The sequence below is a fragment of the Hydrogenophaga atypica genome (genome assembly GCF_042665215.1).
Lineage (GTDB): Bacteria > Pseudomonadota > Gammaproteobacteria > Burkholderiales > Burkholderiaceae_C > Hydrogenophaga > Hydrogenophaga defluvii_A.
Window position 1 is genome coordinate 1 of sequence record NZ_JBHTCA010000008.1, and the last position, 54,998, is coordinate 54,998.

At 66.0% G+C, this 54,998-nt stretch carries 57 protein-coding genes and 1 riboswitch (1 of these 58 running past the window's edge); of the genes, 36 read left to right on the forward strand and 21 right to left on the reverse strand.

Annotation, left to right across the window (positions count from 1 at the left end; all coding sequences use genetic code 11):
- Positions 1-162: 162 nt before the first annotated feature.
- The 5 genes from ACFQPB_RS12475 to ACFQPB_RS12495 form a co-directional block, all read right to left on the reverse strand.
- Positions 163-1,143, reverse strand: coding sequence for an NAD(P)H-dependent flavin oxidoreductase (locus tag ACFQPB_RS12475; RefSeq protein ID WP_382223701.1), 981 nt, complete (start codon positions 1,141-1,143; stop codon positions 163-165).
- A gap of 18 nt (positions 1,144-1,161) precedes the next feature.
- Positions 1,162-2,847: a phenylacetic acid degradation protein PaaN gene (gene paaN, locus ACFQPB_RS12480; protein ID WP_382223704.1), complete on the reverse strand. Its 1,686-nt coding sequence runs from the start codon at positions 2,845-2,847 to the stop codon at positions 1,162-1,164.
- Positions 2,847-3,299: a lipocalin-like domain-containing protein gene (locus tag ACFQPB_RS12485; RefSeq protein ID WP_382223706.1), complete on the reverse strand. Its 453-nt coding sequence runs from the start codon at positions 3,297-3,299 to the stop codon at positions 2,847-2,849. The genes paaN and ACFQPB_RS12485 overlap by 1 nt, the downstream gene beginning before the upstream one ends.
- Positions 3,296-4,798: a carotenoid oxygenase family protein gene (locus ACFQPB_RS12490; RefSeq protein ID WP_382223709.1), complete on the reverse strand. Its 1,503-nt coding sequence runs from the start codon at positions 4,796-4,798 to the stop codon at positions 3,296-3,298. Before ACFQPB_RS12490 ends, ACFQPB_RS12485 begins: the two co-directional genes overlap by 4 nt.
- A 64-nt stretch (positions 4,799-4,862) precedes the next feature.
- The gene (locus ACFQPB_RS12495; protein WP_382223711.1) at positions 4,863-6,350 is read right to left on the reverse strand and encodes a carotenoid oxygenase family protein; all 1,488 of its coding nucleotides are present in this window, start codon (positions 6,348-6,350) and stop codon (positions 4,863-4,865) included.
- 224 nt (positions 6,351-6,574) lie between these two features.
- Between ACFQPB_RS12495 and ACFQPB_RS12500 the strand changes: the two genes are divergently transcribed.
- The 8 genes from ACFQPB_RS12500 (at position 6,575) to ACFQPB_RS12535 (ending at position 14,246) form a co-directional block, all read left to right on the forward strand.
- Complete coding sequence (locus ACFQPB_RS12500; RefSeq protein WP_382223714.1) at positions 6,575-7,366, forward strand: sulfite exporter TauE/SafE family protein; 792 nt, start codon at positions 6,575-6,577, stop codon at positions 7,364-7,366.
- A gap of 22 nt (positions 7,367-7,388) precedes the next feature.
- Entirely contained in the window at positions 7,389-9,224 is a 1,836-nt protein-coding gene (locus tag ACFQPB_RS12505) for a nitrite/sulfite reductase (RefSeq protein WP_382223717.1), read from the forward strand.
- A gap of 19 nt (positions 9,225-9,243) precedes the next feature.
- Positions 9,244-9,633: a DUF934 domain-containing protein gene (locus tag ACFQPB_RS12510; RefSeq protein ID WP_382223720.1), complete on the forward strand. Its 390-nt coding sequence runs from the start codon at positions 9,244-9,246 to the stop codon at positions 9,631-9,633.
- A 13-nt stretch (positions 9,634-9,646) separates the two neighbouring features.
- On the forward strand, positions 9,647-10,384 hold the full coding sequence (locus tag ACFQPB_RS12515; RefSeq protein ID WP_382201138.1) for a phosphoadenylyl-sulfate reductase: 738 nt from the start codon (positions 9,647-9,649) through the stop codon (positions 10,382-10,384).
- Entirely contained in the window at positions 10,381-11,328 is a 948-nt protein-coding gene (gene cysD / locus ACFQPB_RS12520) for a sulfate adenylyltransferase subunit CysD (RefSeq protein ID WP_382223723.1), read from the forward strand. Before ACFQPB_RS12515 ends, cysD begins: the two co-directional genes overlap by 4 nt.
- Positions 11,328-12,653, forward strand: coding sequence for a sulfate adenylyltransferase subunit 1 (locus tag ACFQPB_RS12525; RefSeq protein WP_382223726.1), 1,326 nt, complete (start codon positions 11,328-11,330; stop codon positions 12,651-12,653). The genes cysD and ACFQPB_RS12525 overlap by 1 nt, the downstream gene beginning before the upstream one ends.
- Positions 12,654-12,767: 114 nt before the next feature.
- Complete coding sequence (gene fdxA, locus ACFQPB_RS12530; protein ID WP_382201132.1) at positions 12,768-13,097, forward strand: ferredoxin FdxA; 330 nt, start codon at positions 12,768-12,770, stop codon at positions 13,095-13,097.
- 48 nt (positions 13,098-13,145) lie between these two features.
- Positions 13,146-14,246: an NAD(P)/FAD-dependent oxidoreductase gene (locus tag ACFQPB_RS12535; RefSeq protein ID WP_382201130.1), complete on the forward strand. Its 1,101-nt coding sequence runs from the start codon at positions 13,146-13,148 to the stop codon at positions 14,244-14,246.
- Between the two features lie 75 nt (positions 14,247-14,321).
- Here ACFQPB_RS12535 and rplI read toward each other — a convergent pair whose 3' ends face one another.
- From rplI to ACFQPB_RS12570, 7 genes are all read right to left on the reverse strand, one after another.
- Positions 14,322-14,774 carry a 50S ribosomal protein L9 gene (gene rplI / locus ACFQPB_RS12540; protein WP_382201127.1) on the reverse strand — a complete coding sequence of 151 codons (453 nt, stop codon included), beginning with the start codon at positions 14,772-14,774 and terminating at the stop codon, positions 14,322-14,324.
- Between the two features lie 14 nt (positions 14,775-14,788).
- Positions 14,789-15,070, reverse strand: coding sequence for a 30S ribosomal protein S18 (gene rpsR, locus ACFQPB_RS12545; protein WP_342130806.1), 282 nt, complete (start codon positions 15,068-15,070; stop codon positions 14,789-14,791).
- 12 nt (positions 15,071-15,082) lie between these two features.
- A complete protein-coding gene (gene priB / locus ACFQPB_RS12550; protein WP_382223729.1) occupies positions 15,083-15,370 on the reverse strand; it encodes a primosomal replication protein N in 288 nt (95 codons plus the stop codon).
- Between the two features lie 23 nt (positions 15,371-15,393).
- Entirely contained in the window at positions 15,394-15,759 is a 366-nt protein-coding gene (gene rpsF / locus ACFQPB_RS12555) for a 30S ribosomal protein S6 (RefSeq protein ID WP_382201122.1), read from the reverse strand.
- Between the two features lie 154 nt (positions 15,760-15,913).
- Complete coding sequence (locus ACFQPB_RS12560; protein WP_382223732.1) at positions 15,914-18,043, reverse strand: sodium:solute symporter family protein; 2,130 nt, start codon at positions 18,041-18,043, stop codon at positions 15,914-15,916.
- A gap of 3 nt (positions 18,044-18,046) precedes the next feature.
- The gene (locus tag ACFQPB_RS12565; protein WP_382223735.1) at positions 18,047-18,325 is read right to left on the reverse strand and encodes a DUF4212 domain-containing protein; all 279 of its coding nucleotides are present in this window, start codon (positions 18,323-18,325) and stop codon (positions 18,047-18,049) included.
- A 69-nt stretch (positions 18,326-18,394) separates the two neighbouring features.
- On the reverse strand, positions 18,395-18,691 hold the full coding sequence (locus ACFQPB_RS12570) for a hypothetical protein (protein WP_382223736.1): 297 nt from the start codon (positions 18,689-18,691) through the stop codon (positions 18,395-18,397).
- Positions 18,692-19,534: 843 nt separating this feature from the next.
- Here ACFQPB_RS12570 and ACFQPB_RS12575 point away from each other — a divergent pair.
- From ACFQPB_RS12575 to tolA, 18 genes are all read left to right on the forward strand, one after another.
- Complete coding sequence (locus ACFQPB_RS12575; protein WP_382223738.1) at positions 19,535-20,401, forward strand: lytic transglycosylase domain-containing protein; 867 nt, start codon at positions 19,535-19,537, stop codon at positions 20,399-20,401.
- A gap of 49 nt (positions 20,402-20,450) precedes the next feature.
- A riboswitch (ZMP/ZTP riboswitch) is annotated at positions 20,451-20,579 on the forward strand.
- 51 nt (positions 20,580-20,630) lie between these two features.
- Positions 20,631-21,875: a serine hydroxymethyltransferase gene (gene glyA / locus ACFQPB_RS12580; protein ID WP_382223740.1), complete on the forward strand. Its 1,245-nt coding sequence runs from the start codon at positions 20,631-20,633 to the stop codon at positions 21,873-21,875.
- 2 nt (positions 21,876-21,877) lie between these two features.
- Positions 21,878-22,327, forward strand: a complete 450-nt coding sequence (gene nrdR, locus ACFQPB_RS12585) for a transcriptional regulator NrdR (RefSeq protein ID WP_382201110.1) — start codon at positions 21,878-21,880, stop codon at positions 22,325-22,327.
- Between the two features lie 90 nt (positions 22,328-22,417).
- Positions 22,418-23,014: a GspH/FimT family pseudopilin gene (locus tag ACFQPB_RS12590; protein WP_382223743.1), complete on the forward strand. Its 597-nt coding sequence runs from the start codon at positions 22,418-22,420 to the stop codon at positions 23,012-23,014.
- A complete protein-coding gene (locus tag ACFQPB_RS12595) occupies positions 23,011-23,454 on the forward strand; it encodes a type IV pilin protein (protein ID WP_382223746.1) in 444 nt (147 codons plus the stop codon). The genes ACFQPB_RS12590 and ACFQPB_RS12595 overlap by 4 nt, the downstream gene beginning before the upstream one ends.
- On the forward strand, positions 23,417-24,127 hold the full coding sequence (locus ACFQPB_RS12600; protein ID WP_382223748.1) for a PilW family protein: 711 nt from the start codon (positions 23,417-23,419) through the stop codon (positions 24,125-24,127). Before ACFQPB_RS12595 ends, ACFQPB_RS12600 begins: the two co-directional genes overlap by 38 nt.
- The gene (locus tag ACFQPB_RS12605) at positions 24,112-25,359 is read left to right on the forward strand and encodes a hypothetical protein (RefSeq protein ID WP_382223751.1); all 1,248 of its coding nucleotides are present in this window, start codon (positions 24,112-24,114) and stop codon (positions 25,357-25,359) included. The genes ACFQPB_RS12600 and ACFQPB_RS12605 overlap by 16 nt, the downstream gene beginning before the upstream one ends.
- On the forward strand, positions 25,356-26,531 hold the full coding sequence (locus ACFQPB_RS12610; protein ID WP_382223754.1) for a type IV pilus modification PilV family protein: 1,176 nt from the start codon (positions 25,356-25,358) through the stop codon (positions 26,529-26,531). Before ACFQPB_RS12605 ends, ACFQPB_RS12610 begins: the two co-directional genes overlap by 4 nt.
- Positions 26,532-26,547: 16 nt before the next feature.
- Entirely contained in the window at positions 26,548-27,675 is a 1,128-nt protein-coding gene (gene ribD / locus ACFQPB_RS12615) for a bifunctional diaminohydroxyphosphoribosylaminopyrimidine deaminase/5-amino-6-(5-phosphoribosylamino)uracil reductase RibD (protein WP_382223756.1), read from the forward strand.
- A gap of 45 nt (positions 27,676-27,720) precedes the next feature.
- The gene (locus ACFQPB_RS12620) at positions 27,721-28,341 is read left to right on the forward strand and encodes a riboflavin synthase (protein WP_382223759.1); all 621 of its coding nucleotides are present in this window, start codon (positions 27,721-27,723) and stop codon (positions 28,339-28,341) included.
- Positions 28,338-29,465 (forward strand): bifunctional 3,4-dihydroxy-2-butanone-4-phosphate synthase/GTP cyclohydrolase II, encoded by a 1,128-nt coding sequence (gene ribBA / locus ACFQPB_RS12625; RefSeq protein WP_382223762.1) that lies wholly within the window; start codon positions 28,338-28,340, stop codon positions 29,463-29,465. The genes ACFQPB_RS12620 and ribBA overlap by 4 nt, the downstream gene beginning before the upstream one ends.
- A 13-nt stretch (positions 29,466-29,478) precedes the next feature.
- Positions 29,479-29,943 carry a 6,7-dimethyl-8-ribityllumazine synthase gene (gene ribH, locus ACFQPB_RS12630; protein WP_382201092.1) on the forward strand — a complete coding sequence of 155 codons (465 nt, stop codon included), beginning with the start codon at positions 29,479-29,481 and terminating at the stop codon, positions 29,941-29,943.
- Between the two features lie 2 nt (positions 29,944-29,945).
- The gene (gene nusB, locus ACFQPB_RS12635; protein ID WP_382201090.1) at positions 29,946-30,446 is read left to right on the forward strand and encodes a transcription antitermination factor NusB; all 501 of its coding nucleotides are present in this window, start codon (positions 29,946-29,948) and stop codon (positions 30,444-30,446) included.
- A gap of 6 nt (positions 30,447-30,452) precedes the next feature.
- Positions 30,453-31,655 (forward strand): pyridoxal phosphate-dependent aminotransferase, encoded by a 1,203-nt coding sequence (locus ACFQPB_RS12640; protein ID WP_382223765.1) that lies wholly within the window; start codon positions 30,453-30,455, stop codon positions 31,653-31,655.
- On the forward strand, positions 31,652-32,077 hold the full coding sequence (gene ybgC / locus ACFQPB_RS12645; RefSeq protein ID WP_382223768.1) for a tol-pal system-associated acyl-CoA thioesterase: 426 nt from the start codon (positions 31,652-31,654) through the stop codon (positions 32,075-32,077). The genes ACFQPB_RS12640 and ybgC overlap by 4 nt, the downstream gene beginning before the upstream one ends.
- On the forward strand, positions 32,074-32,766 hold the full coding sequence (gene tolQ, locus ACFQPB_RS12650) for a protein TolQ (RefSeq protein ID WP_382201084.1): 693 nt from the start codon (positions 32,074-32,076) through the stop codon (positions 32,764-32,766). The genes ybgC and tolQ overlap by 4 nt, the downstream gene beginning before the upstream one ends.
- Before the next feature lie 158 nt (positions 32,767-32,924).
- Entirely contained in the window at positions 32,925-33,365 is a 441-nt protein-coding gene (locus ACFQPB_RS12655) for an ExbD/TolR family protein (RefSeq protein ID WP_382201082.1), read from the forward strand.
- A 14-nt stretch (positions 33,366-33,379) separates the two neighbouring features.
- A complete protein-coding gene (gene tolA, locus ACFQPB_RS12660; protein WP_382201081.1) occupies positions 33,380-34,321 on the forward strand; it encodes a cell envelope integrity protein TolA in 942 nt (313 codons plus the stop codon).
- 12 nt (positions 34,322-34,333) lie between these two features.
- On the opposite strand, the gene ACFQPB_RS12665 is transcribed toward tolA, so the two are convergent.
- Together ACFQPB_RS12665 and ACFQPB_RS12670 are read right to left on the reverse strand one after the other, a co-directional pair.
- Positions 34,334-35,836 (reverse strand): sensor histidine kinase, encoded by a 1,503-nt coding sequence (locus tag ACFQPB_RS12665; protein ID WP_382223771.1) that lies wholly within the window; start codon positions 35,834-35,836, stop codon positions 34,334-34,336.
- Positions 35,833-37,317 carry a sensor histidine kinase gene (locus ACFQPB_RS12670; protein ID WP_382223774.1) on the reverse strand — a complete coding sequence of 495 codons (1,485 nt, stop codon included), beginning with the start codon at positions 37,315-37,317 and terminating at the stop codon, positions 35,833-35,835. The genes ACFQPB_RS12665 and ACFQPB_RS12670 overlap by 4 nt, the downstream gene beginning before the upstream one ends.
- A 225-nt stretch (positions 37,318-37,542) precedes the next feature.
- Between ACFQPB_RS12670 and ACFQPB_RS12675 the strand changes: the two genes are divergently transcribed.
- Genes ACFQPB_RS12675 through ACFQPB_RS12700 form a run of 6 tightly spaced genes read left to right on the forward strand, consistent with a single transcriptional unit; the run spans position 37,543 to position 42,080 of the window.
- Positions 37,543-37,953, forward strand: coding sequence for a DUF2306 domain-containing protein (locus tag ACFQPB_RS12675; RefSeq protein WP_382223777.1), 411 nt, complete (start codon positions 37,543-37,545; stop codon positions 37,951-37,953).
- A gap of 19 nt (positions 37,954-37,972) precedes the next feature.
- The gene (locus ACFQPB_RS12680) at positions 37,973-38,260 is read left to right on the forward strand and encodes a 2TM domain-containing protein (RefSeq protein WP_382223780.1); all 288 of its coding nucleotides are present in this window, start codon (positions 37,973-37,975) and stop codon (positions 38,258-38,260) included.
- Positions 38,257-39,294 carry an alpha/beta hydrolase family protein gene (locus ACFQPB_RS12685; RefSeq protein ID WP_382223782.1) on the forward strand — a complete coding sequence of 346 codons (1,038 nt, stop codon included), beginning with the start codon at positions 38,257-38,259 and terminating at the stop codon, positions 39,292-39,294. The genes ACFQPB_RS12680 and ACFQPB_RS12685 overlap by 4 nt, the downstream gene beginning before the upstream one ends.
- Positions 39,291-40,247, forward strand: coding sequence for an alpha/beta hydrolase (locus ACFQPB_RS12690; protein ID WP_382223785.1), 957 nt, complete (start codon positions 39,291-39,293; stop codon positions 40,245-40,247). The genes ACFQPB_RS12685 and ACFQPB_RS12690 overlap by 4 nt, the downstream gene beginning before the upstream one ends.
- Before the next feature lie 7 nt (positions 40,248-40,254).
- Positions 40,255-41,301 (forward strand): sensor histidine kinase, encoded by a 1,047-nt coding sequence (locus tag ACFQPB_RS12695; protein ID WP_382223787.1) that lies wholly within the window; start codon positions 40,255-40,257, stop codon positions 41,299-41,301.
- Positions 41,298-42,080 (forward strand): LytR/AlgR family response regulator transcription factor, encoded by a 783-nt coding sequence (locus tag ACFQPB_RS12700; protein WP_382223790.1) that lies wholly within the window; start codon positions 41,298-41,300, stop codon positions 42,078-42,080. Before ACFQPB_RS12695 ends, ACFQPB_RS12700 begins: the two co-directional genes overlap by 4 nt.
- Here ACFQPB_RS12700 and dnaE read toward each other — a convergent pair whose 3' ends face one another.
- Together dnaE and ACFQPB_RS12710 are read right to left on the reverse strand one after the other, a co-directional pair.
- The gene (dnaE, locus tag ACFQPB_RS12705; protein ID WP_382223793.1) at positions 42,081-45,653 is read right to left on the reverse strand and encodes a DNA polymerase III subunit alpha; all 3,573 of its coding nucleotides are present in this window, start codon (positions 45,651-45,653) and stop codon (positions 42,081-42,083) included. It abuts the gene before it with no gap.
- An 82-nt stretch (positions 45,654-45,735) separates the two neighbouring features.
- Positions 45,736-46,125, reverse strand: a complete 390-nt coding sequence (locus ACFQPB_RS12710) for a winged helix-turn-helix domain-containing protein (protein WP_382223796.1) — start codon at positions 46,123-46,125, stop codon at positions 45,736-45,738.
- Between the two features lie 75 nt (positions 46,126-46,200).
- Here ACFQPB_RS12710 and modA point away from each other — a divergent pair, with 75 nt between their 5' ends.
- From modA to ACFQPB_RS12725, 3 genes are read left to right on the forward strand one after another with little or no spacing between them, the layout of a single operon-like run.
- Positions 46,201-46,986, forward strand: a complete 786-nt coding sequence (gene modA, locus ACFQPB_RS12715; protein WP_382201072.1) for a molybdate ABC transporter substrate-binding protein — start codon at positions 46,201-46,203, stop codon at positions 46,984-46,986.
- Between the two features lie 2 nt (positions 46,987-46,988).
- Complete coding sequence (gene modB, locus ACFQPB_RS12720; protein WP_382223799.1) at positions 46,989-47,657, forward strand: molybdate ABC transporter permease subunit; 669 nt, start codon at positions 46,989-46,991, stop codon at positions 47,655-47,657.
- Positions 47,654-48,766: an ABC transporter ATP-binding protein gene (locus tag ACFQPB_RS12725; RefSeq protein ID WP_382223802.1), complete on the forward strand. Its 1,113-nt coding sequence runs from the start codon at positions 47,654-47,656 to the stop codon at positions 48,764-48,766. The genes modB and ACFQPB_RS12725 overlap by 4 nt, the downstream gene beginning before the upstream one ends.
- A 12-nt stretch (positions 48,767-48,778) precedes the next feature.
- Here ACFQPB_RS12725 and ACFQPB_RS12730 read toward each other — a convergent pair whose 3' ends face one another.
- Positions 48,779-49,765 (reverse strand): Bug family tripartite tricarboxylate transporter substrate binding protein, encoded by a 987-nt coding sequence (locus ACFQPB_RS12730; protein WP_382223805.1) that lies wholly within the window; start codon positions 49,763-49,765, stop codon positions 48,779-48,781.
- A gap of 37 nt (positions 49,766-49,802) precedes the next feature.
- Positions 49,803-50,996, reverse strand: a complete 1,194-nt coding sequence (locus ACFQPB_RS12735; protein WP_382223946.1) for an FAD-dependent monooxygenase — start codon at positions 50,994-50,996, stop codon at positions 49,803-49,805.
- Positions 50,997-51,071: 75 nt separating this feature from the next.
- On the opposite strand from ACFQPB_RS12735, the gene ACFQPB_RS12740 reads away from it, so the two are divergent.
- Positions 51,072-52,628, forward strand: a complete 1,557-nt coding sequence (locus tag ACFQPB_RS12740; protein WP_382223807.1) for a diguanylate cyclase — start codon at positions 51,072-51,074, stop codon at positions 52,626-52,628.
- A 6-nt stretch (positions 52,629-52,634) separates the two neighbouring features.
- Here ACFQPB_RS12740 and ACFQPB_RS12745 read toward each other — a convergent pair whose 3' ends face one another.
- The 3 genes in view from ACFQPB_RS12745 to ACFQPB_RS12755 are tightly spaced (at most 21 nt apart) and all read right to left on the reverse strand, a layout consistent with a single transcriptional unit that may run on beyond the window.
- Entirely contained in the window at positions 52,635-53,687 is a 1,053-nt protein-coding gene (locus tag ACFQPB_RS12745; protein ID WP_382223810.1) for a VWA domain-containing protein, read from the reverse strand.
- A 21-nt stretch (positions 53,688-53,708) separates the two neighbouring features.
- A complete protein-coding gene (locus tag ACFQPB_RS12750) occupies positions 53,709-54,668 on the reverse strand; it encodes a DUF58 domain-containing protein (protein WP_382223812.1) in 960 nt (319 codons plus the stop codon).
- A gap of 8 nt (positions 54,669-54,676) precedes the next feature.
- Positions 54,677-54,998, reverse strand: partial view of an AAA family ATPase gene (locus ACFQPB_RS12755; protein WP_382223815.1) — the end only. Its footprint extends 686 nt past the window's final position; only the last 322 of its 1,008 coding nucleotides appear in the window; its start codon lies beyond the right edge, outside the window — the gene reads right to left on this strand; its stop codon occupies positions 54,677-54,679.

Consider the following 54,998-nt stretch of genomic DNA (forward strand, 5'->3'; position numbering starts at 1 on the left):
AGGCGTTGCCAACGTGGATGCTTTGCACCTGCGAGGGCTCCACACGGGCCGAGGCCAGCGCGCCCAGCGTCGATTCGCGCACCATGTCCGAGAGGTCTTGCCCGTGGCGCGACCACGCCTTGGCGAAATCGGTCTGGTGGCCGCCGAGGATGTAGATGTTGCTCATGCCGACACGCCTTGCTTTGTGTAGTTCAATCCCACCCAGCGTTGTTGGGCCTGGGTGTACTCAGCGCTCAGGCGGTCCACCACCTGCGCGACCGGTTCGATGGCGCGGATGCTGCCCACGCCCTGCCCTGCCGCCCAGACATCCACCCACTTTTTGCCCGCAAAGGACTGGTTGCTGTCGTACTGCCGGCCTGGGGCGTCGGGCATGTTGTCCGGGTCCAGCCCATTGGCACGCAAAGAGGGTTTGAGCCAGCTGGCCGGTGTGCCGGTTACGCCGGCGCTCACCAGGAGATCGTCCACGCTGGCATCGACCACCATCTGTTTGTACTCAGGCGGTGCCATGCTTTCCACCGTGGGGATGAAGCGTGTGCCCATGTAAACCAGGTCCGCGCCACAGGCCACCGCGCCCGCCACGCCCCAGCCATCGCTGATGCCACCGCCGACCACCACCAAGCCATCAAAAAACTCACGGATCGCACTGACAAAGGCGAAAGGCGACAGGAAGCCCGTGTGCCCACCTGCCCCGGCCGAGACGCAAGCCAAGCCGTCTGCACCTGCGGCAACCGCCTTGCGTGCGAGCCCCAGGTTGATGACATCCGCCAGCACCACGCCGCCGTAGCCATGCACCACTTCGATGGCCGGCTTCGGGCTGCCCAAGGCGGTCACGACGATGGGCGGCTGGTACTTGGCGATCAGCTCCAGGTCTTGCGCCAGCCGTGTGTTGGAGGAATGTGTGACCAGGTTGGCACACCAGGGCCCCACCTGCGCCGCACCCACTTCGTCGCGCGCTTGCGCCACACCTTCGGTGATTTGGCGCATCCAAACGTCCAGGGTTTCGATGGGGCGGGCGTTGGGCGTGGGAAAAGCGCCCACGATGCCGGACCGACAGGCGGCCAACACCAGCTCCGGCCCGGAGATGAGGAACATGGGCGCGGCCACCACGGGCAACCGCAGTGCGAAAGGCAGTTTGTGGCTCATGGGCATCTCAGGCAGCTCTCAGGCAACTACGGGCCGACGGGACTGGACAACGCCAAAGCGACCGGCGACGAAAGACAAGTTGGTCAGCGTGGCGTTGCCGGCGGGGTTGAGGCCGGTGACGTGGTAGTCGCTGTAGGCCGCCGCGAAGTTCAGCGGCATGGCCCCCGTGAGGTTGGTGGTCAGCTGGGCGCCGGCGCGGGCATAGGCGGCCTCGGCTTGGGCGATGAAGGCCTCGTCGGTGGCGTAAAGGAAGGCGGTCAGGCCGCCGGCCGTGCGGGCGTCCATCGTGGCGCGTGTCAGCGCGTCATCGGCGTTTTCGCATTCGATGACGAAGCTGATGGGACCAAAGCGCTCCTCGGCGTACAAGTCGCGCTCGGCGGGCGTGACTTTCAGCATCAACGGTGTGCTCGTGCGGGCCTTGGGGAAGTCCGGATGGACATAGGCGCGCGGCGACAACAGCACCTGGCCGCGCGTGGCACCTGCCTCGTTCATCTGGTGCAGCAGCGCCAGGGTCTGCGGCGACTGGATGGTGGCGAGAATCATGCTGGCCTTCTTGGGGTCGCGGGTGAGTTCATCCACCGCCGCCGCCAACCGCTGGGCGACCTCGGCGAAGGGCACCTTGCCCTGGGGCGTGTCCACGCCGTCGCGCGGCACGTAGATGTTCTGCGGGCTGGTGCACATCTGCGCACTGAACATGCACAGGGTGGTGGCCAGGCTGCGCAGCGCGGCGTCCAGGTCGTCGGCGCCGGCCAGCACCACCGTGTTGCAGCCAGCGGTTTCGGTGTAAGCGATGGCGGGATGCGCATTGCGCTCCACCCACTGCCCAAAGCGCACGCTGCCAGTGAAATCAACGATGGCGGTTTTGGCGTGCTTGACCAGCACCTGTCCCAGCGGCTCAGCCATGCTGTCCAGCGCCAGGGTCACCAGGTTGGGGTCGAATCCGGCCTCGGCCAACACGCGACGGAACACGCGCACGGTGATGGCCATGGGCAGCACCGTGGCGGGGTGCGGCTTGACGATGACGGGGTTGCCCGTGGCGAGGCTGGCCATCATGGACGGCCAGGCATTCCAGGTGGGGAAACTGGCACAGGCAAAACACACGGCGACGCCGCGCGGCACCAGCCGGTAGGTTTTCTGTAGCTTGACGTCGGTGGGGCCGAAGCGACGCTCCCAACGGGCGCTGGGGGTGACGGCGCGCATGGCCTGGTCAGCGTAGACCAGGGCCTCGATGCCTCGGTCGAGCGCGTTGACACCAGAGCCGGCGTAGGCCATGTTGAAGCTCTGGCCTGCGGTGTGCATGACGGCGTGCACGATCTCGAACAGGTGCTCGCGGTAGATCACATCCAACACCTGCAGCAGCACGCCGATGCGCGTTTCGATGGGCGCTGCGGCCCATGCCGGCATGGCGGCCTCGGCGACGTCGAACAAGGTGTTCACATCGGCCTGTGGGTAACGGATGCCCAGCGGCTCCTGGGTGTAGGGAGAGACTTCTTCACCGAGTTCGCCCACGCGCCCAGGTTGGTCCAGCTCAAAGCGGCCCGCCAACAAATGGGCAGTGAACGCCGAGCGGCCATCGACCTGAGCTGCCTCGGCGTTGGGGTACTTGCCTGGCATCTCGGGAAAGGGGCTCCAGCAGGCGCGGTCGCGGCAAGCTTGCTGGGCGCGCTCGAACAAGGCGCGGTGCAATTCAAACAAGTTGGACATCAGCGTTTCCAGATCAAGCGGTGGTGGCGCGGAACGTCGCTGCCAGGCACCAGGTCGGATGCAGACAAGGTGAGCGTTCCGTCCGAGCCAAAGTCCATGCGGCGCACCTGCTCGGTGCCGACGAAGTTGGCGTTGAGTGAATGGCTGACGCGATGCACCACTTGCTGCCCGCCGTCGCGCGGCTGTATTTCGTAGCTGCCCGCGTACTGAAAATAGCTTTCGAAAGCGGCCAGCCGCTCCGCTTCCGGGGCGCTGCGCACGCTGGCACTGGACAAGGGTTTGCGCCCGGCGCGCGCAATACAAGCTGACATCGCACCGTCGTGCGTGTACATGATCAAACCCGTGGCATCAGGCCCGTAGGGGAAGGTCGTCGGGCGGTCATCGCCGTACGCGATCTCCCAACGCACCAAGTTCCAAACACCCAACAGCGGGTTGTCGGCGGTGTTGCTCATGCGTGCGCTCCCTTGCTGCCGCCAGCGAGCAACTCACCTCGCACCCATGTGCTGTGAAAGCCGTGCGGCACCCGTTGTGGCAGGACAATGCGCGCCACCGGTCCGTCTGCGAAATGGCGTGCGTCGGTGACCCAAACCTCAGATCGCGCCTCTTGCTCGTTCCAGACAAAGCCCACGACATACCCGTCGTCTTCGGCCTTCGCGTGATCCGCTGGCGCGAACGGCGCCTCGCTGAACCAGAAGCCCTCGCCCGGGTGAAAGGCCACGGCGCTGCCGCGCTCCAGGTCGTACTTGGCCATGCCAGCGAAGCGCGGCTGCTCCACCGTGCGGGTACGGCCCATGAGCACGTTGTAGCTGAACCGGTTCTTGCGGCCCTGGTAGAGGCCGTTGATCATGGGGAACTCGGTGTTGAGGATATCGTCCACCACGCCCTCGTGGGTACGGCCCGTGGCCAGGTTGAAGCGCCACATGTACAGCTCGTAATCGGTGCCCTGAGTGCCGATGGTGAACAACAGGCGTTTGACGTCCAGCGAGCCGTCGTACTGCTTGGGCATGCTGTAGGGCGTGCCGACCATGACCACCTCGGTCTCGCCACGCGCATTGGTCTCTTCCCAGGCGTTGACCACGTGCAACATGTAGCGCGGGTCAGCGTCAAACCAGCGGATCTGGTCTGCGGTGCCATTGCGGGGCACGATGGCAAAACGGCTGCGCCATTCGGGGTGGAAGTCCAGGCTGTAGCGGCCGGCCTTGAGCGCCTCCGGGTTGTTCACCAACGGAAAGTCGTGGAGGATGGAGTAGTGCTCGGTGATCGCCATGTCGTGTGGCAACCGTGGGCCGGGCAGTTCCACCGGAATCAAGGTCTTGAGCGAACCATCGGCGGCCAACACGCCGTAATGCATGTAAGGGTGGCGGTTGCCGTAAGCGAAGAACATGTACTCGCCGGTGCGCTCGTCCACGCGGGAATGCGCCGAAATCTGCAGGCCCTGCAGGGCGGCCAGGCGCGGGTCCTGTTCCAGCTTGCCGACGGTGGCCAGCGTGTCGGGATCGACCTGGTACACCGATCCGCCGCGGTACCACATCGAGAGCAGGCGGCCATTGTGGAACTTCACGTCGGTGTTGGACGTGTTCTTCATCGCGTCGTCGGGCAGCACACCTTCGGGCATCTTCTGCTTGATGCCGGGCCAGCGGTTCTCGCCCTGCGCGCGGTCGCCCAAGAGGCCTTCTGTCTCGACCCAACGGTTGCGGTAGACCACACGACCACGGTCAAAGCGCACACCGTGCAACATGCCGTCGCCGTCGTACCAGTGGTACTTGCCGGGGCGCACGTGTTGCGGCACCGGACCGTTGCGCACGTACAGGCCATTGAGGTCGGTCGGGATCTCACCGATCACCTCCAGGCGGTCGGCCACAATCTCGCGGTCCACCGGGGCAAAGCCGCCCTGCAGGTTGGGATTGTCGATCAGGTAGGGCTGGGGTTGCACCAGAGTGGCGGGTGTCATGTCGGTCTCCTGCTGATGGGTTGCGCCTACAGATACGGGCGCAACGCATTTGTTGGAAGCAATCTCAGTGATCAGGGAAACGCAGCACCCCATCGCGCATGTCGGCACCACTTGCCCAGCACGAGTGGGTGCCGCTACAGAGCTTGTGGGGCAAAGCAATGCGGCAAACCGGCCCAGATTCGAAACGTTTGCAATCGATCAGGAGCAGCTCCGAGCCTTGGGTGTTTTCGTTGGTGACGAAGGTGACGAGGTAGCCATCGTCCTCGTCCTTGGCGTTCACACGCGGGGCGAAGGGCGCCTCGCTCGCGTACTGACCCTCTGGCAGCCGAACCTCCCAGGACTCGCCGGTGACGAGGTCGTGTTTGACGTAGCCGTGGAACAGAAACCACCCTGGCACCTGCACCGCGCTGTACGCGTATCGGTAAGGCTTGGTGGCGTAACGCTGGTTGAACATCCCGAATTCGAGGATGCGGTCGTCCAGCCGCTGCTCGGTGGTCTGGCCAGTCTTGAGGTTGAAGCGCCAGCGGTGCAGGCGCGTGCCCATCTTGTACTGATCGAGGTAGGACATCATGCGCTCGTAGCCGGCCGGCGCGCCATCGTAGTTGCGCGGCATGGGCTCGTCCTGGAAGTAGCCGTCCAGCACGATCTCGTCGCCCTCCTCGTAGGCATTGAGCCAGTGCAATACAAAGGTGGGAGCAGCCTCGAACCAGCGGATGTCCTCGGGTCGACCACGGCGCGGGATGATGGCAAAACGCGAAGGCTGGTTCTTGTAAAAACGCACCACGTGTTTGCCTTCGGCCAGCAGCTCCGGATCCCAGTACAGCGGAAAGTCGTTGAGGATGGCGAAGTTCTCGGTGAAGGCCATGTCGTGTGGCAGACGCGGACCGGGCAGCGGCACGGGCACGTAGTGCACCAGCTTGTCATGCCTGTCCACCACACCGTAGTGCATATAGGGCGCATGGGTCGAGTAGTTGAAAAACAGCAACTCGCCATTGGACTCATCGACCTTGGAGTGCGCCGATATGCCATCCAGGGGCGACCAGGGTGGGATACCTTCTTGCGCCAGCGTCAACGGATCAAGCCGGTAGCCCTCACCGCACTGGTAATAGGTCGTCAGTGCCCGACCCGCGTGCACCACCACATCGGTGCTGGAGGCATCCTTGATGCCACCATGTGCACCCCAGCCCGGCCGGGTGGAAAGTGCCGGGTCTTCCAGCAAACCTGCCCACAAGCGCTTTCCGGCTTCCTGTTCTGCACTTAACCCCTTGGTCTGGATGAAACGGTTGCGGTAGCTGACCTTTCCGTCACGGAAGGCAGCCATGTGCAACATGCCATCGCCGTCGAAGGGGTGGTAACGGCCCAGCGCCTGGTACACCGGATTCTGTGTGTTACGAAGGTAAACACCATCAATGTCCCAGGGCACTTCGCCCTCGATGACCTTGAGGTCGGTGGCATTGACCTCTTCGAGCAGCGGTGTCCAGGCCCCCTGCAGGTAGGGGTGATCACCGGCGGTAATGTCACCGCGAAGGCGGCGAATGACGTCTGTTGGCATGGGTGTCTCCTGTCATTTCACTTTCTTTGTTGCATGCAGTTTGCTCGGTGCATCCACAGACCCAAGTAACAAAGATGACACTCAAGGGTTTTCACTGACACCAACACCGATCAACCGCCTTGCCACCCCAACCGAGACAGCGCGCCCCTTAATAACCCAAAGCAATACCACCATCACAAAAAGATAGTTTGAGATATGTAGACGGGCTTTTACAGTCCGTCCCCATGCACGAACTTGCCTTTGTTTTCGCCGGTTTTTTTGTGGGCCTCGTCGTCGGCCTCACTGGCGTGGGCGGCGGTTCGCTGATGACGCCCATCCTGATCTTCTTTTTTGGCGTCAAACCCTATCTCGCTGTCGGCACCGACCTGCTGTTTGCGGCCTTCACCAAGGCCGGTGGAACGGTGAGCCTGGCCCGCCAGCGCCTGGTGCCCTGGCGCGTGGTGGGCCAGCTGTGCGCGGGCAGCATCCCGGCCGCCCTGGCCACCTTGTGGGTGCTGCACACGGTGGGGCCGGCCAACCCGCAGGTGCAGACCGTCATGACCACCGCCCTGGGCGTGGCCTTGTTGCTCACAGCTGCCGCGATGCTCTACAAGGCCGCTCGCGGCAAAACGGCACCACGCACGCTGGACGCGGCCCACCTCGAGCAAGCCACCCACGCGCGCCATTGGGTACTCCCGCTGCTGTTCGGCGCCGTCATCGGCACCCTGGTGACGCTCACCTCGGTGGGTGCCGGCGCCATCGGCGTGACCGTGTTGCTGCTGCTGTTCCCGCTGCTGCCGCTGCCGCGCATCGTTGCGGCCGACATCGCCTACGCCGTGCCGCTGACCCTTGTGGCCGGCCTGGGCCACGCCTCGCTCGGCTCGGTGGACTGGCCCTTGCTGGCCAAGCTGCTGGCCGGTTCGCTACCCGGCATCTGGGTGGGTTCGCGGCTCATGCGCCACACCCCCGAGCGCCTGGTGCGTTCCCTCCTCTCGCTGCTGCTGGCCTACGCCGGCGTCAAGCTGATCGCCATCTGATTCTCGACACCTGATACCCACCATGTACCAGTACACCGCCTTTGACCGCCAATTCGTGCAACAACGCGCGGCCCAGTTCCGCGACCAGTTGGAGCGCTGGCAGGCCGGCACCCTGAAGGACGACGAGTTCAAGCCGTTGCGCCTGCAAAACGGCTGGTACGTCCAGCGCCACGCCCCCATGCTGCGCGTGGCCGTGCCCTACGGCGAGCTGTCCACGGCCCAGGTGCGCGTGCTGGCCAAAATCGCCCGCGAATACGACCAACCGACGGCCGAGATCTTCCAGGGTGCGGTGGCTGCACAAAACCGGCTGGGCGACATCCAGCTGCGCGACGGCAAAGCCATCGGCAGCAAGCTCACCACCGGCTACGCCCACTTCACCACACGCCAGAACGTCCAGTACAACTGGATCCCGTTGTCCGACGCGGCCGACGTGATGGACCTGCTGGCCAGCGTGAACATGCACGGCATCCAGACCAGCGGCAACTGCATCCGCAACATCACCAGCGACGAGCGTGCCGGCATCGCGGTGGACGAAATCGCCGATCCCCGCCCGGTCGCTGAAATCCTGCGCCAGTGGAGCACCCTGCACCCCGAGTTCGCCTTCCTGCCGCGCAAGTTCAAGATCGCCATCACCGGCGCCCGCGAAGACCGCGCCGCCATCCACTGGCACGACGTGGGTCTCCAACTGGTGCGCAATGACACCCAGGCACTGGGCTTCAAGGTGCTGGTGGGCGGTGGCATGGGTCGCACCCCGGTGGTGGGCACCACCATCCGCGAGTTCCTGCCGTTTGACCAGATCCTGAACTACCTGGAAGCCGTTGTCCGCGTCTACAACCGGTGGGGCCGCCGCGACAACATCTACAAGGCCCGCATCAAGATCCTGGTGAAGGCCGAAGGCCAGCGCTACACCGACGAAGTGGAAGCCGAGTACAAGCGCATCGTCGAGCAAGACGGCGCCCCCCACACCATCCGCGCCGCCGAGTACGAGCGCGTGGCCGCGCACTTCGCGCCGCCGGCCCTGGCCTGCGACCGCAAGAGCGCCGACGCAAAGATCGCCCACATCCTGCGTGCCGCCGCCGAAGACGACGTGGAGTTTGGCCGCTGGCTGCAGCAAAACGTGGCCGCGCACAAGAACCCCGACCTGCGCGCTGTCACCCTGTCTTTCAAGCGCCTGGGCCAGGCCCCGGGCGACGCCACCGCCGACCAGCTCGACGCCGTGGCCGACCTGGCCGACCGCTACAGCGCCGGTGAAGTGCGCGTGACGCACGACCAGAACCTGCTGCTGCCCTGGGTGCGCTGCGACCAGCTGCCGGAAGTCTGGCGCGAGGCCCGCCGCCTGGGCCTGGCCAAGCCCAACATCCGCTTGCTGACCGACATGATCGCCTGCCCCGGCGGCGATTTCTGCGACCTGGCCAACGCGCGCTCCATTCCGGTGGCAGAAGCCATCACCGCCCGCTTCCAGGATATGGACGAGCTGCACGACCTGGGTGAGATCGACCTGCACATCAGCGGCTGCATCAACAGCTGCGGCCACCACCACAGCGGCCACATCGGCATCCTGGGCGTGGACAAGGACGGGCAGGAGTGGTACCAGATCACGCTGGCCGGCTCCGACGGTTCGGCACTGAGCGGCCCCACCCAAGCCGGCAAGGTGGTCGGCCCCTCGTTTGCCGCCAACGAAGTGACCGAAGCGGTCGAGGCCATCCTCGACGTCTACCGTGCCCAGCGTGAAAGCGGCGAGAACTTCATCACCGCGCTCAAGCGCATCGGCCACGAGCCCTTCAAGGCTGCTGCCAACGGGGTGCGCGTGGCCACCGCCCGCACGCCCGCCGCCGACGCCGTCACTGAGGCCGCCTGAGCCGCCCTGGAGAACACACATGCAACTGATCGAATCCCAAAACGCGTCTCAAGCCGCCTTGCTTGAAGGCACTGGCGTGCTGAGCGTGGCGAACGACACCGACGTCGAAGGCGTGAACCTCGACGGCGTCGCCACCGTGGTGCTGCACTTTCCCAAGTTCACCGATGGCCGCGCCTTCAGCCAGGCGGTGGAACTGCGCCGCCGCCGCGGTTTTGACGGCACCGTGGTGGCCACCGGCGACGTGCTGGTGGACCAGCTGCTGCAGATGAAGCGCTGCGGCTTCAGCGCCGCCGTGCTGCGCGCCGACCAGAGCCTGCCCGTGGGCGAAAAACTGCTGCGCCACTACAGCGCCTTCTACCAAGGCGATGCGGAACAGCCGGCCCCTCTGTTTGCCCGCCAGGCCGCCTGACAGAAAGCCCCACATGAGCGCCATCGCCCTCTACAACCGCCCCTCGGCCAGCTTTGATGCCAAGGTGGCCGCCAGCATCGCGCTGCTGCAGCGCGTGGCGGCCGAGCACCAGCCGCTGACCCAGGCCTCCAGCCTGGGCGTGGAAGACATGGTGGTCACCCACCTGATCCATCTGGCCGGCATCAACTCGGGCATCTTCGTGCTCGACACCGGCAAGCTGCACGCCGAAACGCTGGGCCTGATCGGCAAGATCGAGCAGCGCTACGCCCACAGCGTCGAGGTCTACCGCCCCAAGGCGGAAGCCACCATCAAGTTCGTCAAGCAGCACGGCGAAGAAGCCATGTACCAGAGCGTGGACCTGCGCAAGCAGTGCTGCGACATCCGCAAGATGGAACCGCTGGCACGTGCCCTGGCCGGCAAGGGTGGCTGGATCACCGGCCTGCGCCGCGAGCAGTCGGGCGCCCGCGCCGACGTGCCCGACGTGGTGCAGGAGCCCGGCCGCGTCAAGGTCAACCCGCTGGCCGACTGGACCTGGGGCGATGTGTGGCACTTTGTGGCCACGCACGGGCTGGACTACAACCCGCTGCACGACCAGTTCATGCCCAGCATCGGCTGCGCGCCCTGCACCCGCGCCATCGCGGTAGGTGAAGACTTCCGCGCCGGCCGCTGGTGGTGGGAAGAAACCTCCAAGGAATGTGGCCTGCACGTGCAAGCCCTCCCCGAATCACAAACCCAAGGACAGCCGGCATGAACGCCCGCACGGAACCCCAATTGCTGCAAGCCGCCCGCCCCCACCAGCCCCAGCGCTCCCACCTGGACGCGCTGGAAGAAGAAACCATCTTCATCCTGCGTGAAGTGGCCGCCGCCTTCGAGCGCCCCACCCTGCTGTTCTCGGGCGGCAAGGACTCGCTGGTGCTGCTCAAGTGCGCCGAGAAGGCCTTTGGCGTCGGCCGCATCCCCTACCCGCTGCTGATGATCGACACCGGCCACAACTTCAAGGAAGTGACCGATTTCCGCGATTTCCGCGCCGCCGAGCTGCAAGCCCGCCTGATCGTGCGCAGCGTGGAAGATTCGATGGCGCGCGGCACCGTGCGCCTGGCCCACCCGGGCGAGTCGCGCAACGCCCACCAGTCGGTCACGCTGCTGGAGGCCATCGACGAGTTCCGTTTCGACGCCCTCATCGGCGGCGCCCGCCGCGACGAGGAAAAGGCCCGCGCCAAGGAACGCATCTTCAGCCACCGCGACAGCTTCGGCCAGTGGCAGCCGAAGGCCCAGCGCCCCGAGCTGTGGAACCTCTACAACACCCGCCTGCAGCCGGGCGAACACTTCCGCGTGTTCCCCATCAGCAACTGGACCGAGCTGGACGTGTGGCAGTACATCGCCCGCGAAAACATCGCCCTGCCTGAGCTGTACTACGCCCACCAGCGCGAGGTGGTGGAGCGCAAGGGCCTGCTGGTGCCGGTGACCGAGTTGACGCCGCCGCGCGAGGGCGAAACGGTGGAAACGCGCACCGTGCGCTTTCGCACCGTGGGCGACATCACCTGCACCTGCCCGGTGGAGAGTGACGCCGCCAGCGCCGACGACATCGTGCTGGAGACGCTCAGCGTCAACGTGAGCGAACGGGGCGCCACCCGCATGGACGACAAGACCAGCGACGCCTCGATGGAAAAGCGTAAAAAAGAGGGTTATTTCTGATGAACGCACTGAAATTCATCACCTGCGGCTCGGTCGACGACGGCAAGAGCACCCTGATCGGTCGCCTGCTGGTGGACAGCCGCTCGGTGCTGCAGGACCAACTGGCCAGCGTCACCTCGGCCGGCGCCCACGGCGCCGAGGACGAGGTGGACCTGGCCGCACTGACCGACGGCCTGTCGGCCGAGCGCGAGCAAGGCATCACCATCGACGTCGCCTGGCGCTACTTCAGCACCCAGGCACGCAAGTTCATCATCGGCGACAGCCCCGGCCACGAGCAGTACACCCGCAACATGGTGACCGCCGCCAGCGGCGCCGACGCGGCCGTGGTGCTGGTGGACGCCACCAAGCTGGACTGGCGCGACCCGCAACTCAAGCTGCTGCCCCAGACCCGCCGCCACAGCCTGCTGGTGCACCTGCTGCGCGTGCCCACCATCGTGGTCGCCATCAACAAGCTCGATGCGGTCGAAGACCCGGCCCTTGCCTTTGCCCACATCCGGGCGCAGCTCGAAGGCTTCGCCGCCGAGGCCGGCATCCCCCTCAAGGCCGTGGTGCCCATCTCCGCCCTCAAGGGCTACAACGTGGTGACGGCCGCCGATGGTTGGGCGGGTTACCAAGGCCCCAGCCTGCTGGACCTGCTGGAGCACCTGCCCAACACCGCCGCCGAGACCGAGCTGCCCTTCTCCTTCGCCGTGCAGTGGGTGGAGAAGTTCTCTTCGTCGTCGGACACCTCACAAGGCCGCCGCGTGTTCTGGGGCCGCGTGGCCACCGGCGGCGTGCAGGTCGGCCAGACGGTGCGCGTTCTGCAGGGCCCGCAGGGCCTGGGACAGACGGCCACCGTGGCCCAGGTGCTGGACCACACCCGCCAGCCCCATGCCGTGCTGGCCGGCCACAGCGCCGGCATCGTGCTGGACCGCGAGCTGGACGTGTCGCGCGGCGACTGGCTGCTGGCGGCGGGCGAAGCCGCCCCTGCGGCAGACGATTTCGACGACACCCCCGTGGCCTCGCCCATCCCCGTGACGCGTGAGCTGACCGCCACCGTGGCCTGGCTGGACAACGAGGCCCTGGTGCCGGGCCGCGTCTACTGGGCGCTGCACGGCCACCGCTGGGTCAAGGCCAAGGTGCGCCGCATCGTGCACCAGGTCAACATCGAGACCCTGGCCGAGACCGACGCCGAGCAACTGCCGCCCAACGCCATCGGCGTGGTCGAGCTGCTGTTGCAGGAACCCATCGCCGCCTTGCCCTATACCCGCTCGCGCGGCCTGGGCGCCCTGGTGCTGGTGGACACCGCCAGCCACGCCACGGCCGGCGCCGTGATGCTCAGCTGAACGCCTTGAATGGCCCCTGGCCGATTGACACACGTCAAGCGGCAGGGGCATTGCCCATTTGAAAATGCGCGAAACCCTAAAATCAGGTGTTTCCACCGATTCCCTTCAAAAACCATGACCCACGTCGTCACCGAAGCCTGTATTGCCTGCAAGTACACCGATTGTGTGGACGTCTGCCCTGTGGACTGCTTCCGCGAAGGCCCCAACTTCCTCACCATCGACCCCGACGAGTGCATCGACTGCGCCGTGTGCATTCCCGAGTGCCCGGTCAACGCCATCTACGCCGAGGAAGACCTGCCGCGCGACCAGCAGCACATGATCAAGCTCAACGCCGAGCTGGCCCGCCTGCCAGGCTGGAAGAGCATCACCAAGCGCAAGACGCCCATGCCCGACGCCGAGGCCTGGAAAGACAAGACCGGCAAGCTCGGTCAACTGCTGCGCTGACGCGCCGGGGGCCGGGCCCCCACGGATTTGTTACCACCGCTGAACCCTATGGACCCGAAATTGAACCAGCAAGTCATTGACACCGCCCACGCCCACGAAGGCCCCATCGAGGCCGATGCCGTCATCGTTGGCGCCGGCCCCGTGGGCCTGTTCCAGGTGTTTGAACTGGGTCTGCTGGAGATCAAGGCACACGTCATCGATTCGCTGGCCTACCCCGGTGGCCAGCCGGTGGAGCTGTACCCCGACAAGCCCATCTACGACATCCCTGCCGTGCCCGTGTGCACCGGTCAGGAACTCACCGACGCCCTGCTCAAGCAGATCGAGCCTTTCGGTGCCACCTTCCACCTCGGCCAGGAAGTGACCGTGGTGCAGAAGCAGGACGATGGCCGCTTCTACGTCGAAACCTCCAAGGGCACGCGTTTTCTGACCAAGACCATCTTCATCGCGGCCGGCGTCGGTGCCTTCCAGCCGCGCACGCTGAAAGTGGATGGCTTGGAGCAGTTTGAAGGCTCGCAACTGTTCTACCGCGTGAAGAACCCCGCCACCTTCGCCGGCAAGAACCTGGTCATCGTGGGCGGCGGCGATTCGGCGCTGGACTGGACGCTGAACTTCGTGGCCGAAGGCCCGAACAAGGCTGAGAGCGTCATCTTGATCCACCGCCGCGATGGCTTCAAAGCCGCGCCGGCCAACGTGGCCAAGATGCGCGAACTGTGCGAGCAGTACGAGATGCAATTCATCGTGGGCCAAGTGACGGGCTACGAGGAAAAAGACGGCAAACTCACCGGCGCCAAGGTGACGGGCGCCGACGGCGTGACCCGCGTTGTGCCCATGGACATGATGCTGGTGTTCTTCGGCCTGAGCCCGAAGCTGGGGCCGATCGCCGAGTGGGGCCTGGAGATCGAGCGCAAGCAACTGGTGGTGGACACCGAGAAGTTCTCGACCAGCATCCCCGGCATCTTCGCCGTGGGCGACATCAACACCTACCCGGGCAAGAAAAAGCTCATCCTGAGCGGTTTCCACGAATGTGCCCTGGCCGCCTTCGGCGCCGTTCCCTTCATCTTCCCCGAGAAGAAGGTCTTCCTGCAGTACACCACCACCAGCCCCAAGCTGCACAAGGTGTTGGGCGTGGAATCCCCCGTGTTTGATTGAGGCCGCGCCGCTTTTGGCGGCATCCGCCCAACAAAAAACCGCCCGAAGGCGGTTTTTTGTTGGGAGCGCAAGAGCTCAGGCGGTTTCGCCCAGCACGCTCACACTCACTTCGACGTTCACATCGGTGTGCAGAGACACACTGACGGTGTAGTCGCCCACAGCCTTCAGGGGGCCGTTGGGCATGCGGACTTGCGACTTGGCAACGGCAAAGCCTTGCTTCGTCAGCTCTTCCGACACGTCGTGGTTGGTGACGGAGCCGAACAGGCGACCATCAACGCCGGCTTTTTGCGACAGCTTGACGGTCAAACCGCCCAGCTTCTCGCCCAGCGCCTGGGCTTCGGCCAGCTTGGCGGCAGCCACCTTTTCGAGTTCGGCACGGCGTGCTTCGAACTCGGCAATGGCGTTCTGGGTGGCGCGGCGGGCACGGCCCGTGGGGATCAGGAAGTTGCGGGCGTAGCCGTCCTTGACCTTGACGATATCGCCGAGGGCACCGAGGTTGACCACTTTGTCGAGCAGAATGATTTGCATGTTGAGGCTCCTTCTTACACGCGGTGCTGGTCGGAGTACGGCAGCATGGCCAGGAAGCGCGCCCGTTTGATGGCGGTGTTGACCTGGCGCTGGTAAATCGCGCGGGTACCCGTCAGGCGGGCGGGGATGATCTTGCCGTTTTCGGCGATGAAGTCACGCAGGACATCAACGTCCTTGTAGTCGACTTCTTCCACGCCAGCCACGGTGAAGCGGCAGAAACGCTTGCGCTTGAACAGCAGCGACTGGGTGTTGCGCTTGGGGCGCTTGTCTTTATTGAAACGCTTGGGTGCAGCCATGATGGAGCTTCCTTAAGGTTCTTTGAATGCTTGAATGTGGAACACAACGCCTTTGTGGTTGCGTGCGGTCGTCAGAAAGCCGTCGAATTCGAGCGCGGTGTTCAGGGCCAATTGGCCCAGTGCCTGCGCGTCGCCCCCAAAGGCCACGGCCTTGAGGATCAGACTGACTTGCCGTTTGAGTCCCATCTCCAGCACCTCTGATTGGTGTTCGAGCACCAGATTGAGAGCGGGCACACCGGCTGGGGTGTAGCGCAGGCTATCGACCTGCACCACCACCGCCGTCAGGCGCAAATGGTTCAACGGGCAACGACCATCACGGCCATTTACGCTGCGGTCTCCTGCTGAGCGGACTTGCGGGCCTCTTCGCGCTCGACGGACTTCATCATGGAAGACGGGCCGGTGTCAGCCTTCTTCTTGAGGACGGTCAGGTGACGCAGCACGGCATCGTTGAACTTGAACGCGTGTTCCAGTTCAGCCATCACAGCTTGGTCGGCTTCGATGTTCACGCACAGGTAGTGCGCCTTCGACAGCTTGTTGATCTGGTACGCCAGTTGGCGGCGGCCCCAGTCTTCCACACGGTGGATCTTGCCACCACCGTTGGTGATCATGCCTTTGTAACGCTCCAGCATGGCGGGGACTTGTTCGCTTTGATCCGGGTGGATCAGCAGAACGATTTCGTAATGACGCATGGACACTCCTTTTGGATTGAACACCCGCCTCCGGCGTCAGACGGAGTGCGGTAAGGGAAAGCTGCCCCCGGCGTCAGACGGGGTGCGGCAAGGGAAAGCCCACGATTCTAACCAATTTTCCCCAGCCAGCCAAATCAGGGCAGTGTCCAGGCGTTCAATCCGGCCCGCGATCCAGGTCGCTGCGCAAACGGGGATAACGCACACGATCGACAAACGCCAGTGTTTTGGCCGATGGTTTGGGCGTGACGAGGCTCAGCAGCAAGATCACCGCAAAACCGACGGGAACCCCAAACAACCCGGCCGAAATGGGTTGTATGCCCCACCACAGCTCAATGGGTCGGGTCACGCCAAAAACGCTGCGCAACCAGGGTTGTGTGGTCACCATGTAGTAGAAGGTCACACCCAGTCCGGCGACCATGCCCACCGATGCGGCGATGCCCGTTGCGCGCTTCCAAAAAATACCCAGCACCAGCGCTGGGAAAAAGGCCGCCGCCGCGATGGAGAATGCGGCGGACACGAGAAACAGGATGTCGGCAGGTTTCTGGGCCGCCACGTACGCCGCAGCCAGCGCCACGATGAGCAGCAGCACCTTGGAGATGGTGACGCGACGGGCCGTGGAGGCGCTGGGGTCGATCATCTTGTAGTACAGGTCGTGGGAGAGCGAGCTGGCGATGGTCAGCAGCAAGCCGTCGGCGGTGGACAACGCTGCGGCCAGGCCGCCGGCTGCCACCAGGCCCGAAATCACGTAGGGCAATCCCGCGATTTCCGGCATGGCCAGCACCACGATATCGCCACCGATGCTGATTTCGTTGAGCTGCAGCAGCCCATCGCGGTTGACGTCGGTGATGGACAGCAGGGCGGGATCGACCTTGTTCCAGGCCGCCACCCAGCCCGGGAGTTGCTCAAAAGGCATGCCCACCATCACGTTGAACACCTCGAACTTGACCAGCACGGCCAGCGCCGGTGCCGTGAAGTACAGCAACACGATGAACACCAGTGACCAGGTCACCGACGTCCGGGCTTGCCGCACACTGGGCACGGTGTAGTAGCGCATCAGGATGTGGGGCAAGGCCGCCGTGCCAACCATGAGGCAAAACACCAGCGCCAGGAAGTTGCGCCGCGAATGGTCGAACTCCACGCGCTCCTGCGGGCTGCCGTCAGGGTCGCCCGCGTACTGTTGCGCATGGGGTGGCATGCCATTGAGCGGCAGCGATTTGTCGCGGGCGGCCGCCAGTTCGCGCTGCCACAGAGCGCGCGCCGAATTGGCATCGGACGGCAGGGCCGCGAGCGCACGTTCGGCAGCCGCCACCTCGACCAGATCGGCATCGCGGTTGCGCAACTGGGTCAACTTCGCTTCCATGCGGGCCTTGTCGGCGGCCAGCGCTGCCGCCGGGTTCTGGAGTTTTTCGCTCAAGGCCTGGGCTTTGGCCTCAAACAGCTGCCTCACCTCGATTTCCTTGGGGTCGGTGGCGAGTACGGTCTCTCGCGCCGACACCTTTTCCAACTGGTAGCCGTAGGCAATCTGCGGCACCGGGACCCCGGTCTGTTTGACCGACAACCAGACCACCGGCAACAGGTAGGCAACGATCAACACCACATACTGGGCCACCTGGGTCCAGGTCACGGCACGCATGCCCCCCAAAAACGAGCACACCAGAATGCCCCCCAAACCAAGGAACACCCCGAGCTCGAACGCCACCCCCATCAGGTGGGAAGCAATCAGACCCACACCATAGATCTGGGCCACAACGTAGATGAACGAACACAAAATGGCCGCACAAATACCCAGCAGCCGCGGGACATTGCCACCGTAACGTTCTCCCAGAAAGTCAGGGATGGTGAACTGGCCAAACTTGCGCAGGTAAGGGGCCAGCAACAAGGCCACCAGGCAGTAGCCACCTGTCCAGCCCATGATGAAGGCCAGACCGTTGTAACCCGTCAAGTAAAGGGTTCCAGCGAGTCCGATGAAGGAGGCGGCCGACATCCAGTCGGAGCCGGTGGCCATGCCGTTGTACATGGCGGGCACACGACGCCCTGCCACGTAATACTCCGTGGCATCCGTGGTGCGGCTCAACAGGCCAATGCCTGCGTACAGCGCGATGGTGGAAAAAAGAAAGATGAAGCCGATCCACTGGCGCGGCAAGCCCATCTGTTCGAGCACCGCCAGCAACACCACAAAACACAGAAAACCCGCCGTGTACCAGGCGTACACCCTGTTCAACTGCTGCTTGAAGCGCCGTCCGGCCACCTGCTCGGCTGATGAGGACCCCGTGCCCGCTGCCACCCCTCACTCCTGCGCTTCGGCCACACCGTGCGCGAAGTCAGCGCGGTTCATGAACCACGCATATCCACCCACGATGAGCACGTACACAATGAGTGCCCCTTGCGCCGCCACCCAGAAGCTGAACGGCCAGCCAAAAAACGTGAAGCTGAGTTCTCGGGCGAAGTAGCTGACCACAAACGTCACGCCAAACCAGACGGCGAGCAGGACGGCGGTCACCGCGAGGTTGTTGCGCCAGTAGCGCGCCAGCACATCCGGCAGGGCCTGTGGGGAGGGTGGCGGCATCAAACGGCACTCTGGTGAATGGCACTCATGCCAGCGAGCGTAACGCAAGATGCCCATGCATTGCAGCACTCAGCGGCACCCCGCAACCCCCAGCCCAAGACACAACCACAGCTTTGCCACTGTGGCGCCACACCACAGAAGGAACACCAACAAGGCGGCGAACCGCATGTCGCGCCGGGCGTTTGCCCCGCCTGAAAACAGCCTGCTCACCAGCCCCACCACCGGGCTGGTGACCACTTGCAGCAAGCCATAGACCACGTTGTCGCCTGAACGGCTACCCAGCAGCCGCATCAGCACCCACTGCCCTGCCAGCGCGAGCAGCGCAATCTCCACACACAACTTGAGCAGAACCACCACCGTGAGCATTGCGCCAACCTTTCGTCCGTTTTACCCCTTCCCCGCGCCTCGCCTGCAACAGCACACCGCAGAGACGCTTGCGACGTCAATCACCAGCAAAAAATAAGGGTTAATACTTATTTTTTCGATCAATCTGGACAGACCACCTACACTACACCTAGGGTTTACCCTTGATTTTGTGCTCACCAAGCGCCTCATCACCTGCGCGGCAAGCGACCCGCACGCTGCGCCCAACCAAGGAACCACCATGTCATTCGTTCACAACGTCATCGCCGTCATTGCAGAAACTCTCGCCCGTATCACCCGCCTGCGCATGAGCGCCGGTCTGCTGGGGTCCTGAAAGCGCGAAACACAAACGAAAAACCCCGGTGACCAAAGCCACCGGGGCCGACGGCGGGCCACAGGCCCATGCCGTTGGGTTTTGGCGGGCGGAGTTGGATGTCGCACCTGCCATGGGGCAACGGATTGCCCCTGAAAACCACCGGAGATGCAGCCGAACTGCTTCGCGGGTGGGCGCCCACCATCGGGTGGGCGACACAAGCTTATCGCGAACCCACGGCGACGCCCCAGTTCATTTTTTCAATCGCGAAGCGCACATCCATACGCAAAAGAGCCTCGCTTCCATAGATGATTTTTTGTCTTAAGATTTACTTTTAAATTCTTGACGAGACATTTAACAGGCACTAAGATTCGCCCCGTTTGCCCAGCCTAGGGTAAACCCGCGACCGCTGCCGACCCCGGCTAAGTTGGCTCCCAGGTCTGAAGCGACCTATCGCAGCCGATGGCGACCCCCTTTCAAAGTCCTCTCGGCTGCAAATCAGCACCCGAAAGGCACCCGACAAGGAGCGTGCTATGACAGCGCAAACATCCTGGCCCCGTGCCACCCTCAACAGCCTGCGAACGTTCGCAGACGACGTCACACGTGGCTTTTTTGACATCACCCACAACAGCCTTGCGCTGCTGGGCATGGTCTTGGCCGTGGGTTTGATGACCCTCACCTTCCGTGCCGACCTGCGCACCGCTGCCGAGGAAAAACTCCTCGGCTGGCTGCTGGAGCGCCAAAACGGCGGCGCCGTGATTGCCTTGACGGCCGACCCGACCGCCGTTGACCGTGCCACCGCACTGCACACCCACGAACTGCCCTCGGAGCAGGCCAAGGTGGCCCTGTGGCTGAGCCGAAAGTACCGCGTGGCACCAGAACCGCTGAGCGCCTTGGTGGCCGAGGCGTTTGAACTCGGCAAAAAAATCAAGCTGGACCCCAGCTTGTTGCTCGCGGTCATGGCCGTGGAGTCCAGCTTCAACCCGTTTGCTCAAAGCTCGGTGGGGGCTCAAGGTCTGATGCAGGTGATGACCCGCGTGCACACCGACAAATACGCCGGCTTTGGTGGCAAATTGGCCGCCTTTGACCCCGTGACCAACCTGCGCGTGGGCGCCCAGGTCCTCAGCGAATACGTCCGGCTGAGCGGCTCGGTCGAGGGCGGGCTGCGCCTTTATGTCGGCGCCGTCAGCAGCGACGGCAGCGACTACATCGACAAGGTGCTGGCGGAAACGCAGCGCATACAAAGCGTGGCACTGGGGCGCCCGGCTCCGGCGCCGGTTCGCACACCGCCTCGCAGCACCCCCACCGACAACATCGACCTCGCGCCCCCTGCACCGCTGCCCACACGCACCGACACCGAGGCGGCCGCTGATCTAGCGGCAACGATCAACAAGTCTTGAAACCGGCGTCGGCCTGCGCCGATAGCTGACGGCGGCGCCTGATAAACTCTGCTCCGTGCGCAACTGGCGATAGGCCGGCAACCCCACAGGTTGTTGTGCTGACGTGGGACACCACTGGGAAGCGCACCGCCTGCGGGTCAACACCCCTGGCGTTCAGCCGTTCGCCTGGGCAGCCCCTGTCGGCGCTTGTGTTGCCGCACAGGGAATCATCTCGCCTGACTGCCACACCATGTACGACCGCAACATCCTCATCGAACAAACCGACCCCGAGCTGTTCAAGGCCATCCAGCTGGAAAACGCCCGCCAGGAACACCACATCGAGCTGATCGCGAGCGAAAACTACGCTTCGCCTGCCGTGATGGCCGCTCAGGGCACCCAGCTCACCAACAAATACGCCGAAGGCTACCCCGGCCGCCGCTACTACGGTGGTTGCGAGTACGTGGACATCGCCGAACAGTTGGCCATCGACCGCGTCAAGCAACTGTTTGGCGCCGACGCCGCCAACGTGCAGCCGCACTGCGGCGCCTCCGCCAATGAGGCTGTGTTCCTGGCCTTCCTGAAGCCGGGCGACACCATCATGGGCATGAGCCTGGCCGAAGGCGGCCACCTCACCCATGGCATGCCGCTGAACATGTCGGGCAAGTGGTTCAACGTGGTCAGCTACGGCCTCGACAAAAACGAAGCCATCGACTACGACGCGATGGAAGCCAAGGCCCGTGAGCACAAGCCCAAGCTGATCGTGGCGGGCGCTTCGGCCTACAGCTTGCGCATCGACTTCGAGCGCTTCGCCAAGATCGCCAAGGAAATCGGCGCCATCTTCATGGTGGACATGGCCCACTACGCCGGCCTGATCGCCGCTGGCGTCTACCCCAACCCGGTGCCCCATGCCGACGTGGTGACCTCCACCACCCACAAGAGCCTGCGCGGCCCGCGTGGCGGCATCATTCTGATGAAGGCCGAGCACGAGAAGGCCATCAACAGCGCCATCTTCCCCGGCCTGCAGGGTGGTCCGCTGATGCACGTGATCGCAGCCAAGGCCGTGGCCTTCAAGGAAGCGCTGCAACCCGACTTCAAGGTCTACCAGCAACAGGTGGCCAAGAACGCCCAGATCGTGGCCGAAACCCTGACCCAGCGTGGCCTGCGCATCGTCAGTGGCCGCACCGAGAGCCACGTCATGCTGGTCGACCTCCGCGCCAAGGGCATCACCGGCAAGGAAGCCGAAGCCGTGCTGGGCAGCGCGCACATGACCATCAACAAGAACGCGATTCCCAACGACCCGGAAAAGCCCATGGTCACCAGCGGCGTGCGCATCGGTACCCCCGCCATGACCACGCGCGGCTTCAAGGATGAGGAAGCCCGCATCACGGCCAACTTGATCGCCGACGTGCTGGACAACCCCCGTGACCCGGCCAACATCGAGGCCGTGCGCGCCAAGGTCAACGCCCTGACCGCCCGCTTCCCCGTCTACCGCTGATCATGAAGTGCCCGTTCTGCGGCCATGCCGAGACCCAGGTGGTCGAGACGCGTGTGGCCGAGGACGGGGGTTTCATCCGGCGTCGGCGCCAGTGCGGCGCCTGTGAAAAGCGTTTCACCACCTACGAGCGGCCCGAGGTCAGCTTTCCGGCCGTCGTGAAGAAGGACGGTCGGCGCATCGACTACGAACCGGCCAAACTGCGCGCCAGCCTGGCGCTGGCGCTGCGCAAACGCCCGGTCAGCATGGAGCAGGTGGACAGCGCCATAGAACGCATCGAGGAAAAGCTGCTCAACCTCGGGCAGCGCGAAATCCCCTCGCACCGCCTGGGCGAAATGGTGATGCGCGAACTCAAGAAGCTGGACAAGGTGGCCTACATCCGCTTTGCCAGCGTCTACCGCAGCTTTGAGGACATCGACGAATTCAAGAACCTGGTGGACGAAGTTCGCAAGTAGAACGGCGTCCCTCCCTCCAAGACGACACAATTCTTGAGTGTGTCTTTCAGACTTTTGTTTTAGGCTTCCTCTCCATCGAGGGGAGGACACATGGAACAACAAGGCCTGAAAAAGTGCGGCCAGGTGCCCGATGCCGGCATCTGGACACGGGGTCGGCACCACACACGTGGTGTCACCTTGATCGAAACCCTGATCACCGTTTTCCTGCTGTGTTTGTTGGCGTTCATCGCCCTCCCCACTTGGCAATCACACCTGCTGCAAAAGCGGCTCGAAAGCGCCGCCGAAACCTACCGCCAGCACTTCCAGTGGGCGCGCAGCCACGCGATGCGTTCGGGGCAAACGGTTTCCATCCGGTTTGCCAGCGATGCCAGCGGCAGCTGCTACATCGTCTTCACCGGCCCTGAAACCGCCTGCGGCTGCAAGGCGGCGACAGCCCAATGCACGGCACCGGCGCGTCTGTTGGTCAGCGAACACCTTCCGGCCGAGCGGCACATCGCAATGCAACCCAAAAGCGTGAGCCAAATCTTCCGTCTCGGCCCGTTGCATGGGACGGTCACGCCCACCCCGGTGATCGTGTTCAGCGGCCCCAACGGCCAAACCCTCCACGAAGTGGCCAACAAGCTGGGCCGCACCCGCAGCTGCAGCCCACAGGGCAGCCTGCCGGGCTGGCCTGCCTGCACCACATGAGCCGGCCCGACATGGGGCGCGGCTTCACGCTGGTGGAGATGCTGATCACCCTGGCGGTGGTCGGCATCCTCGGCACCCTGGCCTACCCCTCGTACCGAGACCACGTGCTGCGCGCCCGCCGCAGCGAGGCCTTCAGTGCCCTCTCGGCCGTGGCACAAGCCCAGGACCGCTGGCGAGCCACACACACCCGCTATGCCGACTCACTTGCCGACCTGGGACTTGAATCCACCAGCGGCCCGGGACGCTACTACCAGATCGAGCTTGAGACCCATGAATCCCACAGCCACAGCCAATTCATGGCCATCGCCCGTGCCACAGGCCCGCAACGTGCCGACACCCGCTGCGCCCTGCTGCAGCTCGGCCAGCACGGCCAACAACAGCTGCGCACCGCGAGCGACCACCGTGGCGAAGACACCACCTCTCATTGCTGGCCAAGCTGAAGCACGCCACACACGGCACCGGTCGCAGCGCTGGCAAACGGGCCTGACCCTGGTGGAGTTGCTGGTGGGCATGGCGCTGGGGTTGGTGGTGGCCGGCGGTGCCCTCGCCCTGTTTCTGACCGAACTCCAGACCAGCCGGCGGTTGCTGCTGGAAGCCAGGCTGGGACATGATTTGCGCGCTGCCGCCGACCTCTTGGCGCGCGACCTGCGCCGGGCCGGCCACTGGGAGGCATCCACCACCTCGGATGCCGACACCAACCCACACGGCGCCATCGAGCTGGACGACGCCTCGCTGGACGGCCTCTTTCGCCGCGTTCGCTACAGCTTCGACCTGCCCGGCAGCGATCCGCTGAGCGCAGCGTTTGCCCAAACAGACCACAAGTTGACACTGGCACTCGGCGGCTCGGGCCAACAGGAGCTGACCGATCCCGCCGTCGTGCGCATCACCCAATTGGCGATCACGCCCACCGACACCCACGTGTCGCTCGCGGCCCTTTGTCCGCAAGCGTGTGGGTCGCCGGACACGCCGAACACCTGCCCCACGCTGGCCATCCGGCGCTACGACATTGTCCTGCGGGCCCAAGCCACCACCGACCCATCACTGCAACGCGAGGTTCGCACCACCGTCCACGTGCGCAACGACCAATGGAGCGGCACATGCCCAGGCACTTGACCACCCGCCGCCCCCAGCGCGGCGCAGGTGTGTTGGGGGTGATCGCCATGCTGCTGCTGATCGCGCTGGTGGTTGTCCTCTATCTGAACCGCCACCTTTTGCTGGCGCACCAAAGTGCTTCCAACCAATGGCGAGCTGCGGTTGCCGTCGAGTCTGCGGAGGCAGGCCTGAGCTGGATGCAGGACCGACTCAACCACCCCGGCCACCTTGACGCGCAATGCGAACCCGCCACGCTGGTCGCAGCAGGCACCGACTTCCGCGCGAACCACCTGCCCACCAGCACGGTGCCCGGGGCGAGCGCAGGCTGCCGCCTGCCCGGTGGCTCGCTCGACTGCGCCTGTCCAAACAACAACCAGACCTGGGCCGACGACTCAGCCGCGCGTTTTGTGGTGCGCCTGGCGCCAGAAACAGGCACGGGCACCGTCCGCGCCCAGGCGCTGGGCTGCGCCCCAGACACCGCCCCCTGCGACCAGGCCGCCCCGAACCAACTGGACACGGACGCGCGTGCGTGGCTGTCCGTCGCGCTGCGGCCGGTGCCGCTGCTGCCCTCACTGCCCGCGGCCGCCCTCACCTGCGCTGGCGAGTGTCGCCTGTTGGAGCAGGCCAGCCTGCGCAACGACCAGATCGTCGGCCTGGGGCTCGCGGCCCACACCGCGACAACGCTGACCCGTGCCCCAAGCACACAAGTGCTGGGCCTGCCGGGCGCGCCCCCAGCGCTTGCCAGCGTCGAAAACGACCCAACACTCGCAACCGCCGCAGGCGCCCCCTGCAACGATGAAGCCTTGTTCGCGCACCTGTTCCAGCAAAGCCTGGCCGCTTACGCCCGCTCGCCGCTGACCCGCCACCTGTCTTGCCCCACCGACAACGACTGCAGCGCCACCATCCGCCAAGCTCACGCACTGGGCTGGCGGGCCTTCTACCTGCCTGCGGGGGCGCTCCTTTCCAGCGGTGAGGCCATCGGCAGCCCCGATGCGCCCGTGGCCTTGGTCACGCCCGGCCGGCTCACCATCGACAACGCGCCCAACGTGTACGGTGTGCTCTTCGCACACGACACCTTCGTCAACGCCAGCGACGGTGGCGCCGCAGACATTCGGGGCGCAACGGTCAGTTGCCACCAACACCGCCAAGGCGGGCAAAGCGAGGTGGCCCACGACGCCGACACGCTCAACCGCCTGCGCGAAAGCACCCGCACGTACGAACGCGTACCCGGCAGCTGGAGGGATACGCCATGAACACCGCTCGTGGCCTCCACGCTCGGCTGCAGCACCCATGGCCCCGCACCGCCGCCGGCTTCACGCTGATCGAGGTGCTGATCGCGCTCCTGCTGGTGGGCGCCGGGCTGCTGGCCATGAGTGGCCTTCAGTCCAACCTGAGCCGCCACACCGACTTGTCCCGCCAACGCGGGGAGGCAACTCTGTTGGCCCAAGCAGGCATGGAAACACTGCGCCACCAGAGCCATCTGCCCACCGCGAACCTCGGTCTGACCGCTCAGGAACCCCAACGCAACCCACTGACCGGTGGCAGTGAGTCCATCGCCTCGGACCATTTCAACACCCGCTACACGCGCCTTTGGACGGTGCAAGGTGACGTGGCCGACGTCCTGCGTCCCGTCACCGTCGAATTGCACTGGAGCGATCGCGAGGGCACAGACCAGCAGTTGCGCCTGCATTCCGCACTGCCGGCCACGCAGCCGCTGCACAGCGCAAAGGCCGGCCTGCGACCAGCAACGACCGCCTCTCCCTGGCGTGCGCCGCAGCAACGCCACGCCACCATCCCACCCACGGCCCGACACGACGGCCCAGGCCGCAGCCGGCTGGACATCGAAAACCGCTGGCGCCTGGTCTTCGACAACACGACCGGCCTGGTGATTGAAATGTGTGGCACCGGTGACAGCGGCTCAGACCTGAACCTTTGCCACGCCATCCAAGCGCTGCTGCTCAGCGGCCACCTGAGCCGCTCCACCCCCGATCTGCCGTGGCCAACGGGCATGGATGTGTCGGGCCTCAGCGGCGTGGCAGGCCACGCCACCTGCCTGCTGCTTCTGCAACCCACAGGCGCAGGCGATTCAGATGGTGCCCAGCACTACGTCTGCCTGCTGCCTCTGCAGGCGGGACAGACCCAGTGGCAAGGCAAACCACGTTGGCGCGGCCTGCCCACCAACGATACCTTGCTGGTCTGCCGCTACGAATACGCCGCCACCGGCGGTGCCGACGAGGCGCAGCGCAACGTGCAAGGGCCCGACGGCTACGGCCCGGTGTCGCGCTCGCTGGCCCAGCAGAACTACCGACTGCACCGGGCCGCGGGCGATGCGTTGTGCCCGCCCGATAATCCCAGCACCTTCCGCTGGGCGGTGCACCAGGATTGCCGGGCCGGCCAGGCCCACGCGGACCGGGACTGCCCCTGATCCCTGCGCCACCACCATGCCCACACCGCCCTCGCCCCTGTTTTTCCCCCTGGCGGACGCCACCCCCTCGGTCGGCCTGTCCGAGCCCAACCCACGGGTCGCCTGCGTCATCACCTCGCCCTCGGGCGAGGTGATCGCCCGGGGTCATACCCAACAAGCGGGCGGGCCCCATGCCGAAATCATGGCCCTGCGTGCCGCCACCGCCGCAGGGCGGTCCGTGCGGGGTGCCACCGCCTACGTCACGCTGGAGCCCTGCGCCCACCATGGCCGCACCCCGCCCTGCTGCGACGCCCTCATCGAGGCCGGTCTGGCACGGGTGGTGGTGGCCCTGGGCGACCCCAACCCCCGCGTGGCCGGGCAAGGCCTGGCGCGCATGCGGGCGGCCGGCATCCAGGTCGAGGTGCTGCCCGCCGACCACCCCGCCGCCATCGAGGCGCGCGAGCTCAACATCGGCTTCCTCTCGCGCATGGTGCGAGGCCTGCCTTGGGTGCGGCTCAAGGTGGCCGGTTCGCTCGACGGGCGCACCGCCCTGCCCAACGGCGTGAGCCAGTGGATCACCTCGCCCGAAGCACGCGCCGACGGGCACGCCTGGCGCAAGCGGGCCGGCGCAATGCTCACCGGCATCGGCACGGTGCTGGAAGACAACCCGCGCCTGGACGTGCGCCTGGTGCCCACCGAGCGCCAACCCGTGCGGGTGATCGTGGACGCCCGACTGCAAACGCCTGCCAACGCTCGCATCCTGCAGCCGCCGGGCACCGTGTGGGTCTACACCGCCGCCGACCCCGCCACCAGCGCCGCGCGCCGCACCGAACTGCAGGCGGCGGGCGCTACCGTCATCGACTGCCCAGGCGCCCACGGCAAGGTCGATCTGGCCGCCATGCTGCGCGACCTGGCCGCCCGCGAGATCAATGAGCTGCACGTCGAAGCGGGCCACAAGCTCAACGGCTCCTTTCTGCGCGAGGGCCTGGTGGACGAGCTGCTGCTCTACCTGGCCCCCAAACTGCTGGGCGATGGCGCGGGGCTGGCCGCCCTGGGGCCGTTCGAGGACCTCCACCAGGCGCCCGGATTCGAATTCCTGGACGTCCAGCGCATCGGACCCGACCTGCGCCTGCGCGCCCGCCCGCCGGGACGCGACGCCTTCTGAACCCCCAAGCCCAGGGCAAACCCGAATCCCTGCGACAATAGCCGGATGTTTACCGGCATCATCACAGGCGTGGGGCGCATCACCGCTGTCCAGCCGCTCGGCAGTTCTTCCTCCCATGGCAAGCGCCTGACCCTCCAGGCGCCACCAGGCTACCTGGACGACGTGGGCTTGGGCGACAGCATCGCCCTCAACGGCGCCTGCATGACGGTCACCACCTTTTCCGCCGAGAAGGGCGAGTTCACCATCGACATCTCGGCCGAGTCGCTGGACAAAACCAGCGGCCTGGACAACGAAGGCCCGGTCAACCTCGAAAAAGCCCTGCGCGCCCACGACCGGCTGGGCGGCCACATCGTCAGCGGCCACGTGGACGGCATCGGCCACGTCACGCGCTTCGAGCAAGTGGGCGAAAGCTGGGACCTGCGCGTGATGGCCCCGCCCGCGCTGGGCAAGTACCTGGCCTACAAGGGCTCCATCACCGTCAACGGCGTAAGCCTGACCGTCAACCGCGTGGTTGACAGTGAAGCCGGCTGCGAGTGCCACATCAACCTGATCCCCCACACCGTCGAGAACACCGCCCTGGGCAACCTGCGGGCGGGCTCGCGTGTCAACCTCGAAATCGACCTCATCGCCCGCTACGTCGAGCGCATGCTGAAGCACAACCCATGAGCACACCCGTCCCCATCTCCCCGGTCGAAGACATCGTTGCCGACATGCGCGCCGGGCGCATCGTCATCCTCGTGGATGAGGAAGACCGCGAAAACGAAGGCGATCTGGTGCTGGCGGCCGACCACGTCACGCCCGAGGCCATCAACTTCATGGCCCGCTTTGGTCGTGGCCTGATCTGCCTGACGCTGACCAAGGACCGCTGCGAGCGCCTGAACCTGCCGCCCATGGTGCCGCGCAACGGCACCAAGATGGGCACCGCTTTCACCGTCTCCATCGAGGCGGCCGAGGGCGTGACCACCGGCATCTCGGCCGCAGACCGCGCCCGCACCGTGCAGGTGGCGGTGGCCCCCAACGCCCAGGCAGCCGACCTGGTGCAGCCGGGCCACATCTTCCCGCTGCAGGCGGTGGAGGGCGGCGTGCTCATGCGCGCTGGCCACACTGAAGCCGGCTGCGACCTCGCCGCCATGGCCGGCTGCACGCCCGCCGCCGTGATCTGCGAGATCATGAAAGACGACGGCACCATGGCCCGCCTGCCCGACCTGCAGCTGTTCGCGGCCGAACACGGCCTCAAGATCGGCACGATTGCCGATCTGATCGAACACCGCAGCCGCGTCGAGAGCCTGGTGCAAAAAGTGGGCAGCCGCCCGCTCAACACCGCTTTCGGCGAATTCACCGCCCACGCCTTCCGCGACGAACCCAGTGGTGCGCTGCACCTGGCCCTGGTCAAGGGTCAGTGGGAGGCCAGCACCTCGGTGGACGTGCGGGTGCACGAGCCGCTGTCGGTGCTGGACGCGCTGGAGGTGGGCCGTGGCATGCACTCGTGGTCGCTGGAAAACAGCCTGCGCCACATTGCGGCGCAGGGTCAGGGTGTGGCGGTGCTGCTGAACTGTGGCGAAACAGCCGAACAACTGCTGGCGCAGTTCGAAGGCACGGCCCGCTCGGCGCAAGCGCCCGAACGTGGCCGCATGGACCTGCGCACCTACGGCGTGGGCGCACAGATCTTGCGCGAATGTGGTGTGCAAAAAATGCGCCTCATGGGCCACCCGCGCCGCATGCCCAGCATGACCGGCTACGGCCTGGAAATCACCGGCTACCTCAGCAAAGACAGCGCCACCGGCGTTTAAGGAAAATCAGAACATGTTTGGCGCAGACAAAGGCAGCACCGGACCGTTGGACGGCAAAAACCTGCACATCGGTGTGGTGCAGGCCCGCTTCAACGAAGGCATCACCAACGCCCTGTGGGACGCGTGCCACAAAGAATTGCTGGCCCTGGGCGTGCAGGAAAAGCGCATCCACCACGTGACCGTACCGGGCGCACTGGAAGTGGCCACCGCACTGCAGGCCCTGGCCGAACGCGACGAGTTCGATGCCCTCATCGCACTGGGCTGCATCATCCGTGGCGAGACCTACCACTTCGAGCTGGTGGCCAACGAATCGGGCGCGGCCGTCACCCGCGTGGGTCTGGACTACCAGCTGCCCATCGCCAACGCCATCCTCACCACCGAGAACCAGGAACAGGCTGTGGCCCGCCAGACCGAAAAAGGCGCCGACGCGGCCAAGGTTGCGGTGGAAATGGCCTTGTTGCTCAAGCAGATTGGTTGAACATGAGCACTGAGAACACCCCACCCCGCAAGGCGGCCGACAAATCCGCCCGCACCCGTGCCCGCGAGTTCGCGCTGCAAGCCCTTTACCAGCACCTCGTGGGCCGCAATGACGCCAGCGACATCGACGTGTTCACCCGCGACCTGAGCGGCTTCCACAAGGCCGACAGTGCGCACTACGACGCCTTGCTGCACGGCTGCATCGAACAATCGGCCGCGCTGGACGCCGCCATCACCCCCCACCTGGACCGCCCGCTGGCCGAGATTTCGCCCATCGAGCGCGGTGTGCTGTGGATTGGCGCCTACGAGCTGCAACACTGCCTGGACGTGCCTTGGCGCGTGGTGGTCAACGAGTGCATCGAGCTGGCCAAGTCCTTTGGGGGCACCGACGGCCACAAGTACGTCAACGGCGTGTTGCACCCGTTGGCCAAGGGTTTGCGCGCCCAGGAAGTGGCCGCCTCGCCCAGCAGCGGGCGCGGCAGCCGTGCCAAAACAGCCGAATGACACGGAATGAAGTTATCTGATCGCGCCCAGCGCATCGAACCTTTCTATGTGATGGAGGTGGCCAAGGCCGCCGCCCAAATGGCCGAACAGGTGGCGCACACCGACCGGCCCATGATCTACCTCAACATCGGCGAGCCCGACTTCACCGCGCCCCCGCTGGTGCGCGAGGCGGCTGAAAAAGCCATCCGCGACGGCCGCACGCAGTACACCCAGGCCACCGGCCTGCCCGCATTGCGCGAGCGCATCAGCGGCTGGTACGCGCAACGTTTCGGACTCAACATCGATCCCGCCCGCATTGTGGTCACCGCGGGTGCGTCCGCCGCGCTGCAGCTGGCCTGCCTGGCCCTGATCGACCCCGAGGACGAGATCCTCATGCCCGACCCCAGCTACCCCTGCAACCGCCAGTTCGTGCAGGCAGCCGGTGGCACGGCGGTGCTGCTGCCCAGTGGGCCCGACACCCGCTTCCAGCTCAGCCGCGAACAGGTGGAAGCGGCCTGGGGCCTGGACACCTGTGGCGTGCTGCTGGCCTCGCCGTCCAACCCCACGGGCACGTCGATTGCCCGCACCGAGCTGGAAGCCATCGCCCGCAGTGTGCGTGAGCGTGGCGGTGTGACGCTGATCGACGAGATCTATCTGGGCCTGAGCTACGACGATGAGTATGGCCACAGCGCCCTGGGCCTGCCCGATGGGCTGGGCGACGAAGTCATCAGCATCAACAGCTTCTCCAAGTACTTCAACATGACCGGCTGGCGCCTGGGCTGGCTGGTGGTGCCACCATCGCTGGTGGACGCGGTGGAGCGCATCGCACAAAACCTGTTCATCTGCGCCAGCACCGTGTCGCAACACGCCGCGCTGGCCTGCTTCGAGCCCGAGAGCTTGGCCGAATACGAGCGCCGCCGCCACGAGTTCAAGGCCCGGCGCGACTTTTTCATCCCGGCACTCAACCGCCTGGGTTTGAATGTGCCGGTGATGCCGGACGGCGCCTTTTACGCCTACGCCGACTGCAGCGCGGCCTGCCAGAAATGGGGCATTGCACCCGAATCAGGCAGCTGGGACTTTGCCTTCGAGCTGATGAAGCGCGCCCACCTGGCCGTGACACCGGGACGCGACTTCGGCAGTGCCGAACCGCAGCGCTACGTGCGTTTTTCCACCGCCAATTCCATGGCCCAGCTGCAGGAAGCCGTGCGCCGCCTGGAGCAGGTGCTGTGACGGCGGAGACCTCGCCGTTCCAGTGGCCGGTGCGCGTGTACTGGGAAGACACCGACGCCGGTGGCATCGTCTTCTACGCCAACTACCTCAAGTTTTTTGAGCGCGCTCGCACCGAGTGGCTGCGCAGCCTGGGTCTGCAGCAGCAGGCCCTGCGCGAGGCCACTGGCGGCATGTTTGTCGTCACCGACACCCAGACCCGGCACCACCGCCCGGCGCGCCTCGATGATTTGCTTCTTGTAACCACCCGGCTGGTGGAACTTGGCCGCGCCTCCATGACACTAGAGCAGGTGGCGTGGTTGGGCGAAGGCCCGGATGCGCAGCGCCTGTGCGAAGGCCAGATCCGCATCGGCTGGGTCGATGCCAGCGCCATGAAGCCGATGCGCATTCCCACCACCCTGATCGACAAGCTACACAACGCATGACACACGACTTTTCGATTGTTTCGCTGCTGCTCAACGCCAGTTGGGTGGTGCAGGCCGTGGTGCTGCTGCTGCTGACACTGTCCGTCATCAGCTGGGCGGCCATCTTCCGCAAGCTGTTTGCACTCAAACGGGTCAAGGCGCTGACCGAGGATTTCGAACGCGACTTCTGGTCGGGCAGCAGCCTCAACGACCTGTATGCAGGCGCCACCCAGAACGCGCGCCAGGGCAGCCCCATGGAGCGCATTTTTGCCAGTGGCATGCGCGAATACCTCAAGCTGCGCGAACGCCGCATCGGCGACAGCGGCGCCTTGCTCGACGGCGCGCGCCGCGCCATGCGCGCCAGCTACCAGCGCGAACTCGACGCGATGGAAGTCAACCTCGCCTTCCTCGCCTCGGTCGGATCGGTGTCGCCCTATGTGGGCCTGTTCGGCACGGTGTGGGGCATCATGCACGCCTTCACCGGCTTGGCCTCGCTCACGCAGGTGACCCTGGCCACCGTGGCACCCGGCATTGCCGAAGCCCTGGTGGCCACCGCCATCGGCCTGTTCGCCGCCATCCCCGCCGTGGTGGCTTACAACCGCTTCGCCCACGACATCGACCGCGTGGCCAACCGGCTGGAAACCTTCATCGAAGAGTTCTCCAACATCCTGCACCGCAACCTGGGCGCGGGCACCGCGTCCGGACACTGAAGTGAAAGAAACCACCCCCGTCGCTTGCCCGCTTCGCGTGGCCGCATCCCCCCTCAAGGGGGCGACACCAGCCGTCCGGCAAAGCCGGCCCGGCGGTGTCCCCCGGCTCGACTCTTTCATGCGTCGCGGGTGCCGCGTTCGCGGAATGGATAACTGACATGCCTGCCGTATCCTCACGCGGCCGGGGCCGCCGCACCATCAACGAGATCAACATGGTGCCCTTCATCGACGTGATGCTGGTGCTGCTGATCATCTTCATGGTCACGGCGCCACTGATCACGCCGAGCATGATCAACCTGCCCAGCGTGGGCAAGGCGGACCGCTCGCCGGACAAATTTGTGCAGGTGCTGATCGACAAGGACGCCAAGCTGCAGGTGAAAGACGGCATGTCCAACGCCAGCGCCCAAGACACCACCAAGGAACGCCTGGTGGAGCGCGTGCGCCAACTTCAAGGCGCGGCCGGCGCAGACGGCAAGTCCGCTCCGGTGGTCATCAGTGCCGACAAGAACGTGAAGTACGAAAGTGTGGTCGAGGTGATGGACCGCTTGCAACGGGCCGGCATCGAGCGCGTGGGCCTGTCGGTGCAAACCAGCCGCTGACACACACGCACCACATGAACGCCACCGCTGACCAGATCGACCTGAGCCCACCGGGTGACACCCGCTGGAGCGGGCCGCTCACCTTGGCCCTGATCGCCCACGGCCTGCTGGTGGCCGCGCTCACCTGGGGCGTGAGCTGGACGCCGGACGCGACCGAGGTGGCGGTGGAGGCCGAACTGTGGTCACGCCTGCCACAAGAAGCCGCGCCACGGCTGGTGGAACCCACGCCCGCACCGCCACCGCCGCCCGCACCAGAGCCCAAACCCGTCAAGCCCGCGCCCGAACCGCCGCGCCCGGCCCCCCCGCCCCCTGCGCCGGCGCCAGACCGGGCGGAGATTGCGCTGGAAGCCAAGAAAAAGGCCGAGGAAAAACGCAAGGCTGAGGCCCTCAAACAAGCTGAGGACAAGAAGAAAGCGGACGCGCTCAAGCGCGAAGAAACCAAGAAGCTCGAAGAGAAAAAGAAGGCCGACCAAAAGAAGCAGGAACTGGCCGAGCAGAAAAAGCGCGAGCAAGCCAAGCTGGACGCCGAACGCAAGAAGCGCGAAGACGCAGCCAAAGCCGCTGAGGAAAAACGCCGCGACGCCCAACTCGCCGCCGACAGGCAGAAGAACCTGGAGCGCATGATGGGCCAGGCCGGTGCCACCGGCAATGCCAACGCCAAGGGCACGGCCCAACAGTCCAGTGGTCCGTCGGCCAGCTACGGCGGTCGCGTGGTCGCACGCATCAAACCCAACATCGTCTTCACCGATGTGGTCAACGGCAACCCACGCGCCGAGGTGGAAATCAAATTGCTTCCCGACGGCACCATTGTCAGCAGCCGACTCACCCAGTCCAGCGGCAACAAAGCCTGGGACGACGCGGTGTTGCGTGCCGTGGAGCGCACGGCCACCCTGCCACGCGACGAAAACGGCAAGGTGCCCTCGCCCATCGTGCTGGGCTTCCGCCCCCAAGACTGAGCCGCTGGTCGCTCAAAGCCCCGTGGTCGTGCCCGGGTGGCTCTGTGTCTGGGGCTGGGAGTCGGGCCGCTCGGACGTGAGGCGCCGAGGCAAACGCAGGTGCAGGCGCACCCCTTGGCCCGGCCGCGACCAGAACGTCAGTTGCCCGCCCATGCGCTGCGTCACCACGGTGTACACGATGTTCAGCCCCAGGCCGGTGCCCCCACGGCCTCGGCGGGTGGTGAAAAAGGGCTCGAAGATGCGTGCCTGGTACTCGTGTGGAACGCCCACGCCGTTGTCGCTGTACACCAGTTCCCATTCGTGCTCGCCTTCGCGCACGTCGATCACGATGGCGGGTGAAGCCACCTCGCGGAACGCGTGGTTGACGCTGTTCATGATGAGGTTGGTCAAGACCTGCATGAGCGCGCCGGGGTAGCCTCGGGCAGGCAGTTTGCGCGGCCCACCCAACATGGGGCGCACCGGCACCCGGCGCGTCACCGGGTGCAGACTGGCCAACAAGGCACGCAAGGTTTCCATCACATCAAAGTCGCACAGGCGCTCGCTGGTCTGGTGCACCGCCGTCTGTTTGAAATCCTTGATCAGGCGCGAGGCCCGCATCAGGTTGGTGTCCAGCATGTCCAGGCCCTCCATGGCCTGGTCCAGCGCCTGCTCGAAGCTTTCACGGGTCATGCGCTGCGCCTGGTAGTCCTCGCGCATGCCGACCAGGCCTTCTCGCACCGCCGACGCCGCCGTGATCGAAATGCCCAAGGGCGTGTTGACCTCATGTGCCACACCGGCCACCAAGGCGCCCAGCGCCGCCATTTTTTCACTGCTGATGAGCTGATCGCGCGCCACCTCCAGGTCGGCTTGGCGCTCGCGGGCCATGGTTTCAGAGCGCACACGGGCCGAAAAAACGCGCGCGATCACCAGGGCCATCCACGCTTGCGCTCCACTGTATGTCAGCAACAGGGTGAGTTCGATGCCGATGAATTCCAAACGCGCCATCAGCGCCGCAGCCATGCAGCACAGTGTCAGCACGCAGAGGTAGGCCCATGCAGCGGTAGGCACTGTTGCCAGCGCCAACACCCCCCCATTGAGGCAACCCAGCACCACCATGCCCACCAAGAAGCGTTGTTCGCTGTTGCCGATCGGGAACCACATCAAGGCCGCCACGCCCCACAACAAGGCTATGGCCATGGCGCCCTGGGTGACACGGCGGACAGCACGCGGCGAGGCCGTCTGCGCCTCGTGGCGGTGCCGCTTCCACCAGCCACGCATCGCCAGCACCGCCCAGGCGACGTAAAACAACAACCAGCACACCACCGGCAGCGCGCCCGCGCTGACTCGCATCACGTAAACCAACAAGGAGGCGTTGGCCATGCTCACCCCAACCAACAAGGGCGTGAGGCGGTTGACGTAGTTCAGGTGGCGGGCGCGCAGCCGCGCGGCGGCCTCGTCCTCGCGCGTCAGCCAGTCGAGGTCGGTCCGCAGGCGCGCTTGCAGACGGGACACCCAAGCCGAAAGCGCCCCGGTCATGATTCGTCCTGTGCAGCCACGGTGGCCGCAGGCGGCGCCAGTTTCGGCAGATCGAGCCGAAAACGCAAACCGGCGGCCGGGTCGGACCAGAATTCCAGCCGGCCCCCCAGCCGCTGCGTGACGAGGGTGTAGACGATGTTCAGGCCCAGCCCGGTGCCGCCGCGGCCACGTCGGGTGGTGAAAAAGGGCTCAAAGATGCGCTGTTGCACATCGGGGGCCACGCCCACACCGTTGTCGTGGTAGGTCAGGGTCCACTGGTCTTTTTCATCGGTCACCTCAATGTTGATCTCGGGCGACACCACGCCTTCGAAGGCGTGCAGCGCGCTGTTCATCATCAGGTTGGTCAGCACCTGCATCAGCGCGCTGGGGTAGGAGCGCACCTTGAGCTGCGCAGGCCCCATGAGGGTCGGCACCACCGGCACCCGCCACAACACCGGCTGCAGGCTCACCAACAAGGTCCGCACCGTCTCCATCACCTCGAAATCGCTCAGGCTGTCGTCCACCTGGCTCACCACCGTGTGCTTGAAGCTGGAAATGAGCTGTGCCGCACGGTCGAGGTTGTTCTGCAGCATGCCCACGCCAGCCATGGCCTGCGTCATGGTCTGCTCGAACACGTCCTGGCTCAGGGTGCGGTCGTCGTAGTCGCGCTGCATGCCATGCAAGGTGTCGGCCACCGCAGAACACGCCGTGACGGCCACCCCCAAAGGTGTGCTGACCTCGTGCGACACGCCGGCCACCAAAGAGCCGAGCGACGCCAGTTTTTCGCTGTTCAGCAGGTGGTCTCGCGCCAATTCCAGCTCTTCGAGGTTGGCCTTGAGCCGGCGCTTGGACATGTGGTTGGCGGTCAGCACCCGCGAGATGTAAGACCCGAACCAGCACAACACCAGCGCGAGCAGCACCAGCGCAATCAGTTCAAGCTCGACATAGCTGCGTGGGTAAACCACCAGCGACACGGCGGTGGCCAGCACCTGTGGCAGCACATACGCCAACACCCCAGAGGCGATGGACGACATCGCCAAGGTGCCCACACACAGGTTGCCCACCACGATGGCCACCATGAAATGGCGCCCGTCGGGATCGGCATGGCTGAACCACACCCAGATGGCGATGGACCACAACACCGACACCACCGCCGCCCCCAGCAGCACACGGGTCAAGGCCCAGGGGGTGGCGAGGACGTAGGGCCGTCGCTGGCGGGGCCGCCACGCGGCCCAGACGTACAGCGTCCACACCACCTGTGCCGAAATCCAGGCCCACATGAAGGTCCAGCCGGCTGCGTTGGTGAAGATGCCGGCCGTCAAAATGGCAAACGCCAGGTTGACGAACAGCACAAAAGGCACGGTCTGGTGCTGGCTGCGCAAATGCATGGCGCGCACCTCCGGCCACGGTGCATCCGTGGCCAGGCGCAGCACGCGGTCCTGGCCCCAGGCGTCGGCCCAGGCGCCGTCCAGGCGGCTCAATCCCGCGGTGATGGCTTTCATCCTCCCTCCCCCACTCCTGATGCGGCGGCGGATCAGACACCCGCGCCAGAGCACTTGTTTTTGAATCAGGTGCGAGGTTAACCCGGTTTTGGGGGCCACGGTACACCCGCCATCGGCAAGAAAGGGAGCACATCTCGCGCCCCAGTGTTGCGGTTCACACCTCAAAAGGGCTGTTTCGTCGCCCGGTGGTCGCGCCGCCTCAACGGCGCCGGCACAGTCCACCCCATGCAGCTCTCGCCCGTCATCGCCATCCACCTCTGCGCGGCCTGCAGCGCCTTGCTGATAGGTCCCTGGGTCATGTGGGCCCGGCACAGTGCCCAGCAGCGGCCCCGGCTGCACCGGGCGCTGGGCTATGCCTGGGTCACGCTGATGTTGATGACCGCCGTCTCTGCCGTGTTCATCCGGGACTTCAAGCTGCCCAACATCGCCGGGTACACGCCAATTCACCTGCTGGTGCCGGTCACGCTGGTGAGCCTGTTCATCGCTTTTCGCCACCTGGCGCAGGGCAACATCCGCGGCCACCGCCTGATCATGATGTCGCTGTACATCAGCGCCTGTGTGGTGGCGGGCGCCTTCACGCTGCTGCCCAGCCGTTACCTGGGTGGGCTGTTGTGGCGCGGGCTGGGCCTGATCTGATTTTTTCCAAGGAGCACACATGCACATGCAAACCCCCACCCACAACCCGCCGCTCGAACGCCAAGCGCAGCGCCGGGCCAGCGCGCAATTCGGCTGGCTCATTCACGCAGGCGTCTATCTTGCGGTCAACACCGGCCTGCTCTTGCTGGCCTGGACCCAAGGCCGGCCCTGGGCGATGTTCCCCGCGCTTGGCTGGGGGCTGGGCCTTGCCGTCCATGGCGCGGTTGTGTTCGCCAAAGGCAGTTCGCTGAAGCAGCGGCTGGTGGCGCGCGAGCGGCGCCGGCTGGGCCTGGCGCGGCATCCATGAAGCGCCTGCTGTTGGGCGCGGCGATGCTGCTGGTGTTGTGTCAAGGCACATCCCAAGCGGGCATGGGCCTGGCGGAACTGCCCGGTCTGTCGGGTGACGGCCCTGTCACGCTGTTCTACCCCAGCAACGCGCCGGAAGGCACTTTGCAACGCGGCCCCTTTGTGTTGTCACTGGCACCCGACGGGGCTCACCAGCCGGGCAACGGACGGTTGATCGTGATCTCGCATGGGTCAGGGGGCGCGCCGTGGGTGTTCACCGATCTGGCCCGCGCCATGGTGGAGGCCGGCTTTGTGGTCGCGCTGCCGCGCCACCGGGGTGACAACCACATGGACCCCGGCACGCCCGGACCACCCAGCTGGCGGCAGCGTCCGGCCGAGGTCTCCCGCGCCATCGACGCACTGGCCCAGCACCCCATGTGGTCGAACCGCCTGTCCCTGGACAAGGTGGGCGTCTACGGCACCTCTGCCGGCGGCCACACGGCGCTCACCCTGGCCGGCGGGCGCTGGTCAGACGCCGCGTTTCTGCGCCATTGCGAAGCCCACCTGGCAGCCGATTTTTCCTCCTGCGTCGGTTTTGTCACCCGACTGCAGGGCAACCTGTGGGACCCGCTCAAAAAAGCCGTTGCCATGGGGGTGCTGCGCCAGCGCTTCACCGATCCCACTTGGCACACCCACCACGACCCCCGGGTGGCCGCCGCGTTGGCGTCCGTGCCCTTCGCTGCCGATTTCGACATGGCCTCGCTCGCCGCGCCCCGCATCCCCCTGGGCCTGGCCACGGCCGACGGCGACATCAACCAGGTGCCGCGTTTCCACGCGCAGGCGGTGCTGGCGGCCTGCGCGCCCTGCGAACACGTGGTCGATCTGCCACGCGGCGGACACGGCGCCTACCTGTCGCCCTTGCCGCCATTCAAACCCGGCTCCATCGAAGCCGCACTGTTGAACGACCCACCCAACTTTGACCGCGACGCGCTGGCCGACGCCCACCGGGCCATGGTCGGCTTTTTTCTCCGTCACCTGAAAGGCGACAATCCATGAAACGCACCATGACCACGCTCACCGTCACCGCCGCTTTTTTGCTGTCCCTGATGCTGATGGCGGTGTGGTTGGGCGGCCCCCGCCCGGTGGCCCGCATGGACAGCATCCACCAGCCCTTTGCGCGCGCCGACTTCTCCGGCCTGCCGACACCCAGCCACTTCGCTGCGCGCGACGGCACCGCGCTGGCCTTTCTGCGCTACCCCGCCATCGGCACCGCTTTGAACCGCCGCCTGGTGCTGGTGCACGGCTCCTCCAGCCGCGCACGTTCCATGCACGTGCTGGCACGCGCCCTGGCGCAGGCCGGCTTCGACGTGGTGTCGCTGGACATGCGCGGGCATGGCGACTCGGGTCCGCGCGGCCACATCGCCTACGTGGGCCAGTTGGAAGACGACGTAGCGGACTTCATGCAAGCCCAGCCCTACGCCGGCCCCAGCACGCTGGTGGGTTTTTCGTCTGGGGGCGGTTTCACGCTGCGCCTGGCGGCCAGCGCACAAGGCCGGCTGTTTGACCGCTATCTGCTGCTGTCGCCCTTTCTGCACCACCAGTCGCCGGTGACCCGCCCCGACGCTGGCGGCTGGGTGTCGGTGGGCCTGCCGCGCTTGGTGGCCTTGAATGTGCTCAACACCCTGGGCATCGCCAGCCTGAACCACTTACCGGTCATGCGTTTTGCGTTGGATGCCGGCATCCAATCCGAGCTGACCCCCAGCTACAGCCACACCTTGGCCGACAACTTCCGGCCCCACATGGATTGGCGCGCCGACCTGCTTGCGGCCCAGGGTCAACTGCAGGTGCTGGCGGGCAGTCGAGACGAAGTTTTCATCGCCGAACGGTATGCCGACACCCTGGCCCAAGCGGGTCGCCCCCTGCCGGTGACCTTGGTGGACGGCGTGGACCACATTGGCATGACCCTGGACCCGCGAGGCATCGCCGCCGTGGTCAAAGCAGCTCAATAGAACACCCATGCAGATCAACTGGCTCGCCAAAGTCCGGCATGCACTGGTGACGGTGCTCTTCAGCCTCAGCGTCGCCGCGCTGCAATGGGCATTTGCTCCGGAACGCTCGCCCCTCCCTCTGGTGAGCTACTCGCTGTGTATCGGACTGATCACCTGGGCGGTGATCGATCTGGGGCGCCACGCCTTCGCCTCGGCCCGCGAAACGGGCTGGCCCAGCGGCTGGCGGGGCTTGGTGTTGGTGACCGTGGGCATTGCCTTGGGTTACAGCTTGGGCAATGCGTTGGGTGACCTCATCTGCCGACACCTGGGCCTGTACCGGGGCGGCCCACCGGTGGACATCCAAGCCGAGGTGCGCCGGGGGATGCTGGTGACGCTGGTGGCCGGCGCCGTGGGCAACTTTCTTTTCTACATCTGGGGCAAAAGTGCCTACCTGCAGCGGCAGATGGTGCAGGCCCGCAGCCAGGCAACGGAAGCCCAGCTCAAGCTGCTGCAAAGCCAGCTGGAGCCCCACATGCTGTTCAACACCCTGGCCAACCTGCGCGTGCTCATCGCCACCGATCCGGCGCGGGCACAAACCATGCTGGACCACCTGAACGCGTTTCTGCGCGCCACGCTGGACGCCTCACGCGCCACACAACACCCCTTGGCCACCGAGTTCCAGCGCCTGGGCGACTACCTTGAACTCATGGCCGTGCGCATGGGGCCGCGCCTGCGCTACCGGCTGGAGCTGCCACCCGACCTCGCCCGCCATCCGGTGCCCACCCTGCTGCTGCAACCCCTGGTGGAGAACGCCATACGCCACGGGCTGGAGCCCCACCTGGCCGGCGGCGAGCTGGTGGTGCGTGCGCGACTTCAAGGTGAGCACCTGCGCCTGGATGTGGAAGACAGCGGCGCCGGCATGCACACCGACGCCAAACCGGGCTTTGGCCTCACACAAGTGCGCGAACGGCTGCAGAGCGCCTACGGCGCCTCCGCCTCGCTCGACATTGGCCCCGCCGCTGAAGGCGGCACACTGGCCAGCATCCAACTGCCACGCGCGCGCCCCACACCATGAAAGCCACCGCCCTCATTGCCGAAGACGAACCCCTGCTCGCCCAGGCCCTGCAAGCCGAGCTGGCCCAGGCCTGGCCCGGGCTGCGGGTGCTGGCTGTGGTGGGCGATGGCGCCAGCGCGGTGCGCGAGGCCCTGGCGCAGCGACCCCAGGTCTTGTTCTTCGACATACGCATGCCGGGCCTGGGAGGCTTGGAGGCCGCCGCCGAGCTCGCTGACGCCTGGGACAGTGCGCACGCGCCCTTCCCCGCCCTGGTGTTTGTGACGGCCTACGACCAGTACGCGGTGCAGGCCTTCGAACGCCAGGCGGTGGACTACCTGCTCAAACCGGTGACGCCCGAACGCCTGCGCATCACGGTGGCGCGGCTGCAAGAACGCCTGGCGCTGCAAAGTGCAGACGACGATGTCGCGATGGCCAAACTGCGCGCACTGCTCGCCCCGCCCGCGTCGTCCGAAGCGCCGCTGCGCTTTCTGCAGGTGGGTGTCGGCGCCGAAATCCGCATGGTGCCGGTGGATGACATCGTCTGTCTGGACGCGGCCGACAAGTACGTGCGTGTGCTCACCGCCGAGCACGAGTACCTGGTGCGCACACCACTCAAAGACCTGTTGCCGCGCCTGGATGCGGACGTGTTCTGGCAGGTGCACCGAGGCACGGTGGTGCGCGCCACAGCCATCGCCGCCGTCACCCGCGACGAATCAGGCAAACAGCGGCTGCGCCTGAACGGCTGCCAGGAACGCCCGGTGGTGAGCCGGCTCTACGCCCACCGCTTTCGGGCGATGTGATCAGTCGAAGACAATTTCGGCTTTTTGCTGATGCGCCTGGGCCGTCCAGCTGGCCAAAGCCGCGTCGCTGGGGTAGAACAGCGCCCGCTCGTCGAGCTGGATTTCGCAACGCGCGCCGTGGCGCTCCAGCGCGATGCGCACCGGCAGGCCCCGCACCAGTTCGCCTTGTTCGGTCATCTCGCGCACAGGCGCAAAGGTCTTGACCAGTTCGGCAATCGGCGGGTTGCTGCCGTTGACCGCCACACGCAGGTACTTGCCAAATCGGCAGCGGGCGGTGGGCAAGTCCCAAACCTGGGTGATCTTCAGGCGCAGGCCGCCCGAAAAACGGTCGTGTTGGGCCTGGGCCATGACGATGATGAGTTCGTCGTCCTTGAGCAGGTGCTTGTGGGCGTTGATGAGGTTCTCATCGGCCGAGGCTTCGACCGTGCCGGTCTTGTCATCGAGCTTGAACAAGGCCAGCTTGCCACGCTGGCCGTTGATGACCCGCAGGTCGTTGACAATGCCGGCCAGCAACTGCTGGTCACGCGAATCCACCAGATCGGCCAGCGGCGTGCGCGCAAAACGCCGCACCTCGCGTTCGACCTCGTCGAACAGGTGCCCCGAGAGGTAGAAGCCGATGGCGGTTTTCTCGAACGTCAGACGCTCCTTCACCCCCCAGGGCAGCACCTCCACCAGGCCAGGCTCCTCGGTGCTGGCGCCCGGGCCAGCGTCCATCATGTCAAACAGGCCACCCTGGTTGGCGTTGGCCGCCTGGGCGGAGGCAAAGTCAAAAGCGCGCTCGACCGACGCCAGCAAGGCCGCGCGGTTGAGTTCGATGGCGTCAAACGCACCGGCCTTGATCAGCGCCTCGACCGTGCGCTTGTTGACCCGCTGCTTGTCGATGCGAACGCAGAAGTCGAACAGGCTGGTGAATGGCCCGGTGCGGTCGCCGAACTCGCCCGAGCCCCGCCCCTCGCGCGCTGCCACGATGGCCTCAATCGCCTGCTGGCCCGTGCCCTTGACAGCGCCCAGCCCGTAGCGGATGACCTTGTCGCTCACCGGCTCGAAGCGGTAGTTGCCCCGGTTCACGTCCGGCGGCTCGAAGCTGAGGCCGAAGTTTTTCTGCGCGTCTTCGAACAACACCTTGAGCTTGTCGGTGTTGTCCATTTCCACGGTCATGTTGGCGCAGAAGAACTCGGCCGTGAAATGCACCTTGAGCCAACCCGTGTGGTAGGCCAGCAGCGAGTAAGCAGCGGCGTGCGACTTGTTGAAGCCGTAGCCCGCGAACTTTTCCATCAGGTCGAAGACCTCGTCGGCCTTGTCCTGCGGGATGCCGTGGGTGGCCAGCGCGCCCACACGGAACTTCTCGCGGTGCTCGGCCATTTCCTCGGCCTTCTTCTTGCCCATGGCACGGCGCAGCAGGTCGGCGCCGCCCAGGCTGTAGCCGCCCAGAATCTGCGCCGTCTGCATCACCTGCTCCTGGTAGACCATGATGCCGTAGGTCTCGCTGAGCATGTCGGCCACGGCCGGGTGTGGGTACTCCACCACCTCCTTGCCGTGTTTGCGGTTCACGAAGCTGGGGATCAGGTCCATGGGCCCTGGCCGGTACAGCGCGTTCAGGGCGATCAGGTCCTCCAGCCGGCTGGGCTTGGCGTCGCGCAACATGCCCTGCATGCCACGGCTTTCAAACTGGAACACGGCTTCGGTCTTGCCCTCGGAGAACAGCCGGTAGGTGGGCTTGTCATCCAGCGGGATGTTCTCGAAGGCGAAGTTGGCCTGGCTCTTGTGCCGCTGGACGATGAATTCCTTGGCGATCTCCAGGATGGTCAGCGTGGCCAGGCCGAGGAAGTCGAACTTCACCAGGCCCACGGCCTCCACGTCATCTTTGTCGTACTGGCTCACGGCCGATTCGCTGCCCGGCTGCTGGTACAGCGGGCAGAAGTCGGTGAGCTTGCCCGGCGCGATCAGCACGCCCCCCGCGTGCATGCCCACGTTGCGGGTCATGCCTTCGAGCTTCTGCGCCATCTCCACCAGGGCCTTGACGTCTTCTTCCTGCTCAATGCGCTCGGCCAGCAGGGGCTCGGCCGCGATGGCGTACTTCTCCTTGTCGTCGCCCTTGAGGTCCGGCGGCGGGTACTGCAGCGTCACCGGCTTGCCCGGCTTGTTCGGGATCAGCTTGGAGATGCTGTCGCAGAAGCCGTACGGGAAGTCCATCACCCGCCCCACGTCGCGGATGGCCGCGCGGGCCGCCATCGTGCCGAAGGTGGCGATCTGGCTCACCGCGTCCTTGCCGTACTTGTCCTTCACGTAGTCGATCACCCGATCGCGGTTGGATTGGCAGAAGTCGATGTCGAAGTCGGGCATGGACACCCGCTCAGGGTTGAGGAAGCGCTCGAACAGCAGCTTGTACTCCAGCGGGTCCAGGTCGGTGATCTTGAGAGCATAGGCCACCAGCGAACCGGCGCCCGAACCCCGGCCCGGCCCCACCGGGCAGCCGTTGTTCTTGGCCCACTGGATGAAGTCGCCCACGATGAGGAAGTAGCCGGGGAAACCCATCTTGAGGATGGTGTTCAGTTCGAACTCCAGGCGCTCCACGTAACGTGGCCGTTCCTTGTCGCGCCGCGCCTCGTCGGGGTAGAGGTGGCGCAGCCGTTCCTCCAGGCCCTCAAACGACACATGACGGAAGTAATCCTCGGTGGACAGGATCTGCCCATTGACCGGCGGGATGGGGAAGTTGGGCAGTTGCGGTTTGCCCAGCACCAGGGTCAGGCTGCAGCGGCGCGCAATCTCCAGCGTGTTGGCCACAGCGCTCGGCACGTCGGCAAACAAGGCCACCATCTCGGCCGCGCTCTTGAAGTGCTGGTCGCGGGTGAATTTGCGCACGCGGCGCTGGTTGCCCAGGATCTCTCCTTCGGAGATGCAGACCCGGGCCTCGTGCGCCTCGTAGTCTTCGGGCGCCATGAACTGCACCGGGTGGGTGGCCACCACCGGCAGGCCCAGGCGCGCGGCCAGGGGCACGGTGGACTGCACCAGTCGCTCGTCATCGGGGCGGCCCGCGCGCTGAATTTCCAAGTAGAAGCGGTGGGTAAATACGCCCGCCATCTGCAACGCCAGATCGGCGGCGCGAACACTGTCACCGCCCAGCAAGGCCTGGCCCACCGGGCCGGCATGGGCACCTGACAGCAGGATGAGGCCCGCGCCCAGTTCTTGCAGCCACTCCCATTTGACCAGCGCCATGTCGCGCACCACGTTGCGCGTCCAGGCGCGTGCCAGGATTTCGCACAGGTTGAGGTAGCCCTCGCGGTTCTGCGCCAGCAGCAGCACCCGGGGCATGGGCTGGGCATTCGGGCCGGCGCCGGGGGCCACGGCAGCATCGGCACCCAGGCCTTGCAGCATCACCTCCACCCCCAACACCGGCTTGAGGCCGGCGCCCCGTGCGCCCTTGTAGAACTTGATGCCACCAAACAGGTTGTTCAGGTCGGTGATGGCCAACGCGGGCTGGCCATCGGCAGCGGCGGCGGCCACCGCCTCGTCGATGCGCACGGTGCCGTCAACGACGGAAAATTCGGTGTGAAGGCGAAGGTGGACAAACATGGACCGATTTTAGGGAGCTTGGGAGCCGGTCCCGGTTCATGTCGCGGTTCCTGCCGCCCAGCTTCCCACGGCGGCCGGGCGTTCACGGCTTTCGCAACAGGTCCAGTACGCCACCCAAGTGCGGCTGAGCGGCCTGCAAGGCCGCCGCCTCTGCGGCACGGTACGCCGCCAGCACGGCCTGTCCAGTGGGGGTGAGCGCCGCGCCACCGCCGGCCGAACCCCCCCGCTGCTTGGCCACCAGCGGCGCCTCAAACGCGGCGTTCATGGCCTGAACCAGCGACCACACGCGCTGGTAGCTCATGCCCAGGCGCCGCCCAGCCTCAGCGATCGACCCGGTTTCGGCCACCCCCTGCAACACGTCGATCCGCCCGGGCCCGAGTTGGATGTCTGCACCGCTTTGCACGCGCAAGCGCACCCGCACCTGGGTGGTGGGGTCCAGCGCTGGCGTGGTGTGGGCAGGCGGGTGGCTCATGGCAAGCGATATCTTTGTTCGGAGATAACCCGATATACTTCGCGACAGATATCGTACTTCGAACCCACACGCGACATGGCCATCCACCTGCTGACCCGCCGCACGCTGTTGACCCTGCTGGGCGCATGTGTCAGTGGGGTTGCCAATGCACAGCCAACGACCATCACCGTTGCGGCGGCGTCCGACCTCAAGTTTGCGCTGGAAGACGTTGCCGCGCAGTTCGAAAAGGGCACGGGCCAGCGCCTGCGCTTGGTGTTTGGTTCTTCGGGCAACTTCTTCACACAAATCCAGCAAGGCGCGCCCTTCCACCTCTATCTGTCCGCCGACGAAGCCTACGTGTTCAAGCTCGCCGACGCCGGCCTGACCACCGACCGGGGACGCCTGTACGCCCTCGGCCGCATCGGGCTGTTTGTGCCCAAAGGCTCGCCCGTGAAGGCCGATGGAGAGCTCAAGGATCTGGCGCGCGCATTGAAGGCCGGTGAGGTGCACAAGTTCGCCATCGCCAACCCAGACCACGCGCCCTACGGCGCCCGCGCCCGCGAAGCCCTGCAGCACGCGGGCCTTTGGAACGCCCTGCAACCCAGGCTGGTGCTGGGCGAGAACATCTCGCAGGCCACCCAGTTCGCGGCCAGCGGCGCCACGCAGGGCGGCGTCATTGCCCAGTCGCTGGCGCTGGCGCCGCAGATGGCGGCGCAAGGCGACTTCGCGCTGATTCCCGCCACCTGGCACCAACCGCTGGCCCAGCGCATGGTGCTGCTGAAAAACGCCCCTCCCGCAGCGCGCGCCTTCTACGAACACCTGGCCACACCCGCTGCCCAGGCGACGCTGGCGCGCTACGGTTTCAGCCGGCCCAAGCCCTGAGCATGGATTGGCAGGCACTCGCGCTCTCGGTACAGCTGGCCCTGGCCACGTTGCTGGTGCTGCTGCCGGTGGGCGTGCTGAGCGCGCGCTGGCTGGCGCGCAGCCGCTCGCCCGCCAAGCCCTGGCTGGAAGCCCTGGTGATGCTTCCGCTGGTGCTGCCACCCACCGTGTTGGGCTACTACCTACTGGTGTCGCTGGGGGCGGCCTCGCCGCTGGGGCGCTGGGCGCAAGACACACTGGGCCTGTCGCTGAGCTTCAACTTCCTGGGCCTGCTGCTGGCGTCGGTGGTGTTCAACATCCCCTTCATGTTGCAGCCCATGCAACGTGGCTTCGAGGCCATTCCGCACAAGCTCATCGAAGCCGCCACCGTCAACGGCCTGAGCGCCTGGGCCACCTTCTGGCGGGTTGAGCTGCCACTGGCCTGGCCCGGTGTGATGTCGGCCATGGTGCTGACCTTTGTGCACACGCTGGGCGAGTTTGGTGTGGTCTTGATGGTGGGTGGCAGCATTCCCGGTGAAACACGGACCATCGCCATCGCCATCTACGACCGCGTGCAGGCCTTCGACCTGCATGGCGCGCACCTGATGTCGCTCACCCTGCTGGTCTTCTCCACGCTCGCGGTGGTGGCCTCGCTGTGGGCTGGGCGGCGGACCCCGGGAGGCGCCCGGTGACACTGCGTGTGCACATCGCCCAAGAGACGCCCATGCGCCTGCGTGGCGGCTTTCACTGCGAACCCGGCCAAATGGTGGCGCTGGTTGGCCCCTCAGGCGCCGGCAAAACCTCGCTGATGCGCGCCATCGCCGGCCTCATGCGGCCACAACACGCGCGCATCACCGTGGGCGACGCCTGCTGGTGCGACAGCGCCGCCGGCCTGTTTGTGCCACCCCAGCAGCGCCGGGTCGGTCTGGTTTTTCAGGACTACGCGCTCATGCCCCACATGACCGCCCAACACAACGTCGCCCTGCCCCTGCATGGCCCCGACCGCCTGGCGCGCGCGGCCGACATGCTGCGCCGCGTGGGCCTGGCACCCGAGCTGTACACACGCCGCCCGGCGCAACTCTCCGGCGGCCAGCAGCAGCGTGTGGCGGTGGCCCGCGCCCTGGTGCGCGACCCGGCGGTGCTCTTGCTCGACGAGCCGTTTTCGGCGGTGGACCAGATGAACCGGCGCACGCTCTACGCGTTGCTGGCCGAACTGCGTGAGGACATCGCCGTGCCCATGGTGCTGGTGACCCACGACCTGACCGAAGCACGGCTGCTGGCCGATGAGCTGGTGGTGATGGCCGACGGCGAAGTGCTGCAGCAAGGCCGACCCGAGGTCATCCACCGCTCGCCGCGCAACGCCCGGGTCGCCGATCTGGTGGGCATCGTCAACCGTTTTGAGGGGCGCTGGGAAGGTGCGGCCGACGCCCCCGGCTGGGGCCTGATGCGGTGGCTGGGGGCGGCAGGCGACGGGCCGCAGCTGCGCGTGCGCGACAAAGGCAAGGTTGAACGCGACCAACATGTGACCTGGGTCATCCCCGGCGAGGGCCTGGCCCTGTGCGATGGGACACCACCCACCGACCCGCGCTGGCTGTGCCTGCTGGCCCAGGTGCTGACCCAACACCACCTGGGCGACGTGACCTTGTTGCGCCTGCAGACCGATCAGCCGACCGGCACCACACTGCAACTGATGTTGACCGGGCAGCCCCACACCCAGTTGCCCGCCGTGGGTGACACGGTGCGGCTGCGGCTGGACCTGTCGCTGGTCCACATCATGCCCAGCCGCACGGTCTCCGCCTGAGGCACGCGCCCGTTACTGCGGGCGTATGTTGTTGCGGCGAATCACCTCGCCCATTTCAGCCGTGTCGCGCTGGACGCGTTTGGCCAGGCCCTCGGCCGAGGTGCCGGCCACCTGCCAGCCCTGGTTGAACAGCTTCTCACGCACCTCGGGGCGGCGCACGATCTCGGCCAGCAGGGTGGAGAGTTTGTCCACCACCGGCTTGGGTGTGCTGGCCGGGCCGGCCACGGCGTTCCAGATTTCCAGCTGGAAACCGGCGATGCCGGCATCGGCCAGCGTGGGCACATCGGGCACCAGGCTGCTGCGCCCGGCCGAGGTGACACCCACCGCCTGCAGCTTGCCGGCCCGCACCTGGGGCATGGCCAGGCCGGGCGGCAGCAGCGCCAGCTGCAGGTCGCCCGCGATCAGGGCGGTGATGACCTGCGGGTTGCCTGGGTAGGGCACATGCACCGGCGCCAGGCCCGCCTTGGTTTTCAGCAATTCCATGCCCAGGTGGGCCACGGTGCCGTTGCCGGGTGTGCCGTAGTTGATCTTGTCGCCGCCCTGGCGCACGGCGGCCAGCACGGCCGGTGCGCCCGCAGGCAGTTGGGTGGAAGCGGCCAACACCAGGGGCGCGGTGGCCAGCAGGCTCACCGGCGCCAGGTCCTTGAGGGGGTCGTAAGGTGTGGCCGGGTTGAGCAACTTGGCAATCGTCATGTTGCCGTTGATCATCAAACCGAAGGTGTGGCCGTCGGCGGCTTTGGCCACAAAGTCGGCGGCGATGTTGCCACCGGCACCGGGCTTGTTGTCCACCACCACCGGTTGGCCCAGCGCCTGCGCCAGCGGCTCGGCCAGGGTGCGGGCGGTGAGGTCGGGCGAGGACCCGGCCGGAAAACCCACCACCAGCCGCAGCGGCTTGGTGGGCCAGGCGGTTTGTGCCACGGCGACGGAAGTGGCCAGTGCGAGGGTGCTGGCCGCCACCAGGTTGAGGGCGGAGCGGCGGGTCAGGAAACGTGTGGTCATGGGCGGCATCGGGTTCAGGTGGGAGAAAGCGGTGATGTTAAGCCGACGGTGGCCCGCTGTAGAGCGCCGGCACGTCGAGCAACCGTTCGCCCAGCACGGCCATGGCCAGGTTGCGTCCCCAACTCAATGGGGGCACCAGATGAAAAATGCGTCCGTTGCGCCGCGAACGTGCCTGCACCCAGGCGTTGCGCGACCAACGTTGGTCTGCCCATTGGCGCAACAGGCCGGCAGGAGCGGCCAACGCGCCGGCTTGGCCCGCGAGCAGCCGGCCCAGGCCCCAGGCGTCTTCCAGCGCCATGGCCGCACCTTGTGCCAGGTAGGGGCGCATGGGATGGGCGGCATCGCCCAGCAACGCCACGCGCCCGCCGCCGTGGGCCTGCGGCCCAGTGATGACCGGGCGCTCGAACAGCGGCCAGCGCAGCCATTGCGGCACAGCTTGCAGCACCGATTCGAGCGCCGGCGCCACGCGGCCCATGGCGGCACGCAGGTCGGCGGGGTCGGCGGCGTGGCTCCAGTTCTGGACATCGCCGTCCAGCCGCCCCTGCACAATCACCACCACGTTGAGGTGTTCGCCCCGCCGCACCGGGTAACACACCGCATGCATCCTGGGCCCCAGCCAGGCCACCACGTCGCGCTGCCGCTGTGCCGGTGGCAACCCCGATTGGTCCACCAGCCCCCGGTAGGCGATGTGGCCGGTGGGAACGGGCAGCTCGTCGCCCAGCAGCGGCGTCCGCACGCGGCTCCACAAACCGTCGCAACCGAGCAGCAGGTGCCCGCTGGCGGTGGCGTTGTCCGTCAATTGCGCCACCACCTTGTCTTCACTGGCCTGCCAGCCCAGCACCGTGCGCCCCAAACCAAGCTCAACCTCAGGCTGCGCCGCCACCGCCTGCCACAACAAGGCATGCAAGTCGGCGCGGTGCACCGTGGCGTAGGGCTGGCCATACCGTGCCTGCGCCCGGTTGCCCAGTCGCAGCCGCCCCAGCTCGGCCCCGCCGGGCGCGTCGCGCACCACGAGGGCGTCTGGAAACGCCGCCACATCACGCAAGGCGTCGAGCAGCCCCCAATCGGCCAGCACCCGCACGGCATTGGGTCCCAACTGCAGGCCAGCCCCCACCTCGGCCAAACGCGCGGTCTGTTCGAACAGGCGCACGCTCAGACCCGCACGGGCCGCGCCCAGCGCGCCCGCCAGTCCGGCGATACCGCCACCGGCCACCAACACGTCGGTGTCAATCGGGTGTGTCATGGGGTGCGATTGTGACGTCAGCCAGGGGCTGCCGAGCCGCCGCGCGCGTATCATGGGTTGGCCATGGCCCTGCCACCGCCCTCCCCCCATGTGCTGCGCTACCGCCCGCTGCCGCTGAGCCTGTTGTGGCGACGGCATGGGGACCAAACCCTCACCGGCCTGCGGCTGGCATGGTGGATCAGCCTGGCCGCCAGCGTGTTGTTGGGGCTGGCCACGGTGGCTTTCGGCTGGTCGGGCCTGCCGCTCCGTTTTGGGGGCGCCAACCTGCACCTGACCGTCTACCCGCCTTTGACGCTGTGCACGTTGTGGGTCTTGTGTGTCGGGTTTTGGTGGGGTGCCATCCCCGCCTACCTCGCCACGCTCTTGTTGGCCCTGCAGGCGGGCATGGCGCCCGAGTGGGCCGTGGTGTTCGCGCTGTCCAACCCTCTGGGTTATTTTGTGCTGGCGGTGGCCTACCGCGCCGCGCAGATGCCGGTGCCCCCACGCACCGGCAGTGCGGTGCTGTTTTTTGTGGCCGTCGCCTTCATCGCCTCGGTGTTTGGCGCCACCGGCTCGTTCATCTGGTCGTACACCGGGCAGGTGGGTCCGGAGGCCGCGTTTGCCATCTGGCAAGGCTGGTGGCTGGGCAGTTTTCTGCAGACACTGGTGTTTGTGGGGCCCCTGCTGGCCTGGCTGGGGCCACGGGCGATGGTGTGGCGCGATGCGCAACTGCCACGCCACGCAGACCAGCTGCTGCCCCGCTGGCAACTGTTTGCGGCGTCGCTGCTGGGTGTGGGTGGGGTGCTGATTTTTCTGTGGCTGTCCTTCCACCTCGGTCGTGGCGCCTGGTCGGCATTGCCAGCGCCGACCTCGGCCGACGATGCCAGGCGTCTGCTGCAATTGGTGAACGAGTACACCTTGGCCGTCTACTGGATCATCACCGTGTTGACGCTGGCGGTGCTGTTCCTGGGACACCACTTTTTCACGCACTGGACGGGCGCCCTCGAACGTGCCCGAGAAAGAACCGCCGTCGAGCGCGATCTGGCGGTGCAACGCCACCACGAGGCCGAACTGGCGCGGCAGGAACTGGCGGCCCGCATCGAGGAAATCCAGCTGTTGCAGGCCCAGTTGCGGGAACAGGCGGTGCGCGACCCACTCACCGGCCTGTACAACCGCCGCCATCTGCAGGACGCCCTGCCCCGCGAACTCAAACGCGCCCATCGCGCGGGCGCCCAGGTGGCGGTGGTGGTGATGGACCTGGACCACTTCAAACGTGTCAACGACGAACACGGCCACGCCATGGGCGACCACGTGCTCCAAGCGGTGGCCGACCTGCTGCAGGCACAGACACGCGCGGGCGACTTTTGCGCCCGCTACGGAGGCGAAGAGTTCTGCCTGGTAATGCCAGGCGCCAGCGCCAGCCAGACGGTGGCGCGCCTGCACTTGCTGCAACAGACCTACGCCGAGCTGTGTGTGGAACACAGCGGCACCCGCCTGAACGGCTTGGGCTTTTCGGCCGGGGTGGCGGTCTACCCGCAGGACGGCGACAACGACAGCGCCCTGCTCAACGCCGCCGACAACGCCCTCTACCGCGCCAAGGCCGAGGGCCGCAACCGCATCTGCCTGGCGGCAAAAGCATGAACCCGCTCAGGCAATGCGGTTGAACCACAGCAGCGACAGCCCCGCCGACAGTGTGGCCAACACCGCCGCCAGCAGCGCCAGCAGGCTGGAGATTTCGGTCTCCTTTTTCTCCACCGTCAAGCGGGTGCTCAGGGTCTCGTAGACCTTTTTGAGGTTTTCGGCCGTGCCGGCGTAGTAGTACTCGGCCTGCGTGCGGTCGGCCACTTCCTTCAAGGTCTCCTCGTCCAGTCGCACCCGCATGGACCACCCTTCAAACCCGATGGTTTCGCCCTCTACCGTGCCCACACCCACGGTGTAAACACGGACGCCCCGATCGGCGGCCATCTTGGCGGCCTCCATGGTGTCCACGCCGGTGGTTCGCTGGCCATCGGTCAGCAAAATGATGGCCGCCGACGAGTAAGAGCCTGGGGGCACGGGCGTGTGTTCCTTGGGTTCCTGCGGTTTCTGGTCGATGGCAATGCCCCGCTGGCGGTCGCGCCCGTAGACCATGGACGACAGATCGATGCCGGCATCGGGGAAGATTTCAGACAAGGACACCACGATGGCGCTGCCAATGGCGGTGGCGCGCTGGAGCTGGAACTTGTCGATGGCAACCACCAGGTCTTCGCGGCTGAGGGTGGGCGACTGCACCACCTGCGCGGTGCCGGCAAAGGCCACGATGCCCACCTTCACATGGCGCGGCAGCTCGGCCAGAAAGGCCTTGGCCGCGTTTTGTGAAGCCACCAGGCGGTTGGGCTCCACATCGGTGGCACGCATGCTGCCCGATACGTCCATGGCCAGAATGATGGTCTGCTGCAGCGACGGCAAGCTGAGTGTGGCGAACGGCCGCGCGGCGGCCAGCAGCATGGCTGTGAGCGCCAGCAGGAACAGCACCGGGGGCACGTGGCGCCGCCACTGCGAGCCACCGGCCATGGCTTCGCGCACGATGGCCAAACTGGCGTATCGCACCGCCGTTTTTTTCTTGCGCCGCAACAGCCAAAAATACACCAGCAACAACAAAGGAACGATCAGCAGCAGCCACAGAAACTGCGGCCAGAAGAAGGTGAGCGGGATTTTCATGGCCATCCTCCTGGGTTGACGTCAGGCGGCGTTGAGGTGGGGCGCCGGGGCGGCACCCCGGTGTTGTTGGCGGCGGCGGCGCAGGTCCACAAAACGCAGCAGCGCGTCGACCAGGTCGTCGTCGGTGGACAGCTCCAGCGTGTCCACCCCGGCCTGCGCCAGGCTGTCGCGCAGCTCGGCCTCGCGCTGGGCCGCAATGCGCGCAAAACGGCGGCGAAATGCGGCGTCGTGGGTGTCCACCACCAGGTGCTCACCGGTTTCGGCGTCGCGCAGCGTGAGCAGGCCCAGGTCGGGCAGCTCCAGCTCCAGCGGGTCGAGAAGTCGCACAGCCACCACGTCGTGGCGCAACACCAGTCGCCCCAGCGCCTGGTGCCAGCCGGGCTGGCTGATGAAGTCGGACACCACAAACACGGTCGAACGTCGCTTGAGCACGGGGCTGGCGGCTGCCAGCAATTCGTGCAGGCGGGTGGTGTCGCCGTCGGGTGGCGCCACGTCGGGTGCCCGCATGGCATGCAGGATTTCCAGCAGGTGCTGGCGGCCACTGCGCGCTGGCAACACGCGGTGCAGCCCACCGCCGTACAACAGCGCGCCAATGCGGTTGCCGTGCCCCGTCAGCAAGCGCGCCAGCACGGCCACAAACTCGCGCGACAGACGGCGTTTGGTCTGGGTGTTGGAGCCAAAGTCCACCGAGGCGCTCAAGTCCAGCAGAAACCATGCGTTCATGTCGCGGTCTTCCATGAACTGGCGCACGTGGGGCAGGCCCAGGCGTGCGGTCACATTCCAGTCGATGTGGCGCACGTCGTCGCTGGGCTGGTACTCGCGCAGGTCGGCCAGGTCCAGCCCGGTGCCGCGCATCAAGGTCCGGTGGTCGCCCTGCAACAGGCCGTCCAGGCGTTTGAGCACCGTCCACTCGATGCGGCGCAACAACGCGGCCGCCGACTCCAGCGGTGGTGCGGGGTTCAACGTCTGGCCGGGCGCCATGTTGTGCCTCAGGCGGCGCGTTGCTCGTGTTCCAGCGGCTTGGCCGGTGGCGGGATCTTGGCCATGATCTTGGCCACCACCTGATCTGGCGTGAGGCCTTCGGCCAGCGCCTCGTACGACAAGACCACACGGTGGCGCAACACGTCGGGCACCAGGTCCACCATGTCTTCGGGCAGGGCGTAGCTGCGCCCGCGCAGCATGGCCAGGGCACGTGCCCCTTCGGTGAGGCCGATGGTGGCGCGTGGGCTGGCGCCGAAGGTGATGAAACGGCCCAGGTCCTTGAGACCATGGGCCTCAGGCCGGCGGGTGGCCGACACCAGCTTGACGGCG

Excerpts from the sequence above, each read along its gene's own strand:
- ACFQPB_RS12505 (WP_382223717.1), top strand. The coding sequence starts at position 7,389 with ATGTACCAGTACACCGCCTTTGACCGCCAATTCGTGCAACAACGCGCG.
- ACFQPB_RS12610 (WP_382223754.1), top strand. The coding sequence starts at position 25,356 with ATGAACACCGCTCGTGGCCTCCACGCTCGGCTGCAGCACCCATGGCCC.
- ACFQPB_RS12655 (WP_382201082.1), top strand. The coding sequence starts at position 32,925 with ATGCCTGCCGTATCCTCACGCGGCCGGGGCCGCCGCACCATCAACGAG.
- modA (WP_382201072.1), top strand. The coding sequence starts at position 46,201 with ATGGCCATCCACCTGCTGACCCGCCGCACGCTGTTGACCCTGCTGGGC.
- ACFQPB_RS12475 (WP_382223701.1), bottom strand. The coding sequence starts at position 1,143 with ATGAGCCACAAACTGCCTTTCGCACTGCGGTTGCCCGTGGTGGCCGCG.
- ACFQPB_RS12665 (WP_382223771.1), bottom strand. The coding sequence starts at position 35,836 with ATGACCGGGGCGCTTTCGGCTTGGGTGTCCCGTCTGCAAGCGCGCCTG.
- fdxA (WP_382201132.1), top strand. The coding sequence starts at position 12,768 with ATGACCCACGTCGTCACCGAAGCCTGTATTGCCTGCAAGTACACCGAT.
- rpsF (WP_382201122.1), bottom strand. The coding sequence starts at position 15,759 with ATGCGTCATTACGAAATCGTTCTGCTGATCCACCCGGATCAAAGCGAA.
- ACFQPB_RS12745 (WP_382223810.1), bottom strand. The coding sequence starts at position 53,687 with ATGAAAATCCCGCTCACCTTCTTCTGGCCGCAGTTTCTGTGGCTGCTG.
- cysD (WP_382223723.1), top strand. The coding sequence starts at position 10,381 with ATGAACGCCCGCACGGAACCCCAATTGCTGCAAGCCGCCCGCCCCCAC.
- ACFQPB_RS12595 (WP_382223746.1), top strand. The coding sequence starts at position 23,011 with ATGAGCCGGCCCGACATGGGGCGCGGCTTCACGCTGGTGGAGATGCTG.
- ACFQPB_RS12710 (WP_382223796.1), bottom strand. The coding sequence starts at position 46,125 with ATGAGCCACCCGCCTGCCCACACCACGCCAGCGCTGGACCCCACCACC.
- ACFQPB_RS12675 (WP_382223777.1), top strand. The coding sequence starts at position 37,543 with ATGCAGCTCTCGCCCGTCATCGCCATCCACCTCTGCGCGGCCTGCAGC.
- ACFQPB_RS12680 (WP_382223780.1), top strand. The coding sequence starts at position 37,973 with ATGCACATGCAAACCCCCACCCACAACCCGCCGCTCGAACGCCAAGCG.
- paaN (WP_382223704.1), bottom strand. The coding sequence starts at position 2,847 with ATGTCCAACTTGTTTGAATTGCACCGCGCCTTGTTCGAGCGCGCCCAG.
- ACFQPB_RS12485 (WP_382223706.1), bottom strand. The coding sequence starts at position 3,299 with ATGAGCAACACCGCCGACAACCCGCTGTTGGGTGTTTGGAACTTGGTG.
- ACFQPB_RS12700 (WP_382223790.1), top strand. The coding sequence starts at position 41,298 with ATGAAAGCCACCGCCCTCATTGCCGAAGACGAACCCCTGCTCGCCCAG.
- ACFQPB_RS12495 (WP_382223711.1), bottom strand. The coding sequence starts at position 6,350 with ATGCCAACAGACGTCATTCGCCGCCTTCGCGGTGACATTACCGCCGGT.
- rplI (WP_382201127.1), bottom strand. The coding sequence starts at position 14,774 with ATGCAAATCATTCTGCTCGACAAAGTGGTCAACCTCGGTGCCCTCGGC.
- ACFQPB_RS12590 (WP_382223743.1), top strand. The coding sequence starts at position 22,418 with ATGGAACAACAAGGCCTGAAAAAGTGCGGCCAGGTGCCCGATGCCGGC.
- ACFQPB_RS12685 (WP_382223782.1), top strand. The coding sequence starts at position 38,257 with ATGAAGCGCCTGCTGTTGGGCGCGGCGATGCTGCTGGTGTTGTGTCAA.
- ACFQPB_RS12515 (WP_382201138.1), top strand. The coding sequence starts at position 9,647 with ATGAGCGCCATCGCCCTCTACAACCGCCCCTCGGCCAGCTTTGATGCC.
- ACFQPB_RS12500 (WP_382223714.1), top strand. The coding sequence starts at position 6,575 with ATGCACGAACTTGCCTTTGTTTTCGCCGGTTTTTTTGTGGGCCTCGTC.
- rpsR (WP_342130806.1), bottom strand. The coding sequence starts at position 15,070 with ATGGCTGCACCCAAGCGTTTCAATAAAGACAAGCGCCCCAAGCGCAAC.
- glyA (WP_382223740.1), top strand. The coding sequence starts at position 20,631 with ATGTACGACCGCAACATCCTCATCGAACAAACCGACCCCGAGCTGTTC.
- ACFQPB_RS12750 (WP_382223812.1), bottom strand. The coding sequence starts at position 54,668 with ATGGCGCCCGGCCAGACGTTGAACCCCGCACCACCGCTGGAGTCGGCG.
- ACFQPB_RS12690 (WP_382223785.1), top strand. The coding sequence starts at position 39,291 with ATGAAACGCACCATGACCACGCTCACCGTCACCGCCGCTTTTTTGCTG.
- ACFQPB_RS12535 (WP_382201130.1), top strand. The coding sequence starts at position 13,146 with ATGGACCCGAAATTGAACCAGCAAGTCATTGACACCGCCCACGCCCAC.
- tolQ (WP_382201084.1), top strand. The coding sequence starts at position 32,074 with ATGACACACGACTTTTCGATTGTTTCGCTGCTGCTCAACGCCAGTTGG.
- modB (WP_382223799.1), top strand. The coding sequence starts at position 46,989 with ATGGATTGGCAGGCACTCGCGCTCTCGGTACAGCTGGCCCTGGCCACG.
- dnaE (WP_382223793.1), bottom strand. The coding sequence starts at position 45,653 with ATGTTTGTCCACCTTCGCCTTCACACCGAATTTTCCGTCGTTGACGGC.
- ACFQPB_RS12565 (WP_382223735.1), bottom strand. The coding sequence starts at position 18,325 with ATGCCGCCACCCTCCCCACAGGCCCTGCCGGATGTGCTGGCGCGCTAC.
- nrdR (WP_382201110.1), top strand. The coding sequence starts at position 21,878 with ATGAAGTGCCCGTTCTGCGGCCATGCCGAGACCCAGGTGGTCGAGACG.
- ACFQPB_RS12730 (WP_382223805.1), bottom strand. The coding sequence starts at position 49,765 with ATGACCACACGTTTCCTGACCCGCCGCTCCGCCCTCAACCTGGTGGCG.
- ACFQPB_RS12695 (WP_382223787.1), top strand. The coding sequence starts at position 40,255 with ATGCAGATCAACTGGCTCGCCAAAGTCCGGCATGCACTGGTGACGGTG.
- ACFQPB_RS12525 (WP_382223726.1), top strand. The coding sequence starts at position 11,328 with ATGAACGCACTGAAATTCATCACCTGCGGCTCGGTCGACGACGGCAAG.
- nusB (WP_382201090.1), top strand. The coding sequence starts at position 29,946 with ATGAGCACTGAGAACACCCCACCCCGCAAGGCGGCCGACAAATCCGCC.
- ribH (WP_382201092.1), top strand. The coding sequence starts at position 29,479 with ATGTTTGGCGCAGACAAAGGCAGCACCGGACCGTTGGACGGCAAAAAC.
- ACFQPB_RS12605 (WP_382223751.1), top strand. The coding sequence starts at position 24,112 with ATGCCCAGGCACTTGACCACCCGCCGCCCCCAGCGCGGCGCAGGTGTG.
- ACFQPB_RS12575 (WP_382223738.1), top strand. The coding sequence starts at position 19,535 with ATGACAGCGCAAACATCCTGGCCCCGTGCCACCCTCAACAGCCTGCGA.
- ACFQPB_RS12510 (WP_382223720.1), top strand. The coding sequence starts at position 9,244 with ATGCAACTGATCGAATCCCAAAACGCGTCTCAAGCCGCCTTGCTTGAA.
- ACFQPB_RS12620 (WP_382223759.1), top strand. The coding sequence starts at position 27,721 with ATGTTTACCGGCATCATCACAGGCGTGGGGCGCATCACCGCTGTCCAG.
- ribD (WP_382223756.1), top strand. The coding sequence starts at position 26,548 with ATGCCCACACCGCCCTCGCCCCTGTTTTTCCCCCTGGCGGACGCCACC.
- ACFQPB_RS12490 (WP_382223709.1), bottom strand. The coding sequence starts at position 4,798 with ATGACACCCGCCACTCTGGTGCAACCCCAGCCCTACCTGATCGACAAT.
- ACFQPB_RS12740 (WP_382223807.1), top strand. The coding sequence starts at position 51,072 with ATGGCCCTGCCACCGCCCTCCCCCCATGTGCTGCGCTACCGCCCGCTG.
- ACFQPB_RS12570 (WP_382223736.1), bottom strand. The coding sequence starts at position 18,691 with ATGCTCACGGTGGTGGTTCTGCTCAAGTTGTGTGTGGAGATTGCGCTG.
- ACFQPB_RS12640 (WP_382223765.1), top strand. The coding sequence starts at position 30,453 with ATGAAGTTATCTGATCGCGCCCAGCGCATCGAACCTTTCTATGTGATG.
- ribBA (WP_382223762.1), top strand. The coding sequence starts at position 28,338 with ATGAGCACACCCGTCCCCATCTCCCCGGTCGAAGACATCGTTGCCGAC.
- tolA (WP_382201081.1), top strand. The coding sequence starts at position 33,380 with ATGAACGCCACCGCTGACCAGATCGACCTGAGCCCACCGGGTGACACC.
- ACFQPB_RS12670 (WP_382223774.1), bottom strand. The coding sequence starts at position 37,317 with ATGAAAGCCATCACCGCGGGATTGAGCCGCCTGGACGGCGCCTGGGCC.